General features: G+C 60.8%; 54 protein-coding genes and 1 pseudogene (2 of these 55 only partly in view). 33 read left to right on the forward strand and 22 right to left on the reverse strand.

The features are described 5' to 3' along the window. Positions 1 to 517 carry the 3' portion of an MFS transporter gene (locus CRX69_RS00240; RefSeq protein WP_047226158.1) on the forward strand. The gene continues 626 nt to the left of window position 1, outside the view, so 517 of the gene's 1,143 nt are visible here — the last part of the coding sequence; its start codon lies beyond the left edge, outside the window; it ends in the stop codon at positions 515 to 517. A gap of 40 nt (positions 518 to 557) precedes the next feature. On the opposite strand, the gene CRX69_RS00245 is transcribed toward CRX69_RS00240, so the two are convergent. After that, positions 558 to 2,123 carry a phospholipase D family protein gene (locus CRX69_RS00245; RefSeq protein WP_047226157.1) on the reverse strand — a complete coding sequence of 522 codons (1,566 nt, stop codon included), beginning with the start codon at positions 2,121 to 2,123 and terminating at the stop codon, positions 558 to 560. 61 nt (positions 2,124 to 2,184) lie between these two features. Then, complete coding sequence (locus tag CRX69_RS00250) at positions 2,185 to 3,618, reverse strand: aminotransferase-like domain-containing protein (protein WP_047226156.1); 1,434 nt, start codon at positions 3,616 to 3,618, stop codon at positions 2,185 to 2,187. Positions 3,619 to 3,797: 179 nt separating this feature from the next. On the opposite strand from CRX69_RS00250, the gene CRX69_RS00255 reads away from it, so the two are divergent. Further along, positions 3,798 to 4,043 carry a DUF1127 domain-containing protein gene (locus tag CRX69_RS00255; RefSeq protein ID WP_047226155.1) on the forward strand — a complete coding sequence of 82 codons (246 nt, stop codon included), beginning with the start codon at positions 3,798 to 3,800 and terminating at the stop codon, positions 4,041 to 4,043. Positions 4,044 to 4,156: 113 nt separating this feature from the next. Here the strand turns inward: CRX69_RS00255 and CRX69_RS00260 are convergent, their stop codons facing one another. Next, positions 4,157 to 5,470: an NAD(P)/FAD-dependent oxidoreductase gene (locus CRX69_RS00260; protein WP_047226154.1), complete on the reverse strand. Its 1,314-nt coding sequence runs from the start codon at positions 5,468 to 5,470 to the stop codon at positions 4,157 to 4,159. Between the two features lie 146 nt (positions 5,471 to 5,616). On the opposite strand from CRX69_RS00260, the gene CRX69_RS00265 reads away from it, so the two are divergent. After that, the gene (locus tag CRX69_RS00265; RefSeq protein ID WP_003206850.1) at positions 5,617 to 5,970 is read left to right on the forward strand and encodes a YkgJ family cysteine cluster protein; all 354 of its coding nucleotides are present in this window, start codon (positions 5,617 to 5,619) and stop codon (positions 5,968 to 5,970) included. A gap of 13 nt (positions 5,971 to 5,983) precedes the next feature. Here the strand turns inward: CRX69_RS00265 and CRX69_RS00270 are convergent, their stop codons facing one another. Beyond that, positions 5,984 to 6,472, reverse strand: a complete 489-nt coding sequence (locus CRX69_RS00270; RefSeq protein ID WP_003206849.1) for an Lrp/AsnC ligand binding domain-containing protein — start codon at positions 6,470 to 6,472, stop codon at positions 5,984 to 5,986. 155 nt (positions 6,473 to 6,627) lie between these two features. On the opposite strand from CRX69_RS00270, the gene dadA reads away from it, so the two are divergent. From dadA to CRX69_RS00300, 6 genes are all read left to right on the forward strand, one after another. Further along, on the forward strand, positions 6,628 to 7,932 hold the full coding sequence (dadA, locus tag CRX69_RS00275) for a D-amino acid dehydrogenase (RefSeq protein ID WP_047226153.1): 1,305 nt from the start codon (positions 6,628 to 6,630) through the stop codon (positions 7,930 to 7,932). After that, positions 7,904 to 8,257: a RidA family protein gene (locus CRX69_RS00280; protein WP_047226152.1), complete on the forward strand. Its 354-nt coding sequence runs from the start codon at positions 7,904 to 7,906 to the stop codon at positions 8,255 to 8,257. The genes dadA and CRX69_RS00280 overlap by 29 nt, the downstream gene beginning before the upstream one ends. A gap of 94 nt (positions 8,258 to 8,351) precedes the next feature. After that, positions 8,352 to 9,425 carry an alanine racemase gene (gene alr, locus CRX69_RS00285; protein ID WP_047226151.1) on the forward strand — a complete coding sequence of 358 codons (1,074 nt, stop codon included), beginning with the start codon at positions 8,352 to 8,354 and terminating at the stop codon, positions 9,423 to 9,425. Positions 9,426 to 9,553: 128 nt separating this feature from the next. Then, a complete protein-coding gene (locus CRX69_RS00290) occupies positions 9,554 to 10,102 on the forward strand; it encodes a cupin domain-containing protein (RefSeq protein ID WP_047226150.1) in 549 nt (182 codons plus the stop codon). Positions 10,103 to 10,285: 183 nt separating this feature from the next. Beyond that, on the forward strand, positions 10,286 to 10,696 hold the full coding sequence (locus CRX69_RS00295; protein ID WP_047226149.1) for a c-type cytochrome: 411 nt from the start codon (positions 10,286 to 10,288) through the stop codon (positions 10,694 to 10,696). A 136-nt stretch (positions 10,697 to 10,832) separates the two neighbouring features. Then, positions 10,833 to 12,755, forward strand: a complete 1,923-nt coding sequence (locus CRX69_RS00300) for an acetyl-CoA hydrolase/transferase C-terminal domain-containing protein (RefSeq protein WP_076383086.1) — start codon at positions 10,833 to 10,835, stop codon at positions 12,753 to 12,755. Positions 12,756 to 12,877: 122 nt separating this feature from the next. Here the strand turns inward: CRX69_RS00300 and CRX69_RS00305 are convergent, their stop codons facing one another. Both CRX69_RS00305 and rep read right to left on the reverse strand, forming a co-directional pair. Further along, positions 12,878 to 13,450, reverse strand: a complete 573-nt coding sequence (locus CRX69_RS00305) for a xanthine phosphoribosyltransferase (RefSeq protein ID WP_047226147.1) — start codon at positions 13,448 to 13,450, stop codon at positions 12,878 to 12,880. A 69-nt stretch (positions 13,451 to 13,519) separates the two neighbouring features. After that, positions 13,520 to 15,529, reverse strand: a complete 2,010-nt coding sequence (gene rep, locus CRX69_RS00310) for a DNA helicase Rep (protein ID WP_107321364.1) — start codon at positions 15,527 to 15,529, stop codon at positions 13,520 to 13,522. Positions 15,530 to 15,805: 276 nt separating this feature from the next. Between rep and CRX69_RS00315 the strand changes: the two genes are divergently transcribed. Further along, positions 15,806 to 17,476: a putative bifunctional diguanylate cyclase/phosphodiesterase gene (locus CRX69_RS00315; RefSeq protein ID WP_047226145.1), complete on the forward strand. Its 1,671-nt coding sequence runs from the start codon at positions 15,806 to 15,808 to the stop codon at positions 17,474 to 17,476. Positions 17,477 to 17,517: 41 nt separating this feature from the next. Here CRX69_RS00315 and CRX69_RS00320 read toward each other — a convergent pair whose 3' ends face one another. Next, on the reverse strand, positions 17,518 to 18,915 hold the full coding sequence (locus CRX69_RS00320; protein ID WP_047226196.1) for a NorM family multidrug efflux MATE transporter: 1,398 nt from the start codon (positions 18,913 to 18,915) through the stop codon (positions 17,518 to 17,520). Positions 18,916 to 19,074: 159 nt separating this feature from the next. Between CRX69_RS00320 and CRX69_RS00325 the strand changes: the two genes are divergently transcribed. From CRX69_RS00325 to CRX69_RS00335, 3 genes are all read left to right on the forward strand, one after another. Beyond that, positions 19,075 to 19,995: a LysR substrate-binding domain-containing protein gene (locus CRX69_RS00325; RefSeq protein ID WP_047226144.1), complete on the forward strand. Its 921-nt coding sequence runs from the start codon at positions 19,075 to 19,077 to the stop codon at positions 19,993 to 19,995. Between the two features lie 188 nt (positions 19,996 to 20,183). Beyond that, positions 20,184 to 22,160, forward strand: coding sequence for a methyl-accepting chemotaxis protein (locus tag CRX69_RS00330; protein WP_047226143.1), 1,977 nt, complete (start codon positions 20,184 to 20,186; stop codon positions 22,158 to 22,160). Positions 22,161 to 22,674: 514 nt separating this feature from the next. Beyond that, complete coding sequence (locus CRX69_RS00335; RefSeq protein WP_107321365.1) at positions 22,675 to 23,889, forward strand: aldose 1-epimerase family protein; 1,215 nt, start codon at positions 22,675 to 22,677, stop codon at positions 23,887 to 23,889. Positions 23,890 to 23,895: 6 nt separating this feature from the next. On the opposite strand, the gene CRX69_RS00340 is transcribed toward CRX69_RS00335, so the two are convergent. After that, complete coding sequence (locus CRX69_RS00340) at positions 23,896 to 25,389, reverse strand: YifB family Mg chelatase-like AAA ATPase (protein WP_047226141.1); 1,494 nt, start codon at positions 25,387 to 25,389, stop codon at positions 23,896 to 23,898. A 276-nt stretch (positions 25,390 to 25,665) separates the two neighbouring features. Between CRX69_RS00340 and CRX69_RS00345 the strand changes: the two genes are divergently transcribed. Further along, positions 25,666 to 26,829: a sensor histidine kinase gene (locus CRX69_RS00345; RefSeq protein ID WP_240539576.1), complete on the forward strand. Its 1,164-nt coding sequence runs from the start codon at positions 25,666 to 25,668 to the stop codon at positions 26,827 to 26,829. Between the two features lie 191 nt (positions 26,830 to 27,020). Here CRX69_RS00345 and CRX69_RS00350 read toward each other — a convergent pair whose 3' ends face one another. Further along, positions 27,021 to 27,281, reverse strand: coding sequence for an accessory factor UbiK family protein (locus tag CRX69_RS00350; RefSeq protein ID WP_047226139.1), 261 nt, complete (start codon positions 27,279 to 27,281; stop codon positions 27,021 to 27,023). Between the two features lie 412 nt (positions 27,282 to 27,693). Here CRX69_RS00350 and glnK point away from each other — a divergent pair, with 412 nt between their 5' ends. The 4 genes from glnK (at position 27,694) to sutA (ending at position 30,454) form a co-directional block, all read left to right on the forward strand. Then, complete coding sequence (glnK, locus tag CRX69_RS00355; protein ID WP_002555808.1) at positions 27,694 to 28,032, forward strand: P-II family nitrogen regulator; 339 nt, start codon at positions 27,694 to 27,696, stop codon at positions 28,030 to 28,032. A 33-nt stretch (positions 28,033 to 28,065) separates the two neighbouring features. Beyond that, the gene (locus CRX69_RS00360) at positions 28,066 to 29,391 is read left to right on the forward strand and encodes an ammonium transporter (RefSeq protein WP_047226138.1); all 1,326 of its coding nucleotides are present in this window, start codon (positions 28,066 to 28,068) and stop codon (positions 29,389 to 29,391) included. Positions 29,392 to 29,603: 212 nt separating this feature from the next. After that, complete coding sequence (locus tag CRX69_RS00365; protein ID WP_047226195.1) at positions 29,604 to 30,029, forward strand: secondary thiamine-phosphate synthase enzyme YjbQ; 426 nt, start codon at positions 29,604 to 29,606, stop codon at positions 30,027 to 30,029. A 101-nt stretch (positions 30,030 to 30,130) separates the two neighbouring features. Continuing rightward, positions 30,131 to 30,454, forward strand: a complete 324-nt coding sequence (sutA, locus tag CRX69_RS00370) for a transcriptional regulator SutA (protein ID WP_014340827.1) — start codon at positions 30,131 to 30,133, stop codon at positions 30,452 to 30,454. A 130-nt stretch (positions 30,455 to 30,584) separates the two neighbouring features. Here sutA and CRX69_RS00375 read toward each other — a convergent pair whose 3' ends face one another. The 6 genes from CRX69_RS00375 to lptM are packed head-to-tail and all read right to left on the reverse strand — an operon-like array spanning position 30,585 to position 35,186. After that, entirely contained in the window at positions 30,585 to 31,289 is a 705-nt protein-coding gene (locus CRX69_RS00375; RefSeq protein ID WP_107321366.1) for an HAD family hydrolase, read from the reverse strand. Beyond that, the gene (gene xerC, locus CRX69_RS00380) at positions 31,286 to 32,185 is read right to left on the reverse strand and encodes a tyrosine recombinase XerC (protein WP_076383081.1); all 900 of its coding nucleotides are present in this window, start codon (positions 32,183 to 32,185) and stop codon (positions 31,286 to 31,288) included. Before xerC ends, CRX69_RS00375 begins: the two co-directional genes overlap by 4 nt. 2 nt (positions 32,186 to 32,187) lie before the next feature. Continuing rightward, positions 32,188 to 32,910, reverse strand: a complete 723-nt coding sequence (locus CRX69_RS00385; RefSeq protein WP_107321367.1) for a DUF484 family protein — start codon at positions 32,908 to 32,910, stop codon at positions 32,188 to 32,190. Between the two features lie 13 nt (positions 32,911 to 32,923). Then, on the reverse strand, positions 32,924 to 33,754 hold the full coding sequence (gene dapF / locus CRX69_RS00390; protein ID WP_047226134.1) for a diaminopimelate epimerase: 831 nt from the start codon (positions 33,752 to 33,754) through the stop codon (positions 32,924 to 32,926). Positions 33,755 to 33,758: 4 nt separating this feature from the next. Further along, complete coding sequence (gene lysA, locus CRX69_RS00395; protein WP_047226133.1) at positions 33,759 to 35,006, reverse strand: diaminopimelate decarboxylase; 1,248 nt, start codon at positions 35,004 to 35,006, stop codon at positions 33,759 to 33,761. Positions 35,007 to 35,015: 9 nt separating this feature from the next. After that, positions 35,016 to 35,186: an LPS translocon maturation chaperone LptM gene (lptM, locus tag CRX69_RS00400; protein ID WP_047226132.1), complete on the reverse strand. Its 171-nt coding sequence runs from the start codon at positions 35,184 to 35,186 to the stop codon at positions 35,016 to 35,018. A gap of 202 nt (positions 35,187 to 35,388) precedes the next feature. On the opposite strand from lptM, the gene cyaY reads away from it, so the two are divergent. The 3 genes from cyaY (at position 35,389) to rnk (ending at position 36,632) form a co-directional block, all read left to right on the forward strand. Further along, the gene (cyaY, locus tag CRX69_RS00405; RefSeq protein ID WP_047226131.1) at positions 35,389 to 35,721 is read left to right on the forward strand and encodes an iron donor protein CyaY; all 333 of its coding nucleotides are present in this window, start codon (positions 35,389 to 35,391) and stop codon (positions 35,719 to 35,721) included. A gap of 4 nt (positions 35,722 to 35,725) precedes the next feature. Beyond that, entirely contained in the window at positions 35,726 to 35,944 is a 219-nt protein-coding gene (locus CRX69_RS00410) for a DUF1289 domain-containing protein (RefSeq protein WP_047226130.1), read from the forward strand. A 277-nt stretch (positions 35,945 to 36,221) separates the two neighbouring features. Beyond that, positions 36,222 to 36,632, forward strand: coding sequence for a nucleoside diphosphate kinase regulator (rnk, locus tag CRX69_RS00420; RefSeq protein WP_047226129.1), 411 nt, complete (start codon positions 36,222 to 36,224; stop codon positions 36,630 to 36,632). 5 nt (positions 36,633 to 36,637) lie between these two features. Here rnk and CRX69_RS00425 read toward each other — a convergent pair whose 3' ends face one another. The 3 genes from CRX69_RS00425 to CRX69_RS00435 form a co-directional block, all read right to left on the reverse strand. Further along, on the reverse strand, positions 36,638 to 39,481 hold the full coding sequence (locus CRX69_RS00425) for a class I adenylate cyclase (protein ID WP_047226128.1): 2,844 nt from the start codon (positions 39,479 to 39,481) through the stop codon (positions 36,638 to 36,640). A 179-nt stretch (positions 39,482 to 39,660) separates the two neighbouring features. Beyond that, positions 39,661 to 39,909: a TIGR02647 family protein gene (locus CRX69_RS00430; protein ID WP_047226127.1), complete on the reverse strand. Its 249-nt coding sequence runs from the start codon at positions 39,907 to 39,909 to the stop codon at positions 39,661 to 39,663. Between the two features lie 228 nt (positions 39,910 to 40,137). Next, a complete protein-coding gene (locus tag CRX69_RS00435; protein ID WP_076383078.1) occupies positions 40,138 to 40,422 on the reverse strand; it encodes a hypothetical protein in 285 nt (94 codons plus the stop codon). Positions 40,423 to 40,546: 124 nt separating this feature from the next. Between CRX69_RS00435 and CRX69_RS00440 the strand changes: the two genes are divergently transcribed. Then, positions 40,547 to 41,206, forward strand: coding sequence for a glutathione S-transferase family protein (locus CRX69_RS00440; RefSeq protein ID WP_107321369.1), 660 nt, complete (start codon positions 40,547 to 40,549; stop codon positions 41,204 to 41,206). A 129-nt stretch (positions 41,207 to 41,335) separates the two neighbouring features. Here CRX69_RS00440 and argH read toward each other — a convergent pair whose 3' ends face one another. After that, positions 41,336 to 42,730 carry an argininosuccinate lyase gene (gene argH, locus CRX69_RS00445; RefSeq protein ID WP_047226124.1) on the reverse strand — a complete coding sequence of 465 codons (1,395 nt, stop codon included), beginning with the start codon at positions 42,728 to 42,730 and terminating at the stop codon, positions 41,336 to 41,338. Positions 42,731 to 43,189: 459 nt separating this feature from the next. Here argH and CRX69_RS00455 point away from each other — a divergent pair, with 459 nt between their 5' ends. The 7 genes and pseudogenes from CRX69_RS00455 to CRX69_RS00485 all read left to right on the forward strand — a co-directional run bounded on the left by CRX69_RS00455 (position 43,190) and on the right by CRX69_RS00485 (position 49,613). Next, a complete protein-coding gene (locus CRX69_RS00455; protein ID WP_047226123.1) occupies positions 43,190 to 43,936 on the forward strand; it encodes a LytR/AlgR family response regulator transcription factor in 747 nt (248 codons plus the stop codon). A 147-nt stretch (positions 43,937 to 44,083) separates the two neighbouring features. Then, a complete protein-coding gene (gene hemC, locus CRX69_RS00460; RefSeq protein WP_047226122.1) occupies positions 44,084 to 45,025 on the forward strand; it encodes a hydroxymethylbilane synthase in 942 nt (313 codons plus the stop codon). Then, a pseudogene (locus CRX69_RS27770) lies at positions 45,022 to 45,768 on the forward strand (uroporphyrinogen-III synthase); the annotation flags it as partial. The gene hemC and the pseudogene CRX69_RS27770, both read left to right, overlap by 4 nt. 36 nt (positions 45,769 to 45,804) lie before the next feature. Next, positions 45,805 to 46,935 carry a uroporphyrinogen-III C-methyltransferase gene (locus CRX69_RS27775; RefSeq protein WP_047226194.1) on the forward strand — a complete coding sequence of 377 codons (1,131 nt, stop codon included), beginning with the start codon at positions 45,805 to 45,807 and terminating at the stop codon, positions 46,933 to 46,935. Beyond that, positions 46,932 to 48,179: a heme biosynthesis protein HemY gene (locus CRX69_RS00470; protein ID WP_047226121.1), complete on the forward strand. Its 1,248-nt coding sequence runs from the start codon at positions 46,932 to 46,934 to the stop codon at positions 48,177 to 48,179. The genes CRX69_RS27775 and CRX69_RS00470 overlap by 4 nt, the downstream gene beginning before the upstream one ends. 255 nt (positions 48,180 to 48,434) lie before the next feature. After that, positions 48,435 to 48,977, forward strand: a complete 543-nt coding sequence (locus CRX69_RS00475; protein WP_047226120.1) for a disulfide bond formation protein B — start codon at positions 48,435 to 48,437, stop codon at positions 48,975 to 48,977. A gap of 177 nt (positions 48,978 to 49,154) precedes the next feature. Beyond that, positions 49,155 to 49,613, forward strand: a complete 459-nt coding sequence (locus CRX69_RS00485) for an Rsd/AlgQ family anti-sigma factor (protein ID WP_047226119.1) — start codon at positions 49,155 to 49,157, stop codon at positions 49,611 to 49,613. A gap of 61 nt (positions 49,614 to 49,674) precedes the next feature. Here CRX69_RS00485 and CRX69_RS00490 read toward each other — a convergent pair whose 3' ends face one another. After that, complete coding sequence (locus CRX69_RS00490) at positions 49,675 to 50,340, reverse strand: FKBP-type peptidyl-prolyl cis-trans isomerase (protein WP_047226118.1); 666 nt, start codon at positions 50,338 to 50,340, stop codon at positions 49,675 to 49,677. Positions 50,341 to 50,533: 193 nt separating this feature from the next. Here CRX69_RS00490 and CRX69_RS00495 point away from each other — a divergent pair, with 193 nt between their 5' ends. Continuing rightward, positions 50,534 to 51,676, forward strand: coding sequence for an AlgP family protein (locus tag CRX69_RS00495; RefSeq protein ID WP_107321371.1), 1,143 nt, complete (start codon positions 50,534 to 50,536; stop codon positions 51,674 to 51,676). Here the strand turns inward: CRX69_RS00495 and CRX69_RS00500 are convergent. Next, a complete protein-coding gene (locus CRX69_RS00500; RefSeq protein ID WP_107321372.1) occupies positions 51,673 to 52,137 on the reverse strand; it encodes a TIGR02444 family protein in 465 nt (154 codons plus the stop codon). The two genes, CRX69_RS00495 and CRX69_RS00500, sit on opposite strands and share 4 nt — an antisense overlap. A gap of 50 nt (positions 52,138 to 52,187) precedes the next feature. Here CRX69_RS00500 and CRX69_RS00505 point away from each other — a divergent pair, with 50 nt between their 5' ends. From CRX69_RS00505 to rhtB, 3 genes are all read left to right on the forward strand, one after another. Further along, the gene (locus tag CRX69_RS00505; RefSeq protein WP_047226115.1) at positions 52,188 to 54,098 is read left to right on the forward strand and encodes an ATP-binding cassette domain-containing protein; all 1,911 of its coding nucleotides are present in this window, start codon (positions 52,188 to 52,190) and stop codon (positions 54,096 to 54,098) included. Continuing rightward, a complete protein-coding gene (locus CRX69_RS00510; protein ID WP_047226114.1) occupies positions 54,098 to 54,679 on the forward strand; it encodes a mechanosensitive ion channel family protein in 582 nt (193 codons plus the stop codon). The genes CRX69_RS00505 and CRX69_RS00510 overlap by 1 nt, the downstream gene beginning before the upstream one ends. Before the next feature lie 87 nt (positions 54,680 to 54,766). Continuing rightward, positions 54,767 to 55,399 (forward strand): homoserine/homoserine lactone efflux protein, encoded by a 633-nt coding sequence (rhtB, locus tag CRX69_RS00515; protein ID WP_047226113.1) that lies wholly within the window; start codon positions 54,767 to 54,769, stop codon positions 55,397 to 55,399. Positions 55,400 to 55,459: 60 nt separating this feature from the next. Here the strand turns inward: rhtB and CRX69_RS00520 are convergent, their stop codons facing one another. Beyond that, positions 55,460 to 55,840, reverse strand: the 3' portion of a protein-coding gene (locus CRX69_RS00520; protein ID WP_047226112.1) for a hypothetical protein. The gene runs 363 nt beyond the window's last position; the window shows 381 of its 744 coding nt (coding positions 364–744); its start codon lies off the right edge, out of view; the stop codon is at positions 55,460 to 55,462.

Consider the following 55,840-nt stretch of genomic DNA (forward strand, 5'->3'; position numbering starts at 1 on the left):
CGCGGCGTTCGAGGCAATGATCCTGACCTTGTTGCCGGTTTACTGTTTGCGTCAGGGCTTCAGCGCCGACATTGCGCTGGCGATGGTCAGCACGGTAGTGGTCGGTGATGCCTTGTTGCAGTTGCCCATTGGCGCCCTTGCGGACCGCCTGTCGCGCCGGTCGTTGTTCACTGGCTGTGCGGTGGCGCTGATGCTGTCGAGCCTGGCGGTTCCACTGCTGATCGATACCTTGCTGATCTGGCCACTGTGGGTGCTGTTTGGCGCCAGCGCAGGCGGGTTGTTCACCTTGTCACTGATCCTGATCGGCGAGCGTTATCGCGACGATGCACTGGTGCGGGCCAACGCCCATATTGCCCAGTTGTGGGGGATCGGTTGTCTGATTGGCCCGCTGGCGGCGGGGGCGGGCAGTCAATGGATCAGTGGGCATGCGCTGCCCTTGTTCATGGCCGCGGGAGCGTTCGGCTTGGTGGTTCTGTTGTTGCGCCAAGGGGCGTTTGGCGCCACGCAACCTGCCTGAACAAAGTGAAGCCTTGGGAAACGTGCTGAACCCGGGGCTTCTACAGCATTCGCTCCAGCCCAACGGTGGTGGCGAACCAGGCGTTGAAGCGGCGCCACCAACTGCCGGGTTCGCGGTCCAGGTCATGCAGTTGGCCGTTGTCTTCGGTGGTCCATATCAGCTTCCCGTCCTTCAGGCGGGCCTGGTAACTCAAGGCCGGTGCCATGCCCTGCAAGGCCAGTTCGCGCACTTGGCCGGCGAGTTCGGGACTGTCGACCAAGACCCCCACTTCGGTGTTCCACAGCACTGAACGCGGATCGAAATTGAACGAGCCGATGAAGGATTTCTTCCGGTCGAAGATGATCGCCTTGCTATGCAGGCTGGAGTCCGATTCGCCGTAGGACTTGCTGTAGAACAAATGGGGGCTGCCACCCGTGTCCCCGGGCTGGCGACGCAATTCGTACAGCCGCACCCCATGTTGCAGCAAAGCCCTGCGATACGGCGCGTAACCGCCGTGCACCGCCGGTACGTCGGTGGCCTCCAGGGAGTTGGTCAAAAGACTCACCGCCACTCCGGCATCGGCGCGGCTGGTCAGGTAGACCAACCCTGGCTGGCCGGGTACAAAGTAGGCCGAAATCATGATCAGTTCTTCACTGACCCCCGTCAGCTCCGGGCCCAATTGCGTGGTCAGCAACAACTGCGGGTCAGGCTCATCCCTGGCCAGTACTTTGCTGGGTGCATCCCACAGCGCCTGGTTCCAGGCCCAGATCAATTGCCTGCGCCAGATGTCCAGGCGCGGTTGGGTCCGGTAGGAGGTCAACTGCTGGTAAAGCGCGTGATTTTCCTTGTGCGTCTGCTCCAGTGACTCTTGCAGGCGTAGGCGGCTGTTGGCCAGATCCTTGGGGGTTGGCCGACGGGACAGGAATTGTTCGATGGGTTTGCTCAGGGCGCTGTTCCAGTATTGGTCGAAGCTGTGCCCCAATTGTTCGGCCACCGGCCCAACGCCAAGCAGGTCGATGTCGGTGAAGTTCAGGTTGGGTTCGGCGTCGAAATATTCATCCCCCAGATTGCGACCGCCGACGATGGCCATGCTGTTGTCCGCCAGCCAAAGTTTGTTGTGCATGCGCCGGTGTTGCAGTGAGAGGTTGAGCAGCCGCCCGAGGCTGCGGGTTACCCCGGTGGCGCGCCCCAGATGAAGTGGGTTGAACAGGCGTATCTGGATCCGCGGATGAGCGGCGAGGGTCGCGATGATCTGATCCTGGCCATCGCTGGTGGTGTCATCCAGCAGGATGCGCACGCGTACGCCGCGGTCGGCGGCTTTGAGCAATTCATCCACCAGCATTCGCGTGCTGATGCCGTCATGAACGATGTAGTACTGCAAATCCAGGCTGCTTTGGGCGTTGCGGATCAACTCGGCCCGGGCGGAGAAGGCGTCGGTACTGTCAGATAGCAGGCGGAAACCCGAGCGTCCCTCGTGTGGAGCGGCCTGGGCCTGTACCGAGCGTCCGAACGAAGATTCGGTTGCCGGGAGCGCCTGGGAAGGTTCGCGGGTGATGTCAAAACTGGCACAGCCGCCCAGCAGCGAGGCGACTAGCAGGAGCACAGGCAGGATGGGTCTGGGTCTCACGTAGGCTCGTTCCGCTTGTTTGCGTTGATCGGCTTGTGGGTGCTGCTTCCCTGAGTAAAGCTCAGACGGCGTCGAGTCGGGTTTCGTTCAACAACGCAATGGCCGCGGCGCCGACCTTGCGGACGGCGTCCTCGATCTGTGCCGTTGGTTTGGCAGCGTAGTTCATGCGCAGGCAATTGCGGTACTTGCCCGAGGCGGAAAATATGCTGCCGACCGCCACCTGCACGCCCTGGTCATGCAGGACCCGATTAAGCTTGAGTGTATCGAAGCCTTCGGGGAGTTCGACCCAGAGCATAAAGCTGCCGCGCGGGCGGCTGGCGCGAGTACCCGCTGGAAAATAGCGGCTGACCCAGTCGATCATGACGTCGCGATTGCGTTGGTATTGGCTGCGCATCCGCCGCAAATGCGGTTCGAAGTGCCCGCCCTTGAGAAACTCCGCAATGGCTATCTGCGGTTGCGGTGCGGTGGAGCCGGTGCTGATGTATTTCATGTGCAGCACCCGTTCCAGATAGCGGCCGGGTGCGACCCAGCCCACTCGCAAACCCGGTGCCAGTGTCTTGGAAAAAGAACTGCAGAGTAGGACGCGGCCATCGTCGTCGAAGGATTTGATCGTGCGGGGGCGCGGGTAGGTGTAGGCCAGTTCCCCATACACATCGTCCTCGATAATCGCCACGTCGAAGCGCTGCGCCAAGGTCAGCAACGCGCGTTTGTTGGCCTCGGGCATGATGTAGCCTAGCGGGTTGTTACAACTGGGCGTCAACTGTATGGCCTTGATGGGCCACTGTTCCAGCGCCAGCTCCAGGGCCTCCAGGCTGATGCCGGTCAGTGGATCGGTGGGGATTTCCAGGGCCTTCATGCCCAGGCCCTTGAGGGTTTGCATGGCGCCGTGAAAGCTGGGGGAGTCCACCGCGACGATATCGCCTTGTTCACAGGTGGCGCGGATGCTGACCGACAGCGCTTCGTGACAGCCCGTGGTGACGATCAGGTCGCCGGCTCCCAGTTTGCAACCCGAGTCCAGCGACAGGCGAGCGATCTGTTCGCGCAGCGCGAGGTTGCCGTAGATGTTGTCGTAATACAGGCCCGGCATGTCTTGCCGGCGGCTGATCTGCGCAAGGCTGCGCAACAGCGGTTTCATGGTCGGCGAGTTGATATCCGGCATGCCTCGGCCCAGTTGCACCACGTCTTTGCGTGGTACCGAGCGTATCAGCTCCAGCACCTGGTCCCATTGGGAGATGTCCACCGGTCGTTGGGCTGGGCGACCCACTACCGGCAGGTCCGGCAGTTCACGGCTGGCCGGTACGAAATACCCTGATTTGGGTTTTGGCATCGCCAGCCCGCTGTCCTCCAACACGCGATAGGCCTGCTGCACCGTACTCAGGCTGACACCGTGCTCCATGCTCAGCGCGCGCACTGACGGCAGCCGGTCGCCGGGACGGTAGAAGCCCTGTTCGATGCGGGTGCCGAGCAATTCGGCGAGGTTCACATAAAGGGTCATGGCGCGCTCTCGATGAAGTGGACAACGGTAACCAATACAGTTGCGGCGGAAAAAGACAATTCAGTGTCGAAAAGCCGCAATCTGTATGCATGGAAAACACATTGTTTGAATCTGTATTGATTATGGCAGTCCGCGCATCATGAAAGCTCTGGCTACCCAAGTAAACAGGAGCGATCAAAATGAACGGCTTGAGCGATGTGCGGCTGACGTTACACAGCCAGGAACTGGCGGCGGGGCAGGAAAAGGAGCTACGCAATGCGATGTTGCACAGTGCCCCGTCCAGCCTGAGCCGCTGGGCCCTGTTCTGGCGTCGTCTGCATACACGCAAGGCCTTGTTGGAGCTCACACCGGAACAGTTGCGTGATATCGGGCTGAGCCGAGAGCAGGCGCGGGAGGAGGGCTTGAAGCCGTTCTGGCGGCTTTGAAGCGGTACCGGGCCTGAAACTGCTATCGCGGGCACGCCTTGCTCTTACAGCCCTCTTTCAATCTGTGCGAGCAAGGCGTGCCCGCGATAGCGTCACCAGTAGCGCTGGGCGCTTTAAACCAACTCTTTCAACCGATGCCACAGCATCCCCAGTGCCAACAGTGGCGAGCGCAGATGCTTTCCGCCCGGGAAGGTCATGTGCGGCACCTGGGCGAACAGATCGAAACCACCACTCTGTTGCCCACTGATGGCTTCGGCCAACAGCTTGCCGGCCAGGTGCGTGGCATTCACTCCGTGGCCGGAGTAGGCCTGGGCGTAGTACACGTTGGGCTGATCCTTGAGTCGACCGATCTGCGGCAAGCGGTTGGCGCCGATGCCGATCATCCCGCCCCATTGAAAGTCGATTTTCACCTGCGCCAGTTGCGGGAACACCTTGAGCATTTTCGGACGCATGTACGCGCCAATGTCTTGCGGGTCACGACCCGAGTAATGGCAGGCTCCGCCGAACAGTAAGCGTCGATCCGCGGAAAGCCGGTAGTAATCCAGCGCCACCCGTTGATCACAGACCGCCATGTTCTGCGGCAACAACGCCTGGGCCTGAGCCTCGCTCAAAGGTTCAGTGGCGATGATGTAGCTGCCGGCGGGCAGCACTTTGCCGCTGAGTTCCGGGTTGAGCCCATTGAGGTAGGCGTTGCAGCCCAGCACCAGGGTCTTGGCCCGGACCGCGCCCTGTTGGGTATGCACCTTCACTTCCGGGCCGTAATCAATGCGCGTGACCGCCGATTGCTCGAACAGCCGGACCCCCAGTTGCTGCGCGGCGCAGGCTTCGCCCAAGGCCAGGTTCAGCGGATGCAAATGGCCCGAGCCCATGTCGATCAGGCCGCCGACGTAGCGATCCGAACCCACCACACTGTGCATTTCGTGGGCTTGCAGCAGCCGGGTCTGATGGTGATACCCCAGGCTGCGCAGCTCTTCAGCGTCCTCAGCGAAACCTTCCAGATCGCTTGGCTTGTTGGCGAGGTCGCAATAACCCCAGGTGAGGTCGCAGTGGATCTGAAAGCGCTCGACCCGTTGACGGACGATTTCCACCGCCTCAAGGCCCATGAGCTTCATCTGGCGTACGCCGTCGGCACCGATGACCGGGGCGAACTGATCGAGGCCATGACCGACGCCGCGAATCAGTTGACCGCCGTTGCGCCCGCTGGCCCCCCAGCCGATCTTGTGCGCTTCCAGCAGCACTACGCTCATGCCGCGCTCGGCCAGTTCGATCGCTGTGTTCAACCCCGAGAACCCACCGCCTACCACGCAGACATCCGCCACCAGCTCGCCCTGCAGCAGCGGATGATCCGGTTGCGGCAAGCTGCTGGCGGCGTAGTAAGAGGCGGCGTGCGAATGGCTCGGGACAGGTTGCTGAACACGGGCGTTCATGTGCGTAATCCTGATTATTGTGTTTGAGAAATTTTACGGAGCATAAGCCGGGGATTCGTCCATGGGCAACACCGGTCGGTTGGCGCTGTCTGGGACAGGGCTTTTCGTGCAAAATCCTGCCTTGTCCCGTCTCGGTAGCCGCTTCGATGAGCTGCAACAGTCAAAAAATCCGCACGCTGCGCCAACAGATTCCCTCGTTCGAGTGCGTACCGGGCTGCCATGACTGCTGCGGGCCAGTGACCACCTCGCCCGAGGAAATGGCCCGCTTGCCACGCAAGACTCGCGCCGAACAGGACGCGGCCATGGAAGCGCTCGACTGCGTGCACTTGGGACCCAATGGCTGCACGGTCTATGACGAGCGGCCGCTGATCTGCCGGTTGTTCGGCACCACGGCGACCTTGCCGTGTCCCAATGGCCGGCGGCCGGTGGAACTGATTCATCCGCGGGTCGAGAAGCAGATTCACGAATATATGGCCAGCACCCGGCAGGTATTGGTGTAGCCAAGAACGCCCCTCAATCCGGAATCGGCAGGTTCAAGCTCTCCTTCACTTCTTCCATCACGATGTAGCTCTTGGATTCGCGCACGTGGGGCAGCTTGAGCAGGATGTCGCCCAGCAGCTTGCGGTACGAAGCCATCTCGGAAATCCGCGCTTTCACCAGATAGTCAAAGTCGCCTGACACCAGATGGCATTCGAGCACGTGAGGCAATTTCAGCACCGCGCGCCGGAATTCTTCAAAGGTGTCGCCGGATTTGTAGTCGAGGCTGATTTCGACGAACACCAGCAGACTGCCCTTCAGATGCTGCGGATTGAGCCGGGCGTTGTAGCCCATGATGATTCCCTCGCGCTCCAGGCGACGAACCCGCTCGGTGCAGGGGGTGGTGGAGAGGCCGACCTTTTCCCCAAGCTCCGTAAAGGAAATCCGTCCATCCGCCTGGAGGATGCGCAGGATGTTGCGGTCGATCTTGTCCAGCTCACGTTTGGTCTGAGTGTTGGTCCGCACAGGTGATGCTCCTCCATGAAAAGGGTTTTTGCCGAGAATTCTCGCCAAATATAGGCATTTATATAGTGAAAAGCACTGCCTGATCTTTTCTAAACTGCGCACATTACGGTCTGTACAACAAAACGTCAGCGGTTATCCGCGATGAGGGCTTCAACATGCGCGTTCTGGTTTTAGGTAGCGGCGTCATCGGTACCGTCAGTGCTTACTACCTGGCCCGTGCCGGGTTTGAAGTCGTGGTGGTTGATCGTCAGCCGGCGCCAGCCATGGAAACCAGTTTTGCCAATGCCGGCCAGGTGTCGCCGGGTTATGCCTCGCCGTGGGCCGCACCAGGTGTGCCACTCAAGGCCATCAAGTGGCTGTTGCAGCGCCACGCACCGCTGGCGATCAAAGCCACCGCTGACATCGACCAGTACCTGTGGATGGCGCAGATGCTGCGCAACTGCACTGCCAATCGTTATGCCGTGAACAAGGAGCGCATGGTGCGTCTGTCCGAGTACAGCCGCGACTGCCTCGACGAACTGCGCGCCGAAACCGGGATTGCCTACGAAGGCCGCAGTCTGGGGACCACTCAATTGTTCCGTACCCAGGCTCAGGTTGATGGTGCGGCCAAAGACATCGCCGTGCTGAAAGAGTCCGGTGTGCCCTTCGAAGTGCTGGACCGTGAAGGCATTGCCCGCGTCGAGCCGGCATTGGCCAATGTCACCGACATCCTGGCGGGTGCCTTGCGTCTGCCCAATGACCAGACTGGCGACTGTCAGATGTTTACCACGCGTCTGGCGCAAATGGCCGTAAAACTGGGTGTGGAATTCCGCTTTGGCCAGGACATCCAGCGCCTGGACTACGCCGGTGATCGCATCAACGGCGTCTGGATCGACGGCAAGCTGGAAACCGCTGACCGCTACGTCCTGGCCCTGGGCAGTTATTCACCGCAATTGCTCAAACCGCTGGGCATTCGTGCGCCGGTGTATCCGCTCAAGGGTTATTCCCTGACGGTGCCGATCACCAATCCGGCGATGGCTCCGACCTCGACCATTCTCGACGAAACCTACAAGGTCGCGATTACCCGGTTCGATAACCGCATCCGTGTGGGCGGCATGGCGGAAATCGCCGGTTTTGACCTGTCTCTCAACCCGCGTCGGCGTGAAACCCTGGAGATGATCGTCAACGACCTTTATCCTCAGGGCGGCGATCTGGCCCAGGCCAGTTTCTGGACCGGTCTGCGTCCGACCACTCCGGATGGCACACCGATCGTGGGCGCCACCCCGTTCAAGAACCTGTTCCTGAACACCGGCCATGGCACCCTCGGTTGGACCATGGCCTGTGGTTCCGGGCGCTTGCTAGCGGACCTGATGGCGAAGAAAAAACCACAGATCAGCGCCGAAGGCCTCGATATTTCCCGTTATGGCAGTAAACACCAGGAGTCTGCAAAACATGTCAATCCAGCGCCAGCTCACCAATGACCGCATGAGTCAGGTCGTCCTGCACAACGGCACTGTTTACCTGGCCGGGCAGGTTGGCGACGACATGAGTGCCGGTATCGAACAGCAGACCCGTGAAACCCTGGCCAATATCGAGCGTTTGCTGGACCTGGCCGGGACCGACAAAAATCATCTGTTGTCGGTGACGATTTACCTGAAAGACATCGACGCCCATTTCGAAGGCATGAACGCGATCTGGGACAAATGGCTGCCCAAGGGCGTCGCGCCGGCCCGGGCCACTGTGCAAGCCAAACTGTGCGAACCGGAAATCCTGGTGGAGCTGTCCGTCGTGGCAGCGCTGCCCTAAACCCGGAAAACGATCCCTCTTGCGGTGCTGTTGGTGGTTCATGCCGTCAGCCAGCGCCGTTTTTTTTACCTAGTCCGCCTAGAAGCCTGCCGCCATGCGTCCTGCCCGTGCTCTGATCGACCTTCAAGCCTTACGTCACAACTACCAATTGGCCCGCGAAGTGACGGGGGCCAAAGCTCTTGCGGTGATCAAGGCCGATGCCTATGGGCACGGCGCAGTGCGCTGCGCCGAGGCTTTGCAGGACACGGCCGATGGGTTTGCCGTGGCTTGCATCGAAGAAGCGCTGGAACTGCGGGCCGGCGGGATTCGTGGGCCGGTCTTGCTGCTGGAAGGATTCTTCGAGGCCGATGAACTGTCGCTGATCGTCGAACACGATTTCTGGTGTGTGGTGCATTCGTTGTGGCAGCTCGAAGCGATTGAAAACGCGACCCTGAGCAAGCCGATTACGGTCTGGCTCAAGCTCGACTCGGGGATGCATCGGGTGGGGCTGCATCCGGCGGATTATCAGGCGGCCTATCGTCGACTGCTGGCCAGCGGCAAGGTGGCGAAGATCGTGTTGATGAGCCATTTCGCCCGCGCCGATGAACTGCACGATCCCAGCAGCACCGAGCAACTGGCCGTGTTCGAGGCGGCCCGCCAGGGGCTGGCGGCGCAGATCAGTTTGCGCAACTCCCCGGCAGTGCTGGGTTGGCCGCAGATACCAAGCGACTGGGTGCGGCCAGGCATCATGCTGTACGGTGCGACCCCCTTCGAGGAAGCCAACGCCGTCGCTGCGCGGCTGCAGCCGGTCATGACTCTGGAGTCCAAGATCATCAGCGTGCGTGAATTGCCCGCCGGCGAGCCGGTGGGGTATGGCGCCCGTTTTGTCACCGCGCAACCGACGCGGGTCGGCGTGGTTGCCATGGGATACGCCGACGGTTACCCGCGCCAGGCGCCGAACGGTACGCCGGTGCTGGTGCACGGGCAGCCTAGTCAACTGGTCGGTCGGGTCTCCATGGACATGCTGTGTGTCGACTTGACGAATATCCCCAACGCCGGGCTCGGTTCGACCGTGGAGCTGTGGGGCAAGACTATCCTGGCCAGTGATGTCGCGAAGGCGGCCGGCACGATTCCTTATCAGATTTTCTGCAACCTGCGCCGGGTTCCACGGCTCTATTCCGGGGGCTGACGCAAAGCGCAATCTACCGAAAGTCGCTTCACCGCACGGGATTGAGGTCAAAGTGTTGTAAATACTGAACGCTGTCGCCATGATAACGCTCACTTTCCACACAACCTGATTCCCTGGAGGCTCCAGCATTGGACGTCGGTGAACGACTGCAATCCATTCGTAAACTCAAAGGCCTTTCCCAGCGTGAACTCGCCAAGCGCGCGGGCGTCACCAACAGCACCATTTCGATGATCGAGAAAAACAGCGTCAGCCCCTCGATCAGCTCGCTGCGTAAGGTCCTTGGCGGGATTCCCATGTCCATGGTCGAGTTTTTCTCCGAAGAAATTCTGCAGGAGAAACCGACTCAGATCGTCTACAAAGCCAATGAACTGATCGACATTTCCGACGGTGCCGTCACCATGAAACTGGTGGGCCGGGCGCACCCCAGCCGGGCGATTGCCTTTCTCAACGAGATCTACCCGCCTGGCGCCGATACCGGTGACGAGATGCTTACCCATGAGGGCGAAGAGACCGGGATTCTGGTGGAAGGGCGGCTGGAGTTGGTGGTCGGCGCCGAAACCTTCGTACTCGAAGCGGGCGATAGCTACTATTTCGAGAGCACCAAGCCACACCGTTTCCGTAATCCGTTCGATGCGCCGGCGCGACTGATCAGCGCAGCCACACCGGCCAATTTCTAGGAAAAGAGGCGCCGTGCCCGGACGGCAAAGGCGCCCGAAGGATGAGCTGTCATGACAAACAAGACCCTTGCGACTTTGGGGTTGTTTCAGTGTGACGGCCTTCCCGCTATACTTGCGCCCGCCTGCAAACCGTGGCCGCAGGCGTGACTAGCCACCATTGAGGGTGTACGCGTGAATCTAATTATGAAAATGCTGGCTGCACCAGCAACCGTATTGGCCCTATGGGCAGCCAGTGTCCAAGCAGCGCCCAACGACGAAATCGCCAAGCGCCTTGAACCGGTCGGCCAGGTCTGCGTTCAGGGGCAGGAATGCAAGGGCATGGAGGTCGTGGCTTCGGCTGGCGGCGGTGGAGCCAAGACGCCGAAGGATGTTATTGCAAAACACTGCAATGCTTGCCACGGCACCGGCCTGCTGGGCGCTCCGAAAATCGGCGACACGGCTGCCTGGAAAGAGCGCGCCGATCATCAGGGCGGCCTCGACGGCATCCTGGCCAAGGCGATCACTGGCATCAACGCCATGCCGCCTAAAGGCACCTGCGCCGATTGCTCGGATGAAGAGCTCATGGGCGCGATCAAAGAGATGTCGGGTCTGTAATAGCCAGCATCTTCCGCAAGAAAGCCGCTTACGAGCGGCTTTTTTGTGCCCGGTGGTTTTACAAAGGCTGTTCATCGCAACCAAGACCCGGCAAGCTCGGTCCAACCCACATTCATGGAATGTCCCGGAGGGTCGGATGGTGCAGTTGTGTTCAATCGAACAGGCGGTGGATGACGTACTCGCGCGCCTGCCAGCGCACATTCATCTGGGCATGCCCCTGGGGTTGGGCAAACCCAATCTGTTCGCCAACGCCCTGTACCGGCGTATCGCGCAACTGCCTGAGCGACAACTGACCATCTACACCGCTCTGAGCCTGGGCCGACCCAATCTGGGCGATGGTTTGCAGAAGCGCTTTCTCGAGCCCTTTATCGAACGGGTCTTTGGCGATTATCCGGAACTGGATTACCTGGCCGATCTGCACCGTGACAGCCTGCCGGCCAACATCCACGTTCAGCAATTCTTCCTGCAACCGGGCAGCCTGTTGCACAGCGAGTCGGCCCAGCAGGATTACGTCAGCAGCAACTACAGCCACGCCGCGCGGGACATCAATGCCGCTGGCTTGAACCTGATCGCGCAACTGGTGGCCAGTGATGCGCAGCATCCTGACCGCCTGAGCCTGAGTTGCAACCCGGACATCACCCTCGACCTGTTGCCGATGGTCGCCAAGCGGCGTGCAGCGGGGGAGACCATCCTCATGGTGGGCCAGGTTCACAGTGATCTGCCCTACATGCCCGGTGATGCGGAAGTCGGCATCGACACGTTCGACCTGTTGATCGACGAAAAGGACAGCCACACGCTGTTTTCCACGCCGAACATGCCGGTGGGGTTTCAGGATCATATGATCGGCCTGCACGCCAGTGCCCTGGTGCGTGACGGCGGTACGTTGCAGATCGGCATCGGCTCCATGGGCGATGCGTTGACGGCGGCGCTGCTGGCGCGTCAAGCCGACAATGCCGCTTACCAGGCGTTGCTGGCGGAGCTGAATCTCAGCCAGTGGGCGCAGTTGATCGAGCGTGAGGGCGGGGTCGAACCCTTTGCCAAAGGGTTGTACGGTTGCAGCGAAATGTTCGTCAACGGCTTGCTGGTGCTGGCAGAGGCCGGAATTATCCGGCGCAGGGTCTATCCCGACGAGCCGACCCAGGAACGAGCCAACGCCGGCACCCTCGACGAGGCGGCGCAACCCGATGGCATCTGCATCCATGGCGGATTCTTCCTCGGCCCTCGCAGTTTTTACGAACGCTTGCGCGAGTTGCCCCAGAGTCGGCGCCTCGAATTCAACATGACCCGCATCAGTTACATCAACGAGCTGTACGGCCAGGAAAGACTCAAGCGCCTGCAGCGACTCGATGCACGTTTTATCAACACGGTTTTCACCATGACCTTGCTGGGCGCCGGGGTGGCGGACCAACTGGAAGATGGTCGCGTACTCAGCGGCGTCGGCGGGCAGTACAACTTCGTTGCCCAGGGCCATGCGCTGGAGGGCGGGCGCTCCATTCTGCTTCTGCGCAGTTGGCGCGAGGCGGGGGGCGAGATCAGTTCGAACATCGTCTGGGAATACGGCCATTGCACCATTCCCCGACACTTGCGAGACATCGTGGTGACTGAATACGGTATCGCTGACCTGCGGGGCAAGACTGATGCCGCGGTGATCGAGGCGCTGCTGAACATCAGCGACTCACGCTTCCAGCCGGAGTTGATCGAGCAGGCGCAAAATGCCGGCAAGTTGCCGAAGGATTTTCGCCTCGATCCGCGCTTCGCCGAGAACACCTCGGAACGCTTGCAGGCCATCCAGGCACGGCATCCGAATTTGTTCCCGGAGTATCCGCTGGGCAGCGATTTCGACGGGGTGGAGCGGGACCTGTTGCGGGCGCTGAACTGGCTCAAGAGCAAGTTCAAACTCACCGAAATGCTGGAGCTGGGCAAGGCTGCACTGGATGCGCCGCCGCCGTCGGAGTTTCCCGAGCATTTGGAGCGGATGCAGTTGGCGAGCCCCGAAGGGCTGAAAGAAGAGCTGGGTCAGCGCTTGTTGCTCGCTGGTCTCAAGATCACCGCGCCTTAACGGCCACTTCAAAGCCCCTGTGGGAGCGAGCCTGCTCGCGATAGCGGACTGTCAGTCAACATTGGTGTTGGATGTGCCGGCCTCATCGCGAGCAGGCTCGCTCCCACAGGGACGCAGGGCGATTATTCGATAAAGGTCACGACACCACCGGCCAGCGATTGCACCCGGGCCAACGATTCAACGCGATAGCCTTGGGCATCCAGCTCCGCACGTCCACCCTGGAACGATTTCTCGATCACGATCCCCAAGCCTGCCACGGTGGCGCCGGCCTGTTTGATGATGGAGATCAGTGCCTGGGAGGCCTTGCCGTTGGCCAGGAAGTCATCAATGATCAGTACCCGGTCGCTGCTGGTCAGGTGGCGCGGGCTGATGGCCACGGTGCTTTCGGTCTTTTTGGTGAACGAATACACGGTCGCGGACAACAGGTTCTCCGTCAGGGTCAGAGAGTGTTGCTTGCGGGCGAAAATCACCGGAACGCCCAGGTTCAGGCCGGTCATGATCGCCGGGGCAATGCCCGAGGCTTCGATGGTAACGATTTTGGTGATGCCCGAGTCCTTGAACAGCGCGGCAAATTCGTCGCCGATCAGCTTCATCAATTGCGGGTCGATCTGGTGGTTCAGAAAAGCATCGACTTTCAGAACCTGATCGGAAAGTACGATGCCGTGTTCACGAATTTTCTGGTGCAGGGCTTCCATCAAGCCTCCTTTAATGACGCCTTCGGCGCCCCTGGATTTGGTAAAAAGTTCGGTAAAAAGTAGTCGATTCTAGCGCTTGAGCATCGCTCGTATATCGGCCAGGGCGCTATTGCCGCGAACGGCCTTGACCTCGGTCGGTGTGTCGTCATTGCCTTCCCAGGCCAAGTCGTCTGGCGGCAGCTCATCGAGGAAGCGGCTCGGGGCGCAGTCGATCACCTCGCCGTATTGCTTGCGCTTGGCGGCGAAGGTAAAGGCCAGCGTCTGACGTGCGCGGGTAATACCGACGTAGGCCAGGCGCCGTTCTTCTTCGATGGTGTCGGCTTCGATGCTGGAGCGGTGGGGCAGGATTTCTTCTTCCATGCCCATGATGAACACGTAGGGGAATTCCAGGCCCTTGGAGGCGTGAAGGGTCATCATCTGCACGCCTTCGGCGCCGTCTTCCTCTTCCTGCTGGCGTTCGAGCATGTCTCGCAGCACGAGTTTGCCGATGGCGTCCTCGACGGTCATGTCGCCGTCTTCGTCCTTTTCCAGAGTGTTTTTCAACGCCTCGATCAAGAACCAGACGTTGCCCATGCGGTAGTCCGCGGCCTTGTCACTGGAGCTGTTGGTACGCAGCCAGTTCTCGTAGTCGATGTCCATGACCATGCTGCGCAGCGCCGAGATCGGGTCTTCGCCGGCGCACTGTTCGCGCACCTTGTCCATGAAGCGCTTGAAGCGCGCCAGACGGTCGGTGAAGCGGCTGTCCAGATGCTCGCCCAGGCCGATTTCGTCGGTGGCGGCGTACATCGAGATTTTGCGCTCGGTGGCGTAGTTGCCGAGTTTTTCCAGGGTGGTCGAGCCGATTTCCCGGCGTGGGACGTTGATCACTCGCAAGAAGGCGTTGTCGTCGTCCGGGTTCACGATCAGGCGGAAATAAGCCATCAGGTCCTTTACTTCCTGACGGCCGAAGAAGCTGTTGCCCCCCGACAGGCGATAGGGGATCTGGTGATGCTGCAATTTCAGCTCGATCAGCTTGGCCTGGTAGTTACCGCGATACAGGATGGCAAAATCGCTGTACGGCCGGTCCGTGCGCAGGTGCAGGCTGAGGATTTCCATGGCCACGCGCTCGGCTTCGGCGTCTTCGTTGCGGCAGCGAATCACGCGGATCTCGTCGCCGTGGCCCATCTCGCTCCACAGTTGCTTTTCGAACTCGTGGGGGTTGTTGGAGATCAGCACGTTGGCGCAGCGCAGGATGCGGCTGGTGGAGCGGTAGTTCTGCTCCAGCATCACCACTTTGAGCGACGGATAGTCTTCCTTGAGCAACATCAGGTTTTCCGGCCGCGCACCACGCCAGGCGTAGATCGACTGGTCGTCGTCGCCCACCACGGTGAACTGGTTGCGGATGCCGATCAGCAGCTTCACCAGCAGATACTGGCTGGCATTGGTGTCCTGGTATTCATCCACCAGCAGGTAGCGGACCTTGTTCTGCCATTTCTCGAGGATGTCGGCGTGGTCCTGGAACAGCTTGACCGGCAGCAGGATCAGGTCGTCGAAGTCCACCGCGTTGAACGCCTTGAGCGTGCGCTGGTAATGGGCGTACACGATGGCGGCGGTCTGTTCCTTGGGATTGCGGGCGTTTTCCAAGGCTTGGGGCGGCAGGATCAGGTCGTTTTTCCAGGCGCCGATCATGTTCTTGATCTCGTCCACGCCGTCGTCGCCCGAATATTCCTTTTGCATGATGTCGGTCATCAGCGCCTTGACATCGGTCTCGTCGAAAATCGAGAAACCCGGCTTGTAGCCCAGCCGTGCATGTTCCTTGCGGATGATGTTCAGGCCCAGGTTGTGGAAAGTGCAGACTGTCAGGCCGCGGCCTTCACCAGGGCGCAGCAGGCCGCCAACCCGCTCTTTCATTTCCCGGGCAGCTTTGTTGGTGAAGGTCATGGCGACGATGTACTGGGCGCGGATACCGCAGTTCTGGATCAGGTGCGCGATCTTGCGGGTGATCACACTGGTCTTGCCGGAGCCTGCACCGGCGAGCACCAAAAGAGGGCCGCCGACATAGTTCACGGCTTCTTGCTGCCGGGGATTGAGTCGGGACATGACAGGGTCAGGGAGTCGTTTGCAAAATGGGCCGGCATTTTAACAGGCTCACAGAATTGTGCTGCTCTGTCCGACTTGTGACGCAACACTGCATTGTCATTTGCCGCTTTTGTTACTTTCACGCAGGATGTGGGGCGAATGGGCGTCCAGCGTTCGGCTTCGAGGGTAAGAAAAGCCGTCTGAAGCAAGTGTTTGAGAACCATTGGCATTGGTCATTAGCGGTCAGCAGGTCATAATGCCCTGCGCCTATTACCTTGCAGAGTCTAGGGAGTCAGCTTGTCAACGTCTGTCGAACCCTTGCGTTTGCTGCTATTGGCCGAAGAGCCGGTATGGTCAGCGATTTTGCGCGAGTGCCTGGCCCCCATGGGGCCGTCGGTCGTGTTGATCAGTGCTCCGAGCTGGGAGTCGGTCAGCAGCCTGTTCGAAGACAACCACAACGCGGTGCTGTTGACCGTCGCGGCGTTGCAGCCGGCACCCGGTCGTTGCCGTTTGCCGACGGTCCTGTTGCTCGAGCACGAGCCCACCACTGCACCTGATGGTGTCAGCGATTGGCTGGTACGTGATGTGCTCGATGGCGCCACTCTGCGCCGTTGCCTGCGCCATGTGCGCGAGCGCGGAGTGCTGGAAAACACGCTGCAGCGGCTTGCCGAACAGGATCCGCTGACCGGCATCGCCAATCGCCAGGGCTTCCAGACCCTGCTGGCGGCGCGCCTGGCGGAAAACGAAGGCCGTGGCCTGGCGCTCGGGCATCTGGATCTGGATAACTTCCGTCATGCCAACGATGCCCTCGGCCACCAGGCCGGTGACCGTTTGATCCTGCAAGTAGTATCGAGGCTCAAAGGTTCGCTTGAAGCCGGCGATCAACTGGCGCGCTTGGGCAGCGACGAATTTGCGCTGCTGATCGACACCCGCCGGGCGCCTCAGCGGGCTGAGTGGATGGCCGAGCGCATCACCGAAGCCATGGCCGAACCTTATTGGGTCGATGGTGAAAGCCTGCTGATCGGTTGCAGCCTGGGGATCGCCCACGCTCGCGCCCAGGCCGGCGCGGACCCGCTGATGTGGCACGCCCATATCGCCATGCAGCAGGCCAAGAGCACCCAGGGCTGCACCTTTCATATCTTCAACGAACGCATCAATCGTAACGCCCGCAGCCTCGCCGACCTGGAGAGCGAGTTGCGTCGGGCGCTGCGGCGCGACGAGCTGGAGTTGCATTACCAACCCCGGCTGAGCCTCGATGGCGGCACCATCGTCGGCCTCGAAGCCCTGGTGCGCTGGCGTCATAACGAACGCGGGCTATTGCCTCCCAGTGAGTTCGTGCCACTGGCCGAACAGAGCGGGCTGATCGTACCGCTGGGCTACTGGGTGATTTCCCGGGCATTGCGGGACATGCAGGCGCTGCGTGAAAGGGGATTGGCGCCCCTGCACATGGCGGTCAACCTGTCGTTCCGGCAGTTCCAGGACAGCCAGTTGCTGCCGACCCTGAGCCGCCTGATCGCCGAACGCGGTGTCGAGGCGCAGTGGTTGGAATTCGAACTCACCGAAACCGCCGTCATGCGCCGCAGCGAACTGGTCAAGCAGACCATGGACGCCCTGGGTCGCCTGGGGGTGCGCTTTTCCCTGGACGATTTCGGCACCGGCTTCTCCTCGTTCGTGCACCTCAACAGCCTGCCCATCGCCTTGCTCAAGATCGACAAGAGCTTCGTGGGTGGCATGGAGCAGCGCGAGGAAAATCGCAAATTGGTCCATGCGATGATCAACCTGGCCCACAACCTCAACCTGGAAGTGGTGGCCGAGGGCGTGGAAACCCGGGAGCAACTGGATTTGCTGCGCGGTTACGGCTGCGACCAGGTGCAGGGCTTTTTGATCAGCAAGCCGTTGCCCCTGGCGGAACTGGTGGAATACCTGACGTTTGACGGCAGCCAGCAGTCGGTGCTGGAAATCGGCTGACACCAAGCCTTGTGGGAGCGAGCCTGCTCCCGCATGGGATTTCAGTCGGCCTGGACAGTTTCAAAGCCCTGGTGCCGCAGAGGCTCACTGCGGATCATTCGCTTCATCTTCCACTCAAATGCCAGGGTCAGGCTCACCGCCGCGCAGGCCAGACCAAGGGCCAGGCCCCACCAGACGCCGGTCGGGCCCCAGTGCAGATGGAAGGCCATCCACCATGCCGCCGGTGCGCCAATCAGCCAATAACAGCCCAGGCCCACCAGGAAGGTGGTCTTGGCGTCCTTGAGCCCACGGATACAGCCCATGGCAATGGTTTGCGCACCGTCGAACAGCTCGAACCACGCCGCTACCGCCAACAGGCTCACCGCCAGCTCGATTACTCCGCGAAACGCCGGATCGTCGTGGTCCAGGAACAAGCCGACCAATGGGTTTGGCAGCAACCAGAACACCATCGCGAACGCCAGCATGACCGCTGCGCCGAAGCCAATTCCGACCCGACCGGCCAGCCGTGCCATCAGCAGTTGCCCGGCGCCATAGTGCTGGCCGATGCGCATGGTGATCGCATATGACATTCCCGCCGGGACCATGAATGCCACCGAGACAATCTGCAGAGCGATCTGGTGCGCTGCCAATGGCGTGCTGCCCATGGTGCCGATGCACAGCGCGGCGAACGCGAACAGCCCGACTTCCACTGCGTAAGTGCCGCCAATGGGCAGACCCAGGCGCCACAGTTCCTTGAGGTACTGGCGATTGGGCCGCGACAGACCATTGAGCAACGGATAAGCGCGGTAGGCTTGATGCCGGTGAATATGCCAGGCCAGGGCCAGAGCCATGCAGTTGGCGACGATGGCCGTGACCAGGCCGATTCCCATCAGGCCCAGTTTTGGCAGGCCGAACATGCCGGTGATCAGTGCGTAATTGAGCAGGAAGTTGGCCACCGTGCCGCCGAGACTGATCACCATCACTGGGGTAGCCCGGCCAATGGCGCTGGTAAAGCCGCGCAGGGCCATGAAACTCAGATAGCCGGGCAGGGCGAATGGCAGCACCAGCAGGAACTGGCCGGCGGCCAGGACATTGGTTTCGGTCTGGCCGAACAGCAACAGTACCGGCTTGAGGTTCCACAACAGGAGCCCGGCCACCAACCCCATCAACCAGGCCAGCCACAACCCGGCCTGAGTCAGTCGGGTGGCGCCTTCGACATCACCGGCACCCTGCCGAATCGCCACCAACGTGCCCACCGCGGCGATCACACCGATGCAGAAAATCGACACGAATGAATAGGTCGCCGCTCCGAGCCCGCCGCCTGCCAGGGCCTCGGGACTCAGGCGCGCCATCATCAGGGTGTCGGTCAGGACCATCAGCATGTGCGCCAACTGCGAGGCAATCAACGGCCCTGCCAGCCGCAGGATAGCCCACAGTTCGATTCGCACCGGATGCCGCATGATCATCACACTCCATGTTCAAACAAGGCTGTAAAACGGCGATTCTCGGCGCTCTCAGCGGTTTGCACAAAAGGAAAAAAGCGATCACTGGCATGATTAAAACTCATGCTGATAACTTTCTGATAGGGTGCGTAAATATCGCCATAGGAGCTTTTCCCGATGTCTCGTCGTCTCCCTCCTCTTTATGCGTTACGGGCATTCGAAGCGGCGGCGCGATACAGCTCGTTCACCCGGGCGGCCGAGGAACTATCGATTACTCAAAGTGCCGTCAGCCGGCATATTCGTACACTCGAAGAGCACTTTGCCTGTCGGCTGTTCCAGCGCAGTGGTCGCAACCTGCAGTTGACCGAAGCGGCGCGGTTGCTGCTACCGGGCGTGCGTGAGGGTTTCATGGCGCTGGAACGGGCCTGTCATACCTTGCACGGCGAAGATGGCATCCTGCGCATGAAGGCGCCGTCCACGCTGACCATGCGTTGGCTGTTGGCGCGCCTGAGCCGCTTCCGGCATCTTCAGCCCGGCAATGAAGTGCAACTGACCAGCGCCTGGATGGACGTCGATTCAGTGGACTTCAACACCGAGCCTTTCGATTGCGCGGTATTACTGGGCAACGGGCATTTTCCTAGCGACTGGGAGGCAAGCTTGCTGTTTCCCGAGGAGCTGATTCCGGTAGGCGCACCGAACCTGTTGAACGACCAGCCCTGGGATGTGGCGCGGTTGGCCAGCGCAGAATTGCTGCATCCCACGCCGGACCGTCGTGATTGGCGCAACTGGCTTTCGCGCATGGGCCTGTCCGATCAGGTCTCGCTCAAGGGTGGGCAGGTGTTCGATACGCTGGAACTGGGCATGATCGCCGCGGCGCGCGGCTACGGCGTGTCCATGGGTGATCTGTTGATGGTGGCCGAGGACGTGGCCCAAGGGCGCTTGAGTCTGCCATGGCCTACCGCCGTCGCCAGCGGCGAGCACTATTACCTCGTCTGGCCGAAAACCCGTCCAGGAGGTGAACGTTTGCGCCGTCTGAGCGATTTTCTCCAGGGCGAAGTGAAGGCCATGCAATTACCCGACGTAAAGCGTCTGGGCTGAATCGATGAAGCTCCCGTGCTAGCCACTTGGCATTATTCCTTCCAAAGCGCTCAAGTATTCGGTTTCGCCGCCGAATGTGTGGAAGTAGTACTTTCGTATTAGAAAGGGACTGCCTACATATCACCCGAATAAAATTGCCGAGTGTGCGACGTGATCAGGATGATCCGGTCACTTGGCTAGGAGCCGTCATGTCTCAACCTCGTGCCCGAATCGCCTCACAGCTGGGCCTCGCCCTTGCCGTGATACTGGCGATCGTGATCTCCGGCAGCACCGTCTTTGCTCTGCGCTCGCTGGACTCCGCCAACCTCGCGACCCGTGAAGAACACCTGGCCAGCGAAGCGCGCCTGATGGCCGACCAGCTCAATACGTTCCATGGCACCCTGCGTGAAAGCACGCAGCGATTGAGCGGGCTGTTCGATAAACGTTTCAGCGCAGGCCTGAGCGTTCACCCGGATGAGCCGGTCGCGGTGGCAGGCGTGCAGGCTCCAACCCTGAGACTGGGCAGCGAAGTGCTGAACAACAACTTCAAGGAAGTTGATGAGTTCAGGCAGACGACCGCCGGAGTGGCGACAGTGTTCGTGCGTAGCGGCGACGATTTCATCCGCGTGAGCACTTCCTTGACCAAGCAGGACGGTTCGCGGGCGATCGGCACCTTGCTCGACCGTGCCGGCCCGGCTTATGCCCCGGTCATGAGTGGGCAGAGCTACATTGGTCGGGCCCTGCTTTTCGGGCGCTTCTACATGTCGCAGTACACCCCCGTACGCGATAGCAGCGGTAAGATCATTGCCGTGTTGTATGTGGGATTCGATTACACCGACGCACAGAACGCCCAGTTCGAGAACCTCAAGCGCTTCCGTATCGGTCAGACCGGTTCGCTGGCGGTACTGGATGAGCAAAACAAATGGTTGGTTCCGCCAGCGGGTGTGCAGGCGCTGGAGCAGGCGACCGGGACCATCAAGGAGTTGGTCAAGAAGCCAGGCAAAGGTGTGTTCTGGAGCGATACCGCTGAAGATTTCTACAGCGTTGCCGTGCCGTTCGAGGACGGTCCGTGGGCGGTGGTGGCGAGCATGCCGAAAGCCGAGATTCGCGCCGTGACCTGGAGTGTTGGTACGCAACTGGCTATCGGCAGCTTGCTGGCCATGTTGCTGGCCGTGGGCTCGGCGGTGTGGCTGCTGCGCAGCAAACTGGCCCCGCTGGGCGATCTGGTGCGCCAGGCCGAGGCGCTGGGCGCCGGCGACCTGAGCGTGCGTCTGAATGTGTCGAGCCACGACGAAATCGGTCAGTTGGCCCGTGCGTTCAACCAGATGAGCCAGGCCCTGTCGACCATGGTCGAACATATCCGCAAGGCCTCGCAAGAGGTCAACAGCCGCGCCCAGGCCCTGTCCGGGTTGTCCAGCGGGGCCTATGAGGGCATGGAGCAGCAGTCCGGCGAAATCACCAGCATGGCTGGCGCAGTGGAAGAGTTCAGCGCGACCTCGTTGAACATCGCCGATAACATGGGCAATACCGAACGCCTGGCCCAGGATAACGCCCAGCAAACCCGCATCGGTCGTACGTCGATGGATGAAGCATCCTCGTCGCTGGAGCAAATTGCTGGCGCACTGAACAGCACTGCCACGGTCATCAACACCTTGGGCCAGCGCTCCCAGGAAATCGGCGGCATCGTCGGGGTGATCACCTCGATCGCCGAGCAGACCAACCTGCTGGCGCTCAACGCGGCCATCGAAGCCGCCCGTGCGGGTGAGCAGGGTCGGGGCTTTGCCGTAGTGGCTGACGAAGTTCGTAGCCTGGCGTCCCGTACCCGTCAGGCCACTGACGAAATTTCCGGCATGATCAATAGCATCCAGCAGGAAACCGGTAACGCCATCAGTACGATGGAGAAAGGCAACTTGTTGATGCAAGAAGGCTTGTCGCGCAATGCCAATGTGGCCTCGGCCCTGGCGCGCATCGACGAGCAAAGCCGTTCGGCAGGCCAGCAATTCGCGGCGATCACCACCGCCACTCAGGAGCAAAGCAGCACCGCGACCCTGCTCAGCAGCAACCTGCAAAGCATCGCCATGGCCAACAGCGAACAGCGCGAAGTGGTCTCGAACCTGGCGATCACCGCCAAGGAACTGGAAAAACTGGCGCAGGACCTGCGCAAAGAGGTTGACCGGTTCCGCTGAGGCGTCCTGCAGACTCATCGCGAGCAAGTTCACCCCAGATCCCTCTGGGAGCGAGCTTGCTCGCGACAACAGTGGCATAGCCYACATCCCCGCCACTGACCCACCGCTATCGCGAGCAGGCTCGCTCCCACAGGGGCTTGGCGGCGAACGAAGGTTTTGCGGCCATCCCCCGATCAGTGTGGGAGCGAGCTTGCTCGCGAAGGCGTCGGCATAGCCAACATCCCCGCCACTGACCCACCGCTATCGCGAGCAGCTCGCTTCCACAGGGACTTGGCGGCGAACGAACATTTTGTGGGCCATCCCGATCAGTGTGGGAGCGAGCTTGCTCGCGAAGGCGTCGGCATAGCCGACATCCCCGCCACTGACCCACCGCTATCGCGAGCAGGCTCGCTCCCACAGYGGCTTGGCGGCGAACGGGCGTTTGCGGTTTTCAAGGTTATCGCTGTTTTTAAGCTTGCTGAAACGTTTCTTCAAGTCTATAAAAACCGCACAACTCCAAGAAAAGGCTGCCCTTATGACTCCGCTCAAACTTGTCATTGCCCTCAGCGCCCTGGGCGCTACGTCCCACGCCATGGCCTGGGATTACGTCCTGCTCGACACCGATAAAGCCGCTCAGCCCTGGAAAATCACCAGCCAGCAGCTAGGCGTGAAAACCGACAAGCCGTTTTCCGTGACAATGCGCACCCTGCATGGCGGTCGGCAGGAAGGCGTCAGCATCGTCGATATCGACAACGGTACGATGAAGCTCTCGGTCGTCCCGACGCGGGGCATGAACGTGCTGCAGGCCTCGGTCGGTGAAGTGCGTATGGGCTGGGATTCGCCGGTCAAGGAAGTGGTCAATCCGTCGTTCATCGAGCTCAATGGTCGCGGTGGACTGGGCTGGCTCGAAGGCTTCAACGAGCTGGTGACCCGCTGTGGCTACGAATGGGTCGGCCATCCCGGTATGGACAATGGCGAGCTGCTGACGCTGCATGGCCGCGCCGCCAACATCCCGGCCAACAAAGTGACGCTGCACATCGATGAAAAACCGCCTTATGCGATTACTCTGCGGGGCGAGCTGAAGGAGCAAGCGTTCAAGAAGGTCGATTTCTCGGTACAAACCGAACTGCTGACCGAGCCCGGCAGCGTGAGCTTCGCACTCAAGGACACGCTGACCAACAACGGCGACTATCAGAAGGAATACCAAGCGCTTTACCACAGCAATTTCAGTACACCGTTCCTGGAGCAGGGGGCTCGCTTCGCGGCGCCGGTCAAGCAGGTCTCGCCGTTCAACGACAAGGCCAAGGGCGATCTGGCGGATTGGCAAACCTACCGAGGGCCAACCAAGGACTACGACGAAACCGTCTACAACGTCGTGCCTTATGCCGATGCCAAGGGCGACACCCTCACCGTGCTGCACAACAAGGCCGGTAGCCTCGGTGTATCGGTGGGCTTCAACACCGGCACGCTCCCCGTGTTCTCCCTGTGGAAAAACACCGATACCCAAGGTCAGGGTTACGTGACCGGGCTGGAGCCGGGCACCAGTTTTTCCTATAACCGCCGGTATCAACGGCCACTGGGCCTGGTGCCCACCATCGCGCCAAAAGAGCACAAGCAGTTCCAGATCCACTACAGCCTGTTGGCGGATAAAGGTGCCGTGGATAAAGCCCTCAAACGTATCGATGAAATCCAGGGCGCCCAGCAAACCGAAGTACGAAATACGCCGCTGGTGGACCTGAGCAAGCCATGATGCCCATCAGGGCGTGGCGGGCCGGTATTGCAATGCTTCGGCCAAGTGCTCCCGACTGATTCGATCCGCTTGCTCAAGGTCCGCTAGCGTACGGGCGACCTTGAGCAGGCGGTGGGCAGCTCGCAGCGACAGGGTCAGTCGTTCGCAGGCGGTTTCCAGCCAGGTTTCATCGGTTGTGGATAACTTGCAATGCCGACGCAAACCCGGCAGATCCAGGAACGCGTTGGCACAGCCCTGGCGCTTTTGCTGGCGTTCGCGGGCCTCGGCCACTTGCTCGGCTACGGTAGCCGTATCCGCACCGGATTCGCTTTTTGGGCTCAACGCCGTGGCTTCCCGGGCGACGGTCAGGTGCAGGTCGATGCGGTCCAGTAAGGGGCCGGAGAGTTTATTGCGGTAGCGCTGCACCATGTCCGGCGTACACGAGCATCGGCCACTGGTCTCGCCAAGGTATCCACAGGGGCAGGGATTCATCGCCGCCACCAACTGAAAACGCGCCGGAAAGCGCACCCGGTCACGAGCGCGCGAAACCACGATGTGGCCCGATTCCAGCGGCTCCCTCAAGACCTCAAGAACCTTGCGGTCGAACTCCGGCAGTTCATCGAGAAACAGCACGCCATGGTGGGCGAGGGTGATCTCTCCCGGTTGCGGCTTTGAGCCGCCACCCACCAGCGCCGGGCCGGACGCCGAGTGATGCGGTTGACGAAACGGGCGCTGCGGCCAATGGCTCAACGGTACGCAACTGGCGACCGACTGAATCGCGGCGACCTCCAGGGCTTCACTTTCAGCCAGTGGCGGCAACAACCCCGGTAAACGACTCGCCAGCAATGTCTTGCCGGTGCCTGGTGGTCCGCTGAACAACAGGTTATGAGCTCCCGCAGCGGCGATCAGCAATGCGCGCTTGGCCCCGACCTGGCCTTGTACTTCATTCAAGTCAGGATAGGGCTTGCTCGCCGAGAGCAGCCCGTTGGAAACATAAGGCACCACCGGGGTATGGCCATTGAAGTGGGCTACCGCTTCGAGCAAATGGTCCACCGCGATCACCTTCAGCCCCGATGCCAGACAGGCTTCCTCGGCATTCGCTCGCGGCACCAGCAGCGTACGCCCGGCCTTGCGCGCCGCCAGCGCCGCGGGCAACACACCGCGCACCGGGCGCACCGCGCCGGACAACGCCAACTCCCCGAGACATTCCACATCGTCCAGCATCAGGGTTGGCACCTGTACGCTGGCCGCCAGGATCCCCAGGGCAATCGCCAGGTCGAACCGCCCGCCGTCCTTGGGCAGATCCGCCGGCGCCAGGTTCAGCGTGATGCGCCGCGCCGGGAAATTCAGGCCCGAATTGATGATCGCGCTGCGTACCCTGTCCTTGCTTTCCTTCACCGCCGCTTCAGGCAAGCCGACCATCGTCAGTGATGGCAAGCCATTGGCCAGATGGACTTCAACGGTAACGGCAGGAGCCTCCACCCCCACCTGGGCGCGGCTATGGACAATGGCGAGCGACATGCAATCGTTCCTTGAGTGAATAAGGGGCCGCGTCCTGCGGCTCTTGAAGGTTAGTCGTGGGATAGGCTTTCGGTGGGGCAATCGAAGGCGAAAATTTTGCCAGGATGTTGCGGTTACTAATGGCCGATCACCCCCGCGAACACGATGGCGATAGGGCGCGCGTTCGTTCAGCAGGGCTCTGCGGTCGTTTCACGGAGCCTTCGAAATGACCGCCCCAGCCCCTGCTAGACTCCGATTTGTCCAATCGGCATCTACGGCACAGGGAGTGAGTGGCCCATGAACGATCTGCTGGCTCTGTTAACCGACAAGCGCTTTATACCCCATGGGCATTGCTATATGTGGCGACCGGATTTGCTGTGGACCAATGTCATTGCCGATGGCTTGATCACCCTGTCCTACATCTCCATCCCCTTCCCCCTTCTGTACTTTATCCACAAGCGCAAAGACGTGCCTTTTGACTGGATGCTGACGGCTTTTGGTGTGTTCATCCTGGCCTGCGGGACCAGCCATGTGATGGAAATCCTGACTATCTGGCAGCCCTACTATTGGCTGTCGGCGCTGGTTAAGGTAATCACTGCTATCGCCTCGGTGATTACTGCCATCCTGCTGGTTCGGCTAGTGCCTGCGGCCCTTAAGATCCCCAGCCCGCAGCAACTGGCCAGGGTCAATGACGAGTTGCGTGAGGCGCAGGCCGAACTGGTCACTACCGCGCGCCGGGCCGGTATGGCGGAAATCGCCACCAATGTGCTGCACAACGTGGGCAATGTACTCAATAGCGTCAATGTGTCAGCCCGACTCTTGTACGAGAAAGTGCACGCATCCAAGGGGCAGGGGGTGATCAGGGTTGCTGAATTGATGAAGGAGCATTCCGATGATCTCGGCGCCTTTATCAGCAGCGATCCGAAAGGTCGCGCGCTACCCGGCTATCTTGGCAAGTTGGCCGAAGCCCTGGCAGCCGAGCAGCGGAGCATGATCGATGAGTTGGTGCAGCTGACCAAGAGCATCGACCATATCAAGGAAATCGTCGCCACCCAGCAGTCCTATGCCGGTAACTCCAGCGTGCTGGAGCCGGGTTCGCTGCGAGAGCTGATCGAGGATGTGGTGCGCATCTGCGATGTGTCCCTGGCGCGTCATCATGTGACGCTGATCAAGGAGCTCGCCGATATTCCGATGATGTCGCTGGACAAGCACAAGGTGCTGCAAATACTGATCAATCTAATCAACAACGCCAAGCAGGCGCTTGATTCGGTGGCGGATCGACCGTCGCGCATTACCCTGCGTCTGAAGGCCACTGACGACAAGCATGTGCGGATCGAGGTCGAGGACAACGGCGAGGGTATCTCCAGGGACAATCTCACCCGGGTGTTCGAGCATGGTTTTACGACGCGCGCCGACGGTCACGGCTTTGGCCTGCTGCGCACGAGATGGGCGGCGAGCTGACGGTGCAGAGCGCGGGGCCGGGTAAGGGCGCGCTCTTTACCCTGGAGTTGCCGCTGGCGCTGGCCCAAGGTCAATCCCAGCGAGCCGCGTGTGGCTGACCTAGTCGGCTTGAGGCCTCGGCAAGAAAGCGTTGCAGGGGCAGGGGAGCGAGACAAAAAATCGCAGCCTTCAGCAGCTCCTGCTGGGGGATTTTATTCGGTAGGAGGATTTATCTTCGTCTCCAACTCCGCCACCTTCGCCTCCAGGCTCTCCAACCGCGCCCGGGTCCGGGCCAGTACGACCATCTGGCTGTCGAATTCTTCCCGGCTGACCAGATCCAGCTTGCTGAACCCGCTTTGTAGCAGGGCCTTGAACTGGCTTTCGATTTCGCTTTTGGGCAGGGGTGTGTCGCCGCTCAAGAGGCGGGAAGCGTGGCCGCTCAGGGCGTCGAGGAGGTCTTTGGGCGCAAGCATGGCAGGTGTCCTGAAAACGATGAGGGCAGTGTATCACGCAGCGTCTATATTCATTTGGCGAGCAAGGAGTGCACGCTTTTCGCGCACTGGACCGGGCATCGTCGCACTGATGTTGTGCGTATTGTTCCGGTTCGGGGTGCGGCGCGAGCCGGCACAGTGGGTAAGAGACTGAAATCAGAAGGTTTGGGCACAGATGGCAAGGTTTCTGCTTAGTGGCTGATGACCCATGCACTGATGCAGTCGCTGTGACGAATGCAGTGCAGCCGGCGAGGCGGGGAGCTTCGTCAGAGTGGTTAGCTGGCACCGGTCGGGCAACTTGGGCCGACGATGCGTTACAAAGCCAGGCACTGCGCTTAGACTTGAGTCGGGTTTGTTTTCCTGGGGCAAGTCCACCAATTCGGGAGAAAGTTTCATGAAGCTAGTCACTGCCATCATCAAGCCGTTCAAGTTGGACGACGTGCGCGAGTCGCTGTCCGAAATCGGCGTGCAGGGCATTACCGTTACTGAGGTCAAAGGCTTCGGTCGGCAGAAAGGTCACACCGAGCTGTATCGCGGCGCGGAATACGTGGTTGATTTCCTGCCCAAGGTGAAGATCGATGTCGCCATTGACGACAAGGATCTGGACCGGGTTATCGAGGCGATCACCAAGGCCGCCAATACCGGCAAGATTGGTGACGGCAAGATATTTGTGGTCAATCTGGAACAGGCTATTCGCATCCGTACCGGCGAAACCGATACCGACGCTATCTAAGCCGCCAAACCCAACGCCCCAGGAGAAAACAATATGACTCTGCGTAAATTCGCAGGGCTAGGAGCCCTGTTGTCCTTCGTAACGCCTGGCCTGGCCATGGCAGAAGAAGCGGCAGCCCCAGTCCTGAACTCCGGCGACACTGCCTGGATGCTCACTGCCACAATTCTTGTACTGTTCATGACTATTCCCGGCCTGGCGCTGTTCTACGGCGGTATGGTTCGGTCGAAAAACATTCTTTCCGTGATGATGCAATGCTTTGCCATTACCGGTCTGATCAGCATCCTGTGGGTCATTTATGGCTACAGCATTGCGTTCGACACCACGGGGATGGAGCAGGGCGTCGTCAACTTCAATTCGTTCGTCGGCGGTCTGAACAAGGCATTCCTGGCGGGCCTCACGCCTAGTAGCCTGACTGGCCTGTTCCCTGAAGCGGTGTTCATCACCTTCCAGATGACGTTCGCCATCATCACCCCGGCCCTGATCGTCGGCGCGTTCGCCGAGCGGATGAAGTTCTCCGCCATGCTGATCTTCATGGCCGTGTGGTTCACCCTGGTGTATGCACCGATTGCGCACATGGTCTGGTCCGGCAACGGCGGCCTGATGTGGGACTGGGGTGTGCTGGACTTCGCTGGCGGCACCGTGGTGCACATCAACGCCGGTATTGCTGGCCTGGTGGCGTGCCTGGTACTGGGTAAGCGCAAGGGCTTCCCGACTACCCCGATGGCACCGCATAACCTGGGTTACACCTTGATGGGTGCGGCCATGCTGTGGGTAGGCTGGTTCGGCTTCAACGCCGGTTCCGCCATCGCGGCCAACGGCACCGCCGGTATGGCAATGCTGGTTACCCAGATTGCAACCGCTGCTGCGGCGTTGGGCTGGATGTTCGCCGAGTGGATCACCCACGGTAAGCCAAGCGCACTGGGCATTGCCTCGGGTGTGGTGGCGGGTCTGGTGGCGATTACTCCGGCTGCCGGCACCGTGGGCCCGATGGGCGCCCTGGTCATCGGCTTGGCGGCGGGTGTGGTGTGCTTCTTCTGCGCCACTACCCTCAAGCGCAAAATGGGCTATGACGACTCCCTGGACGCCTTCGGCGTGCACGGCATTGGCGGTATCCTGGGCGCGATCCTGACCGGTGTGTTCGCAGCGCCGGCCCTGGGTGGCTTCGGCACCGTGACTGATATCGGCGCGCAAGTGTGGATTCAGCTCAAGGGTGTAGGCTTCACGGTGATCTACACCGCGATCGTCACCTTCATCATTCTCAAGGTCCTGGACGCCGTCATGGGTCTGCGTGTCTCCGAGGAAGAAGAAGCGGTCGGCCTGGACCTGGCCCAGCACAACGAGCGTGGCTACAATCTGTAAGTACACGCAATAAAAAATGCCCGGTTCGCCGGGCATTTTTTTGTCTGGAGTTTGTCATTGCTCACAGGATGTGTCGGTTTTTCCGACGTCTTTTGTTATGTACGCGACATGGGTTTTTCTACCGCCATCGGCTTACACCAAAGCAGGCGTATTAGGCCCTTTGTTTTTTCCCAGAGCGCGCTAGAATGCGCGCCGAACGTGCGGAGATCTGTATGTGGCAACAGACGCTGATAACCCTGCGGGCAAGGCCTCGGGGCTTTCATCTGGTAACGGACGAGTTGCTCGCCGGCCTGCCTGAACTCCGGGCATGTCGTGTCGGTCTGTTGCATCTGTGGCTGCAGCATACCTCGGCCTCGTTGACCATCAACGAGAACGCCGATCCGGCGGTGCGTCGAGACTTCGAACGATTTTTCAATCGGCTGATCCCACAAGGAACCGCCGATTATGAGCACAACGACGAAGGCCTGGACGACCTCCCGGCGCACTTCAAGGCCAGCGTGCTGGGGTGTCAGCTTAGCCTGCCGGTCACGGCGGGACGGTTGGCATTGGGTACCTGGCAAGGTGTTTATCTGGGCGAGCACCGTGATCATGGCGGTGCTCGTAAAGTCCTCGCCACTTTGTACGGTGATGGGGAGTAACCGCTGATTGCCGGCGGATGTTGAATTTTTTCTGGCAGCCTTCGACAGACGGCGAAGCTGGGCTATAACTAATCTGCTTTTCGCAAGTCATGAGGTAGAACATGAGCGACGATGATCTGGAAAACGACGACCTCGAAGTAGGTGACGAAGACGAGACCGAAGAAGGCCTGGAAGCGGCGGCTGAAGACGTCGCCGATGACGATGGGGCCGATGTACCGGCGCCAACCGCCAAAGGCAAGGCCAAGGCGGCGGTTTCGGTCGACGAGTTGCCGAGCGTAGAGGCCAAGAACAAGGAGCGTGATGCGCTCGCCAAGGCCATGGAGGAGTTCCTGGCCCGAGGCGGTAAAGTGCAGGAAGTGGAGGCCAACGTTGTTGCGGATCCGCCCAAGAAACCGGACAACAAGTACGGCAGCCGCCCGATCTGAGCATCTGCTTCTTGCTTGCTGAAAAAGCCCGCCGTCGCTGCGGGCTTTTTCATGGGCTATAAAAATCTTCAGGCCAGGCGCCGCGGCTCGCTCCCACAATTTGAGTTCTTGTGGCCACAAAACAGGCGGTTCAGGGTTGGCTATGCCACCCCGCCAGCAACCCCGGCAGCTCGGTCAGGCTGCGAATCTCCGCATCCGGTACATGCTCGGCATCCCAGGTTTTACCCGTCGGATTGAACCAGATTGCCCGCAAGCCGGCCTGTTGGGCGCCGGCGATGTCGTCACCCGGATGATCGCCAATGTGCACGGCGGTTTGCGCCGTGGCGCCGCCGCGTTGCAAGGCTTCGTGGAACAACCGGGCGTCAGGCTTGGCGATGCCGATGTCCTCGGCGCACAGGGCGAACTTGAAATAATCCGCCAGTCCCAGGCGACGTACATCGGCGTTGCCATTGGTGACCACGCCGAGGGCGAAATGGTTGGCCAGAATTTCCAGGGTAGGCTGCACCTCGGGAAAGATTTGCAGTTGGTGACGGGCGTGCAGGAATGTTTCGAACGCTTCGTCCGCCAGCTCCGAGGCTTGCCACTGGTCATAACCGGCATCCTGCAAGGCACGGAACAGCACTCGTCGGCGCAGTGCGCTGATGCGGTGCTTCAGGCCGGGCTCCTCGCGCAACACTTGCTCGCGAATGGTAAAAAGATGCTCCACCGGCACGCTGCCCAGGTTCGGGGCGTTGTCGGTCAGCCACTGGCGTAAGATGGCCTCGGCACTGGCGATCACCGGGGCGGTGTCCCATAGGGTGTCGTCGAGGTCGAAAGTGATGAGCTCGATGGTCATGATTCGTCGCCCTTGATTCGTTTGGCCCTTGGGTGGGCACTGTCATAGACCGTTGCCAGGTGCTGGAAGTCCAGGTGGGTATAGATCTGGGTGGTCTTGATGTCGGAGTGGCCGAGCAGTTCCTGGACGGCGCGCAGGTCCTGGGAAGACTCCAGCAGATGGCTGGCGAAGGAATGCCTGAGCATGTGGGGATGCAGGTTCTGTCCCAGTTCGCGTTCACCGGCGGCCTTGACCCGCACCTGGATCGCCCGCGGGCCGAGACGCCGGCCTTGCTGGCTGACAAATACCGCGTCGTCGGCCGGGTTGGTCAGCGCCCGCAACGGCAGCCACAGCTCCAGGGCCTCACGGGCTTTGCGGCCAACGGGCAGCAAACGTGTCTTGCTGCCCTTGCCCAGCACCTGGACCATGCCATCGGCCAGGTCCAGTTGATCCAGGTTGAGCCCCGTCAGTTCGGAAAGCCGCAGGCCGGAGGAGTAGAACAATTCGAGAATCGCCTGGTCCCGTCGCGCCAGGAAGTCATCCTCGACAGCGCCTTCCAGCAATTGCAGGGCCCGATCGGTGTCCAGGGTCTTGGGCAACCGGCGTTCGCCCTTGGGCGGTGCCAGGCCGGTGGCGGGGTCGTGATCGCACAGCCCTTCGCGGTTGAGGTAGTGGTACAGGCCTCGCACTGCTGACAACAGTCGCGCCAGGCTGCGGGAGGATTGCCCTTGTTGATGAAGGCGGGCGACCAAGCTGCGCAGGCGCTGGATGTCCAAGGCTGCCCAACTGCCGATGTTTTGCTTCTGGCACCAGGCCAACACTTTTTCCAGGTCGCGGCGATAGGCCGACAGCGTGTGGGGCGACACCTGGCGCTCACTGCGCAGGTGTTCGCAGTAGGCGTCCAGCTGCCGTTCCATCATCAGCGTACCGAGCGCAGTGAACCAGTCATGCGCGGCAGGACCCGGCCGGTGACTTCGGCGATGTAGCTTAAAAACAACGTGCCCACCGAGTTTTTGTAGTGTTGCGGATCACGACTGGCAATGGCCAGCACGCCATGTACGCCCTGGTGGGCGATGGCGACGACAGCGGTGGAGCCGATCTGCTTGCGCTGTTCTTCGCCGAAGAGGAAGTCCAGCTCATGTTCGCGCAGGCTGCCGCTGACGCTCTTGTTCTCCGTGAGCAAGCCGCCGATGGCTGTCTGTGCATCGGCGTGGGTTACCCAGCGCCCCACTGGCATGGCGTTATCGCCAAAGAGGATCAGGCTGACAAAAGGCACCTGGAAATCCTGGCGCAGACTGTCTTCGACACTCATCACCAGGTCTTCGAGGGTGTTGGCATCCATGAGCGCCAGGATCAAGCGACGGGTCTTGTCGAAGAGCCGATCGTTATCCCGGGCTACGTCCATCAGGTGCGAAAGACGATGGCGCATTTCGATGTTGCGCTCGCGCAGAATCTTCATCTGATGCTCGACCAGCGACACGGTGTCGCCGCGGCGGTGGGGGATGCGCATCGTTGCCAGCAGTTCTTCATGCTCGACGAAGAAGTCCGGGTGAGCCTCCAGGTACGCGGCCACGGCTGCGGCGTCCGGATGGCTGGGGGATTCGTCGGGCTGCGGGGCTGGAACCTGTGGCTTGTCGGTCATGGGTTTGACTCACTCAAAGACGAACTTGTCCTTCGTATACGCGTACTGCCGGGCCGGTCATCAGCACCGGTTGGCCGGGGCCTGCCCATTCGATGGACAAGCGTCCACCGGGCAGGTCGATCAGTAAAGGCGAATCCATCCATCCCTGACTGATCGCGGCGACTGCCGCCGCGCAGGCGCCGGTGCCGCACGCCTGGGTTTCCCCGGCACCGCGTTCCCAGACGCGCAATTGCGCACGGTGGCGGTCGATGACCTGCAGGAAACCGACATTCACCCGCGCGGGGAAGCGCGGATGATTTTCGATCTTCGGCCCCAGCTCATGCACTGGCGCGCTGTTGATATCGCTGACTCGCAAGACGGCATGGGGGTTGCCCATGGATACTGCCGCCAGTTCCACCGTGGTGCCGTCGACCTCCAACTGATAGCTCAAGGCCTGGGCCGGCGCTTCGAACGGAATGTCCTTCGGTGCCAGGCGCGGGGCGCCCATGTTGACGCCGATCTGGCCGTCGTTGCGCACATCCAGTTCGATGATGCCGCTTTTAGTCTCGACGCGAATCTGCCGTTTGGCGGTCAGGCGCTTGTCCAGCACGAATCGGGCGAAGCAGCGGGCGCCGTTGCCGCACTGCTCGACTTCCGAACCATCGGCGTTGAAGATCCGGTAACGGAAGTCCACGTCCGGGTTGTTGGGCGCCTCGACGATCAGCAACTGGTCGAAACCGATACCGGTGTGCCGGTCGCCCCATTGTTTGGCATGCTTGGGCAGGATGTGCGCGTGCTGGCTGACCAGGTCGAGGACCATGAAGTCGTTGCCCAGGCCGTGCATCTTGGTAAAACGCAGCAGCATGGTTTTACTCCGGCAGCAGGCTTTCGCCGGCAAACAACTCGGCTACCGTCTCGCGGCGACGCACTTCAAACGCCTGATCACCGTCCACCAGCACTTCGGCGCAGCGGCCGCGAGTGTTGTAGTTGGAACTCATGACAAACCCGTAGGCCCCGGCCGAATGCACGGCCAGCAGATCGCCTTCTTCCAGCGCCAGCTCCCGACCCTTGGCCAGGAAGTCGCCGGTTTCGCAGATAGGGCCGACAATATCGTAGCTGCGGGCGGCGGTAGCGCGAGGGCGCACCGCGGTGACGTCCATCCAGGCCTGGTACAGCGCCGGGCGGATCAGGTCGTTCATCGCCGCATCGACGATGGCGAAATCCTTGTGCTCGGTGTGCTTGAGGTATTCGACCCGGGTCAACAGCACGCCGGCATTGGCAACGATGTAGCGGCCCGGCTCGAACATCAGGGCCAGGTCGCGACCGTCGAGGCGTTCACGCACCGCCTTGACGTAGTCGGCCACCAGTGGCGGCTCTTCGTCGCGGTAGCGCACGCCGACGCCGCCGCCCAGGTCGATGTGACGCAGGTAGATGCCGCAATCGCTGAGGCGGTCGACCAGCGCCAGCAGGCGGTCGAGGGCATCGATAAAAGGTTCGAGGGTGGTCAGTTGCGAACCGATGTGGCAATCCACGCCCAGCACTTCCAGGTTCGGCAGTTGGGCCGCGCGTACGTACACATCCTCGGCGTCGGCAATGGCGATGCCGAACTTGTTTTCCTTGAGACCGGTGGAAATGTACGGGTGCGTGCCAGCATCAACGTCCGGGTTCACGCGCAAAGAGATCGGCGCGCGGACACCCATCTCGGCGGCGACCAGTTGCAGGCGCTCCAGCTCATCGGTCGATTCGACGTTGAAGCAGTGCACCCCCACTTCCAGTGCGCGGCGCATGTCTTCACGGGTCTTGCCTACGCCGGAAAAAACGATCTTGTCGGCGCTGCCGCCAGCGGCCAGCACGCGTTCGAGCTCACCACCGGAAACGATGTCAAAGCCGGCACCCAGGCGTGCCAGGACGTTGAGTACACCGAGGTTGGAGTTGGCCTTTACGGCGAAACATACCAGGTGCGGCATGCCGGCCAGAGCATCGGCGAAGGCCAGATACTGGGCTTCGATGTGTGCACGGGAATAAACGTAGGTTGGCGTGCCGAAACGTTCCGCGAGCGCGGACAAGGCAACCCCTTCCGCGAACAGCTCCCCGCCACGGTAGTTAAAAGCGTCCATGGCGTTCCCTTAATAAGTGGTGTGGGTATCGTGCGCGTGGGACTTGGATTGCGACGACTTGGCCTGTTCTTCAGGGGATTTGCTGTCGTCGGGCAGGTACAGCGGACCTTTTTGACCACAGGCTGTCACAAGGCAAGCAACCGCGACGAGCGCAGCAAGGGAAGAGATCAGGCGCTTCATGGCGAAATCCTTGAAAATGCGTTAATTGCGCCGGAGTATACCGGCCACCCGGCAGCTTGCCTATGCAACGGGGTTCCCGTCCGGCGCCGGGAGGCTTTTCCCAAAGCCGGCTGTCGTCGGTCGGTATATCCTTTGCAATCGCCGGGAAGCGTCCGTATCTTGCGGCGCTTGAGCATGAGCAGACATTTTCGAGGTTGCCGCAATGAGTTTGACTGAAGCCCGTTTCCACGATCTGGTCGATGCGACCCAGCAAACGCTGGAGGATGTATTCGACGAAAGCGAGCTGGACATCGACCTGGAAAGCTCCGCCGGGGTGCTGACCGTCAAGTTCGAAAATGGCAGCCAGTTGATTTTCAGCCGCCAGGAGCCGTTGCGGCAACTGTGGTTGGCGGCGGTGTCCGGCGGTTTCCACTTCGACTACGACGAGGAAAGCGAGCGCTGGATGTGCGACAAGAGCGAAGAGCAATTGGGCGAGATGCTCGAGCGCATCGTCAAGCAGCAGGCCGGGGTGGAACTGGATTTCGAAGGCCTTTGACAGCGTGAGCCAGAACACTCCGGCGCGGCCGCCCAAACCGCTCTACAGCAACGTCAGCCCCGCAGTGCCCTCTCCGTGCACCAGCGTGTGCAAGTTGGATGAGCAGAAGGTCTGCCTCGGTTGTTTCCGTCATGTGGAGGATATCCGCGAATGGCGCTCGGCCGATGATGAGCGCCGGCGGGTGATCTGTGCCGAGGCGGCTAAACGCAAATCTCTGGTGTAATCGCCCACTGTGTGGGAGCAAGGCTTGCCCGCGATGAAGACGACGCGTTCTTCCAGAAATCGAGGCGCCTGTTTCGCGAGCAAGCTTTGCTCCCACAATCCCCGCGCCACAGTAATTCTGCTCCCCATGACAATGGGTAGATTTGGCCCGGGTTGTTTATTTATTGAGCTGTGATAGTGTCCAGCTACGCCTCAACTCATCGAGGCCCGTGAAAACCCCGTCTTTTTGTGGCGGGGTTTTGCTTTTTTCGTGCAGAACAAAGGAGTCTGCCTGAATCATGACCGTACCTTCCATCACCCTTACACGTCTGGACGTACAGCGTCTGGAGCGCCTGATCGATAGCCTTGATGAAACGCTGCCGGGCGTGATTGCGTTGCAAACCGAACTGGATCGTGCCGACACCGTGGTAGGCCACGATGAAGTGCCCGCCGATGTCGTGACCATGAATTCGCGTGTGCACTGCCGCGAAGAAAGCAGCGGCAAGGACTATCACCTGACCCTGGTTTATCCACAGGACGCCAATGCCGACGAAGGCAAGATATCAATCCTTGCCCCGGTAGGCAGCGCACTGTTGGGCCTGAAGGTTGGCCAGCACATCGACTGGCCGGCGCCGGGCGGCAAGACGCTGAAACTGACATTGCTTGCCGTGGAATACCAGCCGGAAGCGGGCGGCGATTTCCACCTCTAGGCGCTTCAGACCAAGGCCAGCGCCTCGTTCAGGGCGCGTTCCAGGTCAGCCTTGTAGCGCAGGTACAAATTACTTGAGCAGGCCCCATCACCCACAAGACCCGAGAGGTCCAGGTCGGTGATGTAGCAGCGATAGCGTTCGGCCTCACGGCGCTGTTCGACGATCTCCCTGGCGACCACGCGGAACAACTGGTCGCCATGTTCCAGCTCCGAAAACTCCCGCTGATCGCAATACAGGGTGACGTGCACCTGCCCATGAGTGGCTTTGCCGATGATTGCCTGCACGTCATAGAACGGCTTGTTCACTGGCGTTTGCGGCGCCTGCCGCGCCTCGATCCGCCGTGCCCGCCCGCTGCCCGAGGGCAGGAGCTGGTAGTACAGGGTTTCCAGGGGCAATGGCTGGGTGGCATCCATCGGCAGTAACGCGTCGCGGCGGTACAGCACCGATTGCAGGAAGCGCTGCAGCGGCAGCAGCAGGCTGTGGTCGTCGTGATAAGGCAAGCGCTGTTGCCACAGGGCATTGAGCTCATCGAGCACGTACAGCTCAGCGTCGTCCTCGTTGACCCGGTAGAACACCTGAATGCACTCGGGCTGCCCCATGGGCAGGATCAGCGCCAGGTCATGGTCCTCCAGAGCCATCGGATCCAGATGCAGAGGGCTGTAGGCCGTCAGCTCCTCGCCCAGGTAATCCATCAGCGCCGACAGGCTGCCCAGGGCCACGTGATTGACCTGGCCCGGCACCAGCTCCAATACGTGGTAGTGCTGCTGGACCTGGAGCAGATAGCGGTGGTTGAGCCTACTCAGCAGCAGGGTCTGCGCCGTTTCGATGACTTCCTCGACCCGGCGGGCAATGAACTGCGCGCGGTTGTGGCAGAAACAGCGTACCTGCAAACGCGGCTGGCGCTGAGTGACGGGCAGGTCATTGAGGTAATCGCGCAGGCAGTCGAGCAGGGCGTGCTCGCCGTCGAAGCGGTTGACCAGCACCTCGTTCCAACTGTTGAGCGTGACCTGATCCAGGGTCAGCACCAGGTTCTCCCGAACCCCGGCGTAGCTCAGGGAGTCCGTGCGCTCGGTGGTCATCAGGATATTGAGGTCGCGATGATGCTTGAGCGGATCGACGCCGACGTTAACCAGTATCAGCACTTCGCTGGGCACGCTGGCGCGCAACAGCTGTTCTTCATCTACCGTGCTCAGCGGCAGGGCGATGGACTGTTGCAGGCTGCCCAGCAGGTTGAACAGCTCAAACTCACTCAGGTCGCTGCTACCTGGGTGCAGCGCAAGGCGCGTACTGCTGTCGATCACACCGTTGCGATGGCACCAGGTCAACAACTCCAGCAACTCGCGGCAGCGTTTGATCGGTGCGAAGTTTTCCCACTCCAGGGCATTGAGGCTGCCGTTGTACAGGCCCCACTGGTTCTGCCCGGGTTCTTTCTTGTTCGGTGACTGCACCAGCGTCAGGGTGTCTTCGGCCAGGTCCGGGGCGATGCCGGGGTTGATGAACTCGACTTTGTCGGCCTTGCGTTCGAATGCGGCATACAACCGCCGGCCCAGGACGTTGAGGTCGCGCTTGTTGATCAGGCTGACGGTTTTTTCGGTGCGGGCGAACTGGGTCAGGAAGCGGTAGCTGTAGGTCAGTTCGTTGACCAGCGCCCGCCGTTCGTTGCTGACCTGACGCACTTTCCACTGGCTGCGGCTGTCCAGCAGCGCCAGTTGCCGTGGGTCCCAGCCCCATTCCCGGGCCAGACGCTCAAGCAGAACCCGTTGCCAGCCCGTGCTGCGCCCCTGGCCGGTCAGCTTGCGATTGACCTTCAGGTAAAGCGCCCTGCGCACCAGCTCCAGGCGTTCGGATTCACCTCGGGCGTTGAGGTACTCCTCGATACGACGGTAAACCACCATGTAGGGATCCAGCTCTTCCAGGTCCAGGCGGTTGGCGAACACCGCCTGTTTGAAGCGCAGGCTCAGGCAGCGAACGTCCGGGTGTTCGCTGGCGTAGACTTCGATCAGCAGCAGCTTGAGCACTGATTTGTAGGGCGACTCGATGCCCTTGAACAATTGCCAGAGGCCGGCGCCGATGAATTCTCCCGGCGGGATATAGGCCAGGTGCCCCAGGTTGAGCGTTTCATCGGCGCGGATGAAGCGTTTGGAAATCAGCGTGTGGGTGTACTGCTCATAGTTTTCTTCTTCATACACCGGCACCAGCCACCAGATCGGCGTGCGTCCGGCCAGCCAGATCGCCGTGCGGTAGAACTCGTCCAGCAGCAGGTAATGCTGGGTTGTACCGCAATCGTCGGAACTGAGCTGAGTGTCCCGGTCGCCGCGGACAAAGCGCGCCGGGTCGATCAGGAAAAAATGCGCTTCAGCGCCCTGGGTCGCCGCCCAGGTTTCCAGCAGTAGACATTTTTTGCGCAGTTCGGCCAGTTCGTCCTCGCTCAGGTCCGGACCATGGCAGACCCACACATCCATGTCGCTTTGATCCGCTTGGGCGAGGGTGCCGAGGCTGCCCATCAGAAACAGACCCAGAATCGGTCGCGGCGGATTGCTGCCGTGGCGCGGCTTGTAGGAGAACGAGCGGGTCAGCCGCTGGGCTTCGGCGAGGACGCTGGCGTCGGGCTCATAGTTGGACAGCCCGGCAGGTGTGCTGCCTGAGACATAGCCGGGCAGGAGCGGGTGATTGACGTGGAAAAACAACGGCAACAGCGTCAGCACGCTTTGCTGGCGGGTCGACAGACCTTCCAGGGCGCGATCCATCCGTACGCTGTTGAGCTTGAGAAAACGTGCGCGCAACTGGCTCAGGACCTTGCGGTCGATTCCCTCGTCCAGATCGGGGCGTATTTCGTGATTGCGGGTCATGTCAGCTCAAACCGGCTCGCGGCGTCGAACGTGGGAGATCACAGGTGGTGGCAGTTTAGCGCCCGAACCCGGGATTTCTTAAGCTGAATGTATGTTTTTGACGTCAGAATTTTTACACAGTGCGCCAGGGCGCCTGCGGAAACCTCGATGAAGGAGATTTCCGTGGGCGACAGGAGGAATCAGGCGGCTTCTTTTACGACGTTGAGAATGGTCAGCAGGCTTTGCACATGCTCGGCGGCATCCCGGCCCAGGCTGGTCAGGTAACCACCGTCGGACTGGGTTATCAGGTCTTTTTCGAACAGGCGTTTAGCGGCAGCGATGGCAGAGGGGGCAGCGGTCTGATGGATTTTCAGGCCTTCCTGGGAACTGTCCAGGTTGAAGAGTGCAAGGATTTCCAGTTCGGCAACCAGCTCAGGGGTAAGCGACATAAGGACTCCAGACTTTCTAGGAATTTGGTCGACAGCGTCACTAAAGTGAGCGCACTCGGCCAAGCTGTCCAGTGTCAGCGTCATGCTTTTTTTGTTTTGGGTGACCGCAGGCGTAATTCGTTGTGGCGAGGGAGCTTGCTCCCGCTGGAGCGCGAAGCGGTCCCAATAGCTTGATGGCTGCTGCGCAGCCGAGCGGGAGCAAGCTCCCTCGCCACAGTCGGTGAGACCTTATTTCTTTTCTGGCGGTAACTCGGGAAGAGCGCGCAACGCCGTTTCGTACCACTGGGTATCGAACGCACGGTCCTCTTCCAGGATCGCGTCAATTTCCACTGCCAGCACATGGGCCATCAGGTTGAGAATTTCTTCGCGCTCGTAACCCACCAGGGTCAATTTATTGAAAACGGCCTTGGCCGCTGGCGGGTTGTCATTTTCGATCTGGTTTTCGATGGCCTGGATCAGCGTGTTCTCGACGAACTCTTCTTCGTCGTTGTCGATGTCGGTTGGCTCGCTCATGGCAGGCTCCTTGGAGAAAGGTCGCCAGTTTACCTGCATTCAGCGCAGTGATGCGCCTGGCAAGAAACGGCTCGGCGGTCTATAACGCAAGGCTGCCAACCCCGCACGGCCTGGAGGCTTTGTCATGCTCAAGCTTTATGGTTTTTCCGTCAGCAATTATTACAACATGGTTAAGCTGGCGTTGCTGGAAAAGGGCCTGCCCTTCGAAGAGGTGCCGTTCTACGGCGCTCAGACCCCCGATGTGCTGGCCATCAGTCCGCGGGGCAAGGTGCCGGTGCTCAAGACCGAGCAAGGGTTTATCAACGAAACCAGTGTGATCCTCGAATACATCGAGCAAACCCAGTCGGGTAAAGCCCTGCTGCCCAGTGATCCGTTCGAACGTGCCCAGGTACTGGCTTTGTGTCGGGAAATCGAGTTGTACATCGAGCTGCCGGGACGGGCTTGCTACACCGAGGCGTTTTTCGGCATATCGGTACCCGAAGCCATCAAGGAAAAGACCAAGGCCGAATTGCTGCTGGGGTTCGCCTCGCTCGGCCGTCACGGCAAATTCTCGCCCTACGTGGCGGGTGACAGTCTGAGCCTGGCCGATCTGTATTTCCTCTACAGCGTATCGCTGGCGTGCCAGGTGGGCCGGAAAGTGTTCGATATCGACTTGCTGGCGGATATGCCGGCGGCCAAGGGGCTGATGGAGCGGCTGGAGCAGAACCCGAATGTGCAGCGGATTGCGGCCGACAGGGAGGCAGAGATGCCAGCGTTTTTGGCGATGATTGCTGCCAAGAAGTGAGTTTTGTGGTGTTTTGAAGTGAGTCATCGCGAGCAGGCTCGCTCCCACATTTGATCTCCATGTGTTCACACATGTGCGTTCACTGAAGATCCACTGTGGGAGCGAGCCTGCTCGCGATGCTTTCGGCTTTTAACGGCTGGCGAGCATCGCCTGGCCGCGCACCACGGCAGCCTTCACCTGGGCAGGCGCTGTGCCGCCGATGTGGTCGCGGGCATTGACCGAACCTTCCAGAGTCAGCACGGCAAACACGTCCTGCTCGATCTGGTCACTGAACTTGCGCAACTCGTCCAGGCTCATCTCCGCCAGGTCCTTGCCGTTGTCCACGCCGTACTTCACGGCATGGCCGACGATTTCGTGGCAATCACGAAACGGCAGGCCACGGCGTACGAGGTAATCAGCGAGGTCGGTGGCGGTGGAGAAGCCGCGCAAGGCCGCTTCGCGCATCACTGCATGCTTGGGCTTGATCGCCGGGATCATGTCGGCAAAGGCCCGCAGCGAATCACGCAGCGTATCGGCGGCATCGAACAGCGGTTCCTTGTCTTCCTGGTTGTCCTTGTTGTAGGCCAGCGGCTGGCCCTTCATCAGGGTCAGCAGGCCCATCAGCGCACCGAACACCCGACCACTCTTGCCGCGTACCAGCTCCGGCACGTCGGGGTTTTTCTTTTGCGGCATGATCGAGCTGCCGGTGCAGAAGCGATCCGGCAGGTCAATGAACTGGAATTGCGCGCTGGTCCACAGCACCAGTTCTTCGGAGAAGCGCGACAGATGCATCATCGCAATGCTCGCGGCGGCGCAGAATTCGATGGCGAAATCGCGGTCCGAAACGTTATCCAGCGAGTTGCCGCCCACGGCGTCGAAACCCAGCAACTGTGCGGTGTATTCACGATCGATCGGGTACGTGGTGCCGGCCAGCGCGGCGCTGCCCAGGGGCATGCGGTTGGTGCGCTTGCGGCAGTCCACCAGGCGCTCGTAGTCGCGGCTGAGCATTTCGAACCAGGCCAGCATGTGATGCCCAAACGTTACAGGTTGAGCGGTTTGCAGGTGCGTGAAGCCCGGCATGATGCTCTCGGCCTCGCGCTCGGCCTGCTCCAGCAAGCCTTTTTGCAGACGGGTGATCTCGCCCAGGATCAGGTCAATCTCATCGCGCAGCCACAGGCGAATGTCGGTGGCCACCTGGTCGTTTCGGCTGCGGCCGGTGTGCAGCTTCTTGCCGGTCACGCCGATGCGATCGGTCAGGCGCGCTTCGATGTTCATGTGCACGTCTTCGAGATCGACGCGCCAGTCGAACTGGCCGGCCTCGATTTCAGCCTGGATGGTTTTCAGGCCATCGATGATGCTGTCGCGCTCGGCATCGGTCAGTACGCCGACCTTGGCCAGCATGGTGGCGTGGGCGATCGAGCCCATGATGTCGTGGCGATACAGGCGCTGGTCGAAGTTGACGGAGGCGGTGAAGCGGGCGACGAAGGCGTCGACGGGTTCACTGAAGCGGCCGCCCCAGGACTGATTGGTCTTGTCAGTGCTCATGAATTCGCTCGTGATCGGCTGTGGAAAAAGTAGCGGTTAAAGGCTGCGGCGGATGATAGCAGGGTTGCCGGGACTGGCGCTGGCACTGGTCGGCAGGTTTTTTGCGCACAACCCGAGCATTTAATGGGTTTTTTGCACAACGATATTTTTCGATTGAGCAATATCGGCGCGGCAACCGTCTACAGTGGACTGTAGGACTTTTACTTTTTCATCCACGGAGCATTGGACGAATAGAAGAGGGGGGCTCGTATTGGTCAGATGGAGTGTTAACAATTCCTACGACGGCGCCGTGCGACAACAGGCCTCAAGCATCGATTGGCAGGCGCGGGTAAAGATAGGTAACCGCCTCGCGGCACTTTTTGGCCCTCGAACGAGTCTTAGCGTGGATCGCGGTGACGGATGTCACTTCCCCTGTCTACGCTATCCTTGTGCGAGACTCACGCAGGAATCCAGCGCAATATGAATGTCCTGATCGTTGATGACGAACCACTGGCCCGTGAGCGCCTGAGCCGAATGGTTGGCGAACTCGAGGGTTACAGTGTCCTGGAGCCGAGCGCCACCAATGGCGAAGAGGCGTTGGCCCTTATTGATAGCCACAAGCCGGATATCGTGCTGCTCGACATTCGCATGCCTGGCCTGGACGGTTTGCAGGTCGCGGCGAAGTTGTGCGAGCGTGAGTCACCGCCCGCGGTGGTGTTCTGCACCACTCGGGACGACTTCCCGCCGGAGGTGCTGCAGGCCGGCGCCGTGGGCTATCTGATCAAGCCGGTCACTGCCGAGGCGCTGGTCGAGGCCTTGCGCAAGGCCGAGCGGCCCAACCGCGTGCAACTGGCGGCGTTGACCCGTCCGGCCGCCGAAAGCGGCAGCGGCCCGCGCAGCCACATCAGTGCGCGCACTCGCAAAGGCATTGAACTGATCCCATTGAATCAGGTGGTCTACTTTATCGCCGACCATAAATACGTGACCTTGCGTCACGAGAGCGGCGAGGTGTTGCTGGACGAACCACTCAAGGCTCTTGAAGACGAGTTCGGTGAACGCTTCGTGCGCATCCACCGCAACGCCTTGGTGGCTCGCGAGCGTATCGAGCGTTTGCAGCGCACACCCCTTGGGCATTTCCAGTTGTTTCTCAAAGGCCTCAATGGCGACGCGCTGATTGTCAGCCGGCGGCACGTGGCCGGCGTGCGGAAGATGATGCAACAGCTTTAGCTTGAGGTTCCAAGGCGTCCAAGCCGTTTAGCGCGTTCCATTTCCAGGACATTGACGGCCAGGGAGGCCTTGGGGTCGTGATTCAAGTCAAAGCGAATTTGACTGAGCTGTTATTATCCGCCGTATCTTTTAAGTACGGATTGATCCATGTCCCCTCGCGAGATCCGCATCGCCACCCGTAAAAGCGCCTTGGCCCTCTGGCAGGCCGAATACGTCAAAGCCCGTTTGGAAGAGGCCCATCCCGGCCTGATCGTGACGCTGGTGCCCATGGTCAGTCGCGGCGACAAGCTGCTGGACTCGCCGCTGTCGAAAATCGGCGGCAAGGGCCTGTTCGTCAAGGAGCTGGAAACCGCGCTGCTGGACAACGAAGCCGATATCGCCGTGCACTCGATGAAAGATGTGCCCATGGACTTTCCGGAAGGCCTGGGCCTGTTTTGCATCTGCGAGCGAGAAGATCCACGCGATGCGTTCGTTTCCAACACGTTTGCAAGCCTCGACGCCCTGCCCGCCGGGAGTGTGGTCGGCACCTCCAGCCTGCGTCGCCAGGCGCAGTTGCTGACCCGCCGCCCAGACCTGCAAATCCGCTTTCTGCGGGGCAACGTCAATACCCGCCTGGCCAAACTCGATGCCGGTGAGTACGACGCAATTATCCTTGCCGCCGCCGGCCTGATCCGCCTCGGTTTTGAAGATCGCATCACGTCGGCCATCAGCGTCGATGACAGCCTGCCGGCCGGTGGGCAGGGGGCGGTGGGTATCGAATGTCGCAGCGCCGACAGCGAGATCCATGCCCTGTTGGCACCGCTGCATCACGACGACACCGCCACCCGGGTCTTCGCCGAGCGCGCCCTCAACAAACACCTCAATGGCGGTTGCCAGGTGCCGATCGCCTGTTACGCCGTACTCGAAGGCGAGCAGGTCTGGTTGCGCGGTCTGGTGGGTGATCCGAACGGTGGCCGACTGCTCAGTGCCGAGGCCCGTGCGCCGCGCCGCGATGCCGAAGCGCTGGGTGTCCGGGTAGCCGAAGACCTGCTCAGCCAGGGTGCCGACGACATTCTCAAGAAGGTCTACGGCGAGGCGGGCCACGCGTGACGGGCTGGCGGCTGCTGCTGACCCGGCCGGTCGACGAGTCGTCGGCCCTGGCGGCTGTCCTGGCCGAGGCCGGGATCTACAGCAGCAGCCTGCCGTTGCTGGATATCGAGCCGGTCCCCATGTCCGACGCCATGGGGGAGACTTTTCAACGGCTGGACCAGTACTGTGCCGTGATTGTGGTGAGCAAGCCCGCCGCACGTTTGTGTGTGGAGCTGCTGCGCCAATATTGGCCCCAGCCGCCAGACCAGCCATGGTTCAGCGTGGGGGCGGCGACCGGGCAGATCCTTATCGATGCCGGCCTCACTGTGTTTTATCCCGACCACGGCGATGACAGCGAAGCCTTGCTGGAGCATCTGGTGTTACGCCAGGCTATCACCCGACCCAATCCCAAGGTTTTGATTGTGCGTGGCGAGGGCGGGCGCGGCTTGCTGGCGGAGCGCTTGCGCGAGCAAGGTGCTAGTGTCGATTATCTGGAACTGTACCGGCGCAGCCTGCCGCATTACCGAGAAGGTGAGTTGGCGGCAAGGGTCAAAGCGGAACGCTTGAACGCGCTGGTGGTCAGCAGTGGGCAGAGCTTCGAGCATCTGCAGCGGTTGGCTGGCGATGAGTGGCCCGCGCTGGCGCGGTTACCGTTGTTCGTTCCAAGCCCAAGGGTTGCCGAGATGGCCCGTGCCGCCGGGGCCCTGACAGTTGTGGATTGCCGTGGCGCCAGTGCTGCGGCTTTGCTGGCGGCGTTACGGGATCAGTCCGTGCCGTTTTCTAATGCAAAGGATGGATACGTGAGCGAAACAGCCTTGCCAAAAGATCAAGACCAACCCGCGATCGATACGCCGGTTGAAACCCCTGCTCCGAAGGCGCCGCGTCGCGGCAACGGGCTGGCCATTGTCGCGTTGTTGTTGGGAGCCGCCGGCGTGGCCGTTGGTGGTTGGGGCGTGTGGCAGGTGCGTCATCTGCAAGCCAATAACCAGCAGCAGGCCAGTCAGGTTCAGGCGCTCAATGATCAGGCCCAGACCCTCAAGCTCAATGAGCAACGCCTGAGTGAGCGTCTGGCTCAATTGCCTGCGGCGCAAGAGCTGGAAGAGCGTCGGCGTCAGGTCGCCCAGTTGCAGGGTGATCAACAACGACTGAGCCAGCGCCTGGAAACCGTGCTCGGTGCCAGCCGCAAGGACTGGCGCCTGGCCGAAGCCGAACATCTGCTGCGCCTGGCCAGCCTGCGTCTTTCCGCCCTGCAGGACATCAGCAGTGCCCAGGCCCTGGTCCAGGGTGCTGACGAAATCCTGCGCGAGCAAAACGACCCTGGCTCATTCGCCGCTCGCGAGCAACTGGCCAAGACCCTTGCTGCGTTGCGCAGTACCGAGCAGCCGGATCGTACCGGGCTGTTCCTGCAGTTGGGGGCCTTGCGTGACCAGGTGCTGCAACTCACGGAGCTGGCACCCGAATACAAGGATCGTGGTGAGTCGTTGCTGGGCTTGACCGCCGATGGCGATGGCGCCAGCCGCTGGGCGCAGTGGTGGGACCAGATATCGCGCTATATCCGTATCGATTTCAACGCGGATGAGAATGTCCGTCCGCTCTTGGCCGGGCAGAGTCTGGTGCAGGTGCGCCTGGCCTTGAGCCTGGCCCTGGAGCAGGCGCAATGGGCCGCTCTCAACGGCCAGGCCCCGGTGTACACCCAAGCGCTGGCTCAAGCGCATGATGTGCTCAAGAACAACTTCAACCAGGACAACCCGCAAAGCAAAATCATGCTTGAGCGCGTGGCCGAGCTGGCCAGGCAGCCGGTGACGGTTGCAACCCCGGATCTGACAGGGACCCTGAGCAGCGTTCAGGCCTATCTGGAGCGCCGCAACCTGAACGCCGAAGAGTCGGTCAAGCCGCTGGCCAAACCTGATGAGCAGGAGGCCACGCCATGAAACGCCTCTACGTGATTATGTTCGTGGTCATCGCTGTCGCTGCCTTGCTGGGCGTGGCGATCGCCGAACATTCGGGTTACGTGCTGGTGGCATACAAGAACTTCCGATACGAGGCCGGCCTTTGGGTCACCCTGGCGCTGGTGGCGGTGCTCTGGCTGGTGTGGCGGGGCGTGAGCGCCTTGGTTGGCCTGGTGACGACCTCCACTGGCGTGGTCAACCCATGGTCGCGCCGCAACCGCAGCCGGCGGGTGCAGGTGGCCATCGAGCACGGGCAACTGGACCTGGCCGAAGGTCGCTGGGCCAGTGCCCAGCGCCACCTGCATCGCGCCGCTGAAGCCGAGCGCCAACCGTTGCTGTATTACCTTGGCGCCGCCCGTGCGGCCAATGAGCAAGGTCTTTACGAGCAGTGCGACAGCCTGTTGGAACGTGCCCTTGAACGTCAGCCCCAGGCTGAGCTGGCGATTGCCCTGACGCACGCACAATTGCAGATGGATCGCGGCGACACCGACGGTGCATTGAACACGCTGCAAGCCATGCATGATCGCCACCCACATAACGCCCAGACCCTGCGTCAGTTGCAACGTCTGCATCAGCAGCGCGGGGATTGGTCTGCGGTGGTCCGGTTGTTGCCGGAGCTGCGCAAGGACAAAGTCCTGCCGCCGGCTGAGCTGGCTGAACTGGAGCGTCGGGCCTGGGGCGAAAACCTCACCCTGGCGGCCCACCGTGACGAAGACGGCAGTGTCGGGTTGCAATCGCTTAACCGTGCCTGGCAACAACTGTCGTCCGCACAACGCCAGGAATCGGCGCTGGTGTTGGCCTATGCCGAGCAACTGCGGCAACTCGGGGCGCAGGCCGAGGCCGAAGAGGTGCTGCGGGCGGCGCTCAAACGTCACTATGACAGTCACCTGGCGCGCCTGTACGGGTTGGTCCGCGGCAATGATCCGGGCCGCCAACTGCAAGCGGCAGAAGGCTGGCTCAAGGATCACCCGAACGACCCTGGCCTGCTGCTGACACTGGGCCGCCTGTGCCTGCAAAACAGTTTGTGGGGCAAGGCACGGGATTATCTGGAAAGCAGTTTGCGCCTGCAGCGCAATCCCGAGGCCTGCGCCGAACTGGCGCGACTGCTGGCGCAACTGGGGGATGCCGAGCGCAGCAACCAGCTCTTCCAGGAAGGCTTGGGGTTACTGGATGAGCGCTTGCTGGCCGCGCCACTGCCCGTCCCGGCTCAGGTTTTGGCCACTTGAGAGAGAGTGAGTCGTTCTTGAGGGTTGTATGAATCATTGTGGCGAGGGAGCAAGCTCCCTCGCCACGTGTTTATTGATGCCCCTAATGGCGTTAGCAATGCCTTCGGTAAAGTCCTACAGCAAGCTGCGCTTAATCTTCTCTTGCTTGTCGGGAATTCCCTACACCCCTGGTGAAGTGTCTGCACGGCCCCGCCTTGAAAGGCCGGCGGCCTTTCCTCTACCGTAACGGCCTGTCTCTTCTGTTACGGAACCGCCATGTCTTTGGCTTGCTCACGCTTCTTGTTTTTCATGGCTTTCATCGCCGCCGCTCTGGTTTTTGGTATCGCCAGTTACCTTGAATATGCGGTAGGTCTGACGCCTTGCAGCCTGTGTGTTTTGCAACGGTTGTGCCTGATGCTGTTTTTGATGAACTGTCTCGCCGCATGCCTGCATGGTCCTGCTCAGAAAGGCAGCATCTGCTACGGGGCGATGGGACTGGTTTTCGCGTCGAGCGGGTTGACGCTGGCATGGCGTCAGGTTCTGGTGCAAGGCGACTCGCTGGAGCAGTTGCCCGATTGTATCGATCACCTCAAGGCAGTGAGTTCGTGGTGGGGCGCTGTACATCGTGTACTCGAGGGGGCGATCGACTGCGCGAGCATCACTTGGACCCTGTTCGATCTGAGTCTTCCCGAATGGAGCCTGTTGTTTTTTCTCGCCGTGTCTTTTGTGATGTCCTATCTGTTGCTGCGCCTTGTCTGGAACGCTCTGATACGACCGCTCAGCGGCACAACGTCGCAACTGGTCCGGGTCATGGATTAAACACTTGTATGAACTTTATCTCCTGCGTACCTTGAAGCGGTTGTCGTGCGGGCATAATCTGGCCCGCACGTGTTATCGGATTTATGCCGCTCGATCATGTTGTGTCTGGCTTGTCCCTGATCATTTCAGGCGGTGCGCAGGCTGCGAGGGGCATGACTCACAAGGGAAGAAATCACCATGCTCGAAAGTTGTCAGAATGCTCAGGAACGCTGGGGTGGGGTGCATCTGCTGATCGACCGCTGGTTGCAGGAGCGTCACGAACTGGTTCGGGCCTATGATGCTCTCGGCGACAGGCCTGAAGCGCTGAGTGAAAGCCGCAAGCCGTTGCAAGAGTTCTGCGGTGTGCTGGTCGACTACGTGTCTGCCGGTCATTTCGAGATATACGAACAACTGACGAGTGAGGCCAAGGCCTTCAACGATAAACGTGGCCTGGAGCTCGCCGAGCAAATCTACCCGCGTATCGACGTCATCACCGAAAAACTGCTGGCCTTCAATGACCTGTGTGATGAAGGCAAATGCGTAGCGGAAAAATTCAAGGAACTGGGTGGCTTGCTGCACGAGCGTTTCGAACTGGAAGACTGCCTGATCGAAGTGCTGCACAACTCCCACAAGGAAGAAGCGCCGGCCCAGGCTTGAGGATTTTTGCAGAATCAAAAGAACGGTGCGCATTGCGCACCGTTTTTTTTTGGAGTCAACTTCAGGTCGTCGCGCCCAGCAACTCGATTTCAAACACCAGCGGCGTGAACGGGGGGATGACATCCCCGGCTCCTTCGGCGCCGTAGGCCAGGGTCGAAGGAATGACCAGTCGCCATTTTGCGCCTACCGGCATTTGCGGCAATGCACTGCGCCAACCGTCAATCACGCTGTCGAGACTGAACCACTGCGCTTGCCCGTTGGAATCAAACACGGTGCCGTCTGGCAATCGACCGACATACAACACCTGGACCTTGCCGTGAGGGCCGGCCTTGGCGCCATTGCCGGGCTTGAGTTCGGTCAACAGAATGCCATCTGCCAGTTGCTGTGCACCGGGCCGGGCTTTTTCCTCCTCAAGAAATTTCTGCTCGGTTTTCAGTGCCGCTTCGATCTGCGGCGTCGCCGATGACGACGTCAGCCGTGCCTGATGGTCGGCCAGTATCTGTTCGATGCGCTCATCTTTCAGGGCCAGCGGTTTGCCCAGATAGGCCTGTTGCAGACCCTCGACCAACGCCTGGATCTGCAGGTCGGGCACATCCTGGCGCAGACGTTCACCCAGGCTTGCCCCCAGGCTGTACGCCAAGTCATGAGCGTCGTTTGCGCTGGTTTTTTCTGCGGCCTGAGCCATGGAGCAAACCATGCAAAGGAATAAAAACAAGTGACGCGACATGTAGTGTTCTCCGGCCTCGAATGGAGGGGATTATGCCAGTGCCGATATCCGCAAAGGTGGTTTGCCCCGGCAGTGGGGTAGAAGATTTTTCGTCCCTTGCAACGCAACGTCTTGTGTACTGTCAACATGCCCTAGCGGCGGTTGCAGCAGAGGTCTAGTATGAGCCGCACTCACGTCAGTCAGGAGGTAAACCATGTCGGCCACCAAGAAGCCAGTAAACACTCCGTTGCACTTGCTCCAACAACTTTCGGGCAGTCTGCTCGAGCATCTGGAAAACGCCTGCTCCCAAGCCCTGGCTGATGCTGAAAAACTGCTCGCCAAACTGGAAAAACAACGCGGCAAAGCGCAGGAAAAACTGCACAAGTCGCGCACCAAACTGCAAGACGCGGCCACCGCTGGCAAGGCCAAGGCACAAGCCAAGGCCAAAGACGCTGTGAAAGAACTCGAAGATCTGCTCGATGCCTTGAAGGATCGTCAGTCCGAAACCCGCGCCTATATTCTGCAACTCAAGCGTGATGCCCAGGAAAGCCTGAAACTGGCCCAAGGCGTCGGTCGTGTGCAAGAAGCCGTGGGCAAGGCACTGAGCCTTCGTGCTGCCAAGCCTGCCGCTGCCGCTGTATCGGCCAGAAAACCGGCCGCTAAACCTGTCGCGACAAAAACACCGACCAAAGTAGCTGCCAAACCGGCCGCAAAAGCGCCGGCCAAAGCAGCGAGCAAACCAGCCGCTAAACCGGCTGCGAAAAAACCGGTTGCTGCCAGCGCGGCAAAACCTGCTGCGAAAAAAACCGCCGTTAAAGCTGTCGCCAAGCCGGCGGCCAAAGTGGCGGCCAAGCCAGCCGCTAAACCTGTCGCCAAGCCAGCTGCTAAACCGACCGCTAAAACAGCCGCCGCCAAACCCGCAGCGACAAAAACCGCCGCGGCTAAACCGGCTGCCAAGCCAGCTGCTACAAAAACGGCTGCTGCCAAGCCCGCCGCCAAACCGGCTGCCAAGCCAGCCGCTGCCAAAGCGCCCGCCAAAGTTGCAGCTAAACCCGCTGCCAAGCCAGCCGCTGTCAAAGCACCTGCCAAAGCTGCGGCTAAACCGGCTGCCAAGCCGGCTGCTGCCAAACCCGCCGCGAAGCCTGCCGCCGCCAAGCCTGTGGCCAAGCCTGCTGCGAAACCCGCCGTGAAAACGCCTGCTGCCGCAAAACCTTCGACTGCTCCGGCGGCCAAGCCTGCGACATCGACTCCGGCTCCTGCAGCGACCCCTGCGCCAACCGCCAGCACTGCGACCCCGGCGCTGAACCCGAGCGCCGCCCCGGCGCCGAGCAGCAACACCCCAACCCGCGCTTCCTAAGTGCCGGACGCCGCGACGCGCAGCTGATGCAGCGCGTCGCGGTTCCCTTGGTCGGCGCCCGCCACGAGTCCTTGCAGCCATTGCGCTGAATCTTTGGGTTGTTCCCCAGGCCATTCCTTGGTCGCAGTCTCCAGTCGCTCCAGCAATCGTCGCTCGGCTTCCAGTTCCAGTCGCTTGACCTGCTCGCGCAGGCTATCGAGTGCCGTGTCTTGAAGGGCGCGGGCTTTCCATTGGCTACGGAGCGTGCGCAAGGGCTGAACGACGTCCGTGTCCCAAGGGCCGACCCATTGCTGAAGCTGTTGCAGTCTTTGTTCAGTGCAGGCTACCCCGCGCTGTTCCAGCCACAGCCCGCAAAGCAGCAGGCAGACATTGGCGCCGGCGCCCTGCAGCGCCAGGCAGGTTTGTTCCACACCAGGCTTGGCGTAGAGGTCGAGGGAAAAGCTCCATAGATCAGAGGACATCGTGCTACTCGCGCCAGTTGCGAGCGAAGCTGGTAGACTCCGCCGCCATTATGATTCGACTTCAGAACCTGACTTTACAGCGTGGCCCGCAACGTCTGCTAGAAGACGCCGAGCTGACCCTGCACGCCGGCCACAAAGCTGGCCTCATCGGTGCCAACGGCGCCGGCAAATCGAGCCTGTTCGCCCTGCTTCGAGGTGAACTGCACCCGGACTCGGGCGATTGCCTGCTGCCCGCCGATTGGCGTATCGCCCACATGCGCCAAGAGGTCGACACCCTTGAGCGCCTGGCGGTGGACTACGTGCTTGACGGCGACCTGCGCCTTCGTCAGGTCCAGCGCGACCTGGCGGCGGCCGAGGCGGCACACGATGGCGCCGCACAGGCCCGTCTGCACGCGGAGCTCGACAGCGCCGACGGCTACACCGCCGATGCCCGCGCACGCAAACTGCTGGCAGGCCTTGGGTTTACCAATGAGCAGATGGACCGTCAGGTTGGGGATTTCTCCGGTGGCTGGCGGATGCGCTTGAACCTGGCCCAGGCCCTGATGTGCCCTTCGGACCTGCTGCTGCTCGATGAGCCCACCAACCACCTGGACCTCGACGCCATCATCTGGCTCGAAGACTGGCTCAAGAGCTATCCCGGCACATTGCTGCTGATTTCCCATGACCGCGATTTCCTCGACGCGGTGGTGGATCATGTCGCCCATGTCGACCAGCGCAAGCTCACCTTGTACCGTGGCGGCTACAGCGCATTCGAGCGCGCCCGTGCCGAACGCCTGGCCCAGCAACAGCAGGCCTACGAGAAGCAGCAGGCGCAGCGTGCGCACATGGAAAGCTACATCGCCCGGTTCAAGGCCCAGGCCACCAAGGCCCGTCAGGCCCAGAGCCGGATCAAGGCACTGGAGCGGATGGAAGAACTGTCCGCGGCCCACGTCGATTCACCGTTTGATTTTGTTTTCCGCGAATCGACCAAGATTTCCAGCCCGCTGATCGACCTGTCGGATGCGCGTCTGGGCTATGGCGACAAGACCGTGCTGGAGAAGGTCAAGCTGCAGCTGACCCCTGGTGCGCGGATCGGCCTGCTGGGCCCGAACGGTGCTGGTAAGTCGACCCTGATCAAGAATCTCTCCGGCGAGCTCGAGCCCCTGGCCGGGCGTCTGACCCGGGGCGAGAACACCGTGGTCGGTTACTTCGCCCAACATCAGCTCGATTCTCTCGACGCCAAGGCCAGCCCGCTGCTGCATTTGCAGCGTCTGGCACCGAACGAACGCGAGCAGACCCTGCGTGATTTCCTCGGTGGTTTCGACTTTCGTGGTGCGCGCATCGATGAGCCGGTACTGAATTTTTCCGGTGGTGAAAAGGCTCGCCTGGCGCTGGCATTGATCGCCTGGGGCCGGCCGAACCTGTTGCTGCTCGACGAACCGACCAACCACCTCGATCTGGAAATGCGCCTGGCCCTCACCATGGCCTTGCAGGAATTCAGCGGCGCGGTGCTGGTGGTGTCTCACGACCGGCATTTGCTCAAGAGCACCACGGATAATTTTTTCCTGGTGGCCGACGGCAAGGTCGAAGAGTTCGACGGTGATCTGGAAGACTATGCCCGTTGGCTGGTGGATTACCGTCAGCGCAACGCACCGGTCAGTACCACGCCGGTTAACCCGGACAAGACCGACAAGAAAGCCCAGCGCCAGGCCGCCGCCGCATTGCGTCAGCAGTTGGCGCCTCACAAGCGTGAGGCCGACAAGCTCGAAGTCGAACTGGGCAAGCTGCATGAAAAACTGCAAAAGATCGAAACCAGCCTCGGCGACAGCGGTCTCTACGAAGCGGCGCGCAAGGATGAGTTGCGCGATCTGCTGGCCGAACAGGCCAGGCTGAAGGTTCGGGAAGCGGAGCTTGAGGAGGCGTGGATGCAAGCCCTGGAACTGCTGGAAAACCTGCAAGCGGAGCTGGAGGCATTGTCCTGATGGAAGCCTTGGCTTTGCCGATACCCGTCATGTGGGTCGAGCCGATCTGGCTCGGTGTGCAAATACTGCTGATCCTGCTGGCCGGCTACATCGCACAGCGTTGCGTGGCGCGGGCCCTCACGGGCCTTGCCGAGCGCTACCCGTTACCGTCCCAGTTGGTGATCATCCTGCGGGGTGTGCTGCGCTGGCTGATCATGGGCAGCGCGGTGCTGGTGGTACTTGAGCGCCTGGGCGTCTCGGCCACGGTGCTGTGGACCGCGCTGTCGGGGTTCGTCGCGGTGGCGGCGGTGGCGTTCTTCGCCATCTGGAGCGTACTGTCCAATCTGTTGTGCGCCATTTTGATCTACACCGTCGGGCCGTTTCGTCTGGGCGATGTAGTTGAGCTGGTGGAGTCCACCGACAAGCCCGGCATCAAGGGGCGGGTGGTGGCCATCAACCTGCTTTACACCACCTTGATCGAACCCGAGGAACTCGGTACGGGCAGTTCCATGGTGCAAGTGCCCAACAGCCTGTTCTTCCAACGTTCAGTTCGACGCTGGCGCGGCAACGAGGCGTTTCCGGTCGGCGGGTTCGTCGAATAAGCGGGTCTCGATCGTTAAATATCTGTGGTCAACCGTCCGGCGGCGCATTAGCTTAGTGGTTTCAACGAATCTGAGCCGAGGTGTGCAATGGTGCTGGAAACATGGCTGGCGTTTTTCGCCGCTTGCTGGGTGATCAGTCTTTCACCGGGTGCTGGTGCCATCGCATCGATGTCCAGCGGTCTGCAATACGGTTTCTGGCGCGGCTACTGGAATGCCCTGGGCCTGCAATTGGGTCTGGCGTTGCAAATCGTGATTGTCGCCGCCGGTGTCGGCGCGGTCCTCACCGCATCGGCGACCGCGTTTTATGCGATCAAGTGGTTTGGTGTGGCCTATCTGGTTTATCTGGGCGTCAAGCAGTGGCGAGCCATCCCGGGCGATCTCAGTGATGACGCGGCCGTGCGGCCTATCGGCAAGCCTTTGGCGCTGGTGTTTCGCGGTTTTCTGGTCAACATCAGCAACCCCAAGGCATTGGTGTTCATGCTTGCGGTGTTGCCTCAATTCATCGACCCGCATGCCCCGCTGATCAAGCAATACCTGATCCTGGGCGTGACCATGGTTTGCGTCGACCTCATCGTCATGGCCGGGTACACCGGGCTGGCATCCAAAGTCCTGCGCCTGCTGCGCACTCCGAAACAGCAGCGTCGAATGAACCGCACCTTTGCCGGGCTGTTCATTGGTGCAGCGGGGTTGCTGGCGACAATTCGCAAAGCCTCGGTCTAACCCGACGGTTCCAATGTGGCGGGGATAAATTTCCTCGCCACAAAATAATCGCTGAACCGCTTAGCGCAAAATGACCGGCGCGGTATCCCGTGGCAGGTTGTTGCGCGGCGCAGGCTCGCCGGCTTGTTCGTAGTTCGGCCCGCCAAGTTGTTCGCTCAGTTGCCGCGCTACGTCCTCACCCAGGGCCTTGGACACCTCGCGCACGACTCGCGGGCGGTTGAGGTTGATGCGTACGTCCCGATGATTCAGCAGCTTGGTGTCCTGGCCTTCACCCATGGCGGTGAAGGCCGAGGTGATTTCGTAGGTTTTGGTGTTGATCAGGCTGAAGTCCGCCACCAGGGTCAAGGCGAGCACGGCCGAGTAGCTGTTGGTATTGGCCAGTTCATTGATGTCGCGGGTGAAGTCGATGTCCGATACGGTGCCGAACAGCACGTAATCGGC

It is taken from the genome of Pseudomonas rhizophila, assembly GCF_003033885.1.
Classification (GTDB): domain Bacteria; phylum Pseudomonadota; class Gammaproteobacteria; order Pseudomonadales; family Pseudomonadaceae; genus Aquipseudomonas; species Aquipseudomonas rhizophila.

Coding starts and splice junctions, on each gene's coding strand:
- CRX69_RS00250 (WP_047226156.1), bottom strand. CDS start 3,618: ATGACCCTTTATGTGAACCTCGCCGAATTGCTCGGCACCCGCATCGAA.
- CRX69_RS00255 (WP_047226155.1), top strand. CDS start 3,798: ATGAACGGCTTGAGCGATGTGCGGCTGACGTTACACAGCCAGGAACTG.
- CRX69_RS00260 (WP_047226154.1), bottom strand. CDS start 5,470: ATGAACGCCCGTGTTCAGCAACCTGTCCCGAGCCATTCGCACGCCGCC.
- CRX69_RS00265 (WP_003206850.1), top strand. CDS start 5,617: ATGAGCTGCAACAGTCAAAAAATCCGCACGCTGCGCCAACAGATTCCC.
- dadA (WP_047226153.1), top strand. CDS start 6,628: ATGCGCGTTCTGGTTTTAGGTAGCGGCGTCATCGGTACCGTCAGTGCT.
- CRX69_RS00280 (WP_047226152.1), top strand. CDS start 7,904: ATGTCAATCCAGCGCCAGCTCACCAATGACCGCATGAGTCAGGTCGTC.
- alr (WP_047226151.1), top strand. CDS start 8,352: ATGCGTCCTGCCCGTGCTCTGATCGACCTTCAAGCCTTACGTCACAAC.
- CRX69_RS00295 (WP_047226149.1), top strand. CDS start 10,286: ATGAAAATGCTGGCTGCACCAGCAACCGTATTGGCCCTATGGGCAGCC.
- CRX69_RS00300 (WP_076383086.1), top strand. CDS start 10,833: ATGGTGCAGTTGTGTTCAATCGAACAGGCGGTGGATGACGTACTCGCG.
- CRX69_RS00305 (WP_047226147.1), bottom strand. CDS start 13,450: ATGGAAGCCCTGCACCAGAAAATTCGTGAACACGGCATCGTACTTTCC.
- rep (WP_107321364.1), bottom strand. CDS start 15,529: ATGTCCCGACTCAATCCCCGGCAGCAAGAAGCCGTGAACTATGTCGGC.
- CRX69_RS00320 (WP_047226196.1), bottom strand. CDS start 18,915: ATGCGGCATCCGGTGCGAATCGAACTGTGGGCTATCCTGCGGCTGGCA.
- CRX69_RS00325 (WP_047226144.1), top strand. CDS start 19,075: ATGTCTCGTCGTCTCCCTCCTCTTTATGCGTTACGGGCATTCGAAGCG.
- CRX69_RS00330 (WP_047226143.1), top strand. CDS start 20,184: ATGTCTCAACCTCGTGCCCGAATCGCCTCACAGCTGGGCCTCGCCCTT.
- CRX69_RS00335 (WP_107321365.1), top strand. CDS start 22,675: ATGACTCCGCTCAAACTTGTCATTGCCCTCAGCGCCCTGGGCGCTACG.
- CRX69_RS00340 (WP_047226141.1), bottom strand. CDS start 25,389: ATGTCGCTCGCCATTGTCCATAGCCGCGCCCAGGTGGGGGTGGAGGCT.
- CRX69_RS00345 (WP_240539576.1), top strand. CDS start 25,666: ATGAACGATCTGCTGGCTCTGTTAACCGACAAGCGCTTTATACCCCAT.
- CRX69_RS00350 (WP_047226139.1), bottom strand. CDS start 27,281: ATGCTTGCGCCCAAAGACCTCCTCGACGCCCTGAGCGGCCACGCTTCC.
- glnK (WP_002555808.1), top strand. CDS start 27,694: ATGAAGCTAGTCACTGCCATCATCAAGCCGTTCAAGTTGGACGACGTG.
- CRX69_RS00360 (WP_047226138.1), top strand. CDS start 28,066: ATGACTCTGCGTAAATTCGCAGGGCTAGGAGCCCTGTTGTCCTTCGTA.
- CRX69_RS00365 (WP_047226195.1), top strand. CDS start 29,604: ATGTGGCAACAGACGCTGATAACCCTGCGGGCAAGGCCTCGGGGCTTT.
- sutA (WP_014340827.1), top strand. CDS start 30,131: ATGAGCGACGATGATCTGGAAAACGACGACCTCGAAGTAGGTGACGAA.
- CRX69_RS00375 (WP_107321366.1), bottom strand. CDS start 31,289: ATGACCATCGAGCTCATCACTTTCGACCTCGACGACACCCTATGGGAC.
- xerC (WP_076383081.1), bottom strand. CDS start 32,185: ATGGAACGGCAGCTGGACGCCTACTGCGAACACCTGCGCAGTGAGCGC.
- CRX69_RS00385 (WP_107321367.1), bottom strand. CDS start 32,910: ATGACCGACAAGCCACAGGTTCCAGCCCCGCAGCCCGACGAATCCCCC.
- dapF (WP_047226134.1), bottom strand. CDS start 33,754: ATGCTGCTGCGTTTTACCAAGATGCACGGCCTGGGCAACGACTTCATG.
- lysA (WP_047226133.1), bottom strand. CDS start 35,006: ATGGACGCTTTTAACTACCGTGGCGGGGAGCTGTTCGCGGAAGGGGTT.
- lptM (WP_047226132.1), bottom strand. CDS start 35,186: ATGAAGCGCCTGATCTCTTCCCTTGCTGCGCTCGTCGCGGTTGCTTGC.
- cyaY (WP_047226131.1), top strand. CDS start 35,389: ATGAGTTTGACTGAAGCCCGTTTCCACGATCTGGTCGATGCGACCCAG.
- rnk (WP_047226129.1), top strand. CDS start 36,222: ATGACCGTACCTTCCATCACCCTTACACGTCTGGACGTACAGCGTCTG.
- CRX69_RS00425 (WP_047226128.1), bottom strand. CDS start 39,481: ATGACCCGCAATCACGAAATACGCCCCGATCTGGACGAGGGAATCGAC.
- CRX69_RS00430 (WP_047226127.1), bottom strand. CDS start 39,909: ATGTCGCTTACCCCTGAGCTGGTTGCCGAACTGGAAATCCTTGCACTC.
- CRX69_RS00435 (WP_076383078.1), bottom strand. CDS start 40,422: ATGAGCGAGCCAACCGACATCGACAACGACGAAGAAGAGTTCGTCGAG.
- CRX69_RS00440 (WP_107321369.1), top strand. CDS start 40,547: ATGCTCAAGCTTTATGGTTTTTCCGTCAGCAATTATTACAACATGGTT.
- argH (WP_047226124.1), bottom strand. CDS start 42,730: ATGAGCACTGACAAGACCAATCAGTCCTGGGGCGGCCGCTTCAGTGAA.
- CRX69_RS00455 (WP_047226123.1), top strand. CDS start 43,190: ATGAATGTCCTGATCGTTGATGACGAACCACTGGCCCGTGAGCGCCTG.
- hemC (WP_047226122.1), top strand. CDS start 44,084: ATGTCCCCTCGCGAGATCCGCATCGCCACCCGTAAAAGCGCCTTGGCC.
- CRX69_RS00470 (WP_047226121.1), top strand. CDS start 46,932: ATGAAACGCCTCTACGTGATTATGTTCGTGGTCATCGCTGTCGCTGCC.
- CRX69_RS00475 (WP_047226120.1), top strand. CDS start 48,435: ATGTCTTTGGCTTGCTCACGCTTCTTGTTTTTCATGGCTTTCATCGCC.
- CRX69_RS00485 (WP_047226119.1), top strand. CDS start 49,155: ATGCTCGAAAGTTGTCAGAATGCTCAGGAACGCTGGGGTGGGGTGCAT.
- CRX69_RS00490 (WP_047226118.1), bottom strand. CDS start 50,340: ATGTCGCGTCACTTGTTTTTATTCCTTTGCATGGTTTGCTCCATGGCT.
- CRX69_RS00495 (WP_107321371.1), top strand. CDS start 50,534: ATGTCGGCCACCAAGAAGCCAGTAAACACTCCGTTGCACTTGCTCCAA.
- CRX69_RS00500 (WP_107321372.1), bottom strand. CDS start 52,137: ATGTCCTCTGATCTATGGAGCTTTTCCCTCGACCTCTACGCCAAGCCT.
- CRX69_RS00505 (WP_047226115.1), top strand. CDS start 52,188: ATGATTCGACTTCAGAACCTGACTTTACAGCGTGGCCCGCAACGTCTG.
- CRX69_RS00510 (WP_047226114.1), top strand. CDS start 54,098: ATGGAAGCCTTGGCTTTGCCGATACCCGTCATGTGGGTCGAGCCGATC.
- rhtB (WP_047226113.1), top strand. CDS start 54,767: ATGGTGCTGGAAACATGGCTGGCGTTTTTCGCCGCTTGCTGGGTGATC.